Source organism: Thiomonas sp. FB-6 (assembly GCF_000377645.1).
Lineage (GTDB): Bacteria > Pseudomonadota > Gammaproteobacteria > Burkholderiales > Burkholderiaceae_C > Thiomonas_A.
Genome location: NZ_KB898486.1, coordinates 1 through 55,404, shown reverse-complemented (window position 1 = coordinate 55,404; position 55,404 = coordinate 1). Strand labels below are relative to the sequence as shown.

The window sequence follows — 55,404 nt, the reverse complement described above, 5'->3', positions numbered from 1 at the left end:
TCGACGCCCTGGTGGCGGCGCTGCCCGCGGGCGTGCACGGGCTGGCGAACATCGCCGGACTGCCGCCGACCCGCCCCGCGGCGCAGGTGCTCACGGTCAACCTGGTCGGCCTGAAATACCTCACGCAGCGCCTGGTGCCCAAGCTGGCCGACGGCGCATCCATCGTCAACCTGGCCTCGCTGGCCGGACTGGGCTGGTCCCAGCCCGAGGCGAAGCCGGCCATCGATGCCAGCGAGCAGCTCGATTTCGCCGGCGTCGGCGCCTTCTGCGAAGACCACGGCATCGAGGGCGCGCGCAGCTACTTCTTCTCCAAGGAGGCGCTGATCGTGTGGACCCTGCGCAACCGCTGGACCTGGCGCGAGCGCGGCATCCGCATGAACGCGGTCAGCCCGGGGCCGGTGGACACCCCCATCCTGAAGGATTTCATCGAGACCCTCGGCGCCCGTGCCGAGGAGGACATGCGCACCATGGACCGCCCCGGGCGCCCCGGCGACATCGCGCCGGTGGTCGCCTTCCTGCTGTCCGACGACTCGGCCTGGATCCGCGGCACCAACGTACCGGTGGACGGCGGCATGTATTCGAACGTGCTGTGCCAGATGCACGGCTTCTGAACCTGGAGACTCCCATGACCACGATTTCCCTGTTGATCGGCGGCGAGCGCCGCGCGGCCGCCGGTGGCGCCACCTTCGTGCGCCGCAATCCCCTGGACGGCAGCGTGGCCACGACCGCGCCGGCCGCCACCCCCGAGGACGCGCGTGCCGCGGTCGACGCCGCCGCGGCGGCCTTTCCCGCCTGGTCCGCGCTGGGACCGAACGCACGCCGCGCGCTGCTGATCAAGGCCGCGCACGCGCTGGAGGCCAAGGGAGAAGCCTTCGCGGCCGCCGTGGCCTCGGAGACGGGCGGATCCGGGCTGTGGGCCGGCTTCAACGTGCACCTGGCCGCCGGCATGCTGCTGGAGGCCGCCGCGCTGACCACCCAGATCTCCGGCGAAGTGATCCCCTCCGACGTGCCCGGCAGCGTGGCCATGGCCATGCGCCAGCCCGCCGGCGTGGTGCTGGGCATGGCGCCGTGGAACGCTCCGATCATCCTGGGCGTGCGCGCGCTGGCCGTGCCGCTGGCCTGCGGCAACACCGTGGTGCTCAAGGGCTCCGAACTGTGCCCGGCCACGCACGGCCTGATCGTGGAGGCGCTGGTCGACGCCGGGCTGCCCGCCGGCGTGGTCAACTTCGTCACCAACGCCCCGGCCGACGCGGCCGCGGTGGTGGAGGCCATGATCGCCCACCCTGCCGTGCGCCGCGTGAACTTCACCGGCTCCACGCGCGTCGGGCGCATCATCGCCGAGATGTGCGCGCGCCATCTCAAGCCCTCGGTGCTGGAGCTCGGCGGCAAGGCGCCGCTGGTGGTGCTGGACGACGCCGACCTGGACGCCGCCGTCAACGGCGCCGCCTTCGGCGCCTTCGCCAACTCCGGGCAGATCTGCATGTCCACCGAGCGCATCATCGTCGACGCCTCGGTGGCCGACGAGTTCGCGGCGCGCCTGGCGGCCAAGGCCTCGGCGCTGCCGCTGGGCGATCCGCGCAAGGGCCCGGTGGTGCTGGGCTCGGTGGTGGACATGAGCACCGTGCAGCGTTGCAACGCGCTGATCGACGACGCACTGGCCAAGGGCGCCAGGCTGCTGTGCGGCGGCAAGGCCGACTCCACGCTGATGCCGGCCACGCTGCTGGACCACGTCACCCCCGACATGGCCATCTACCGCGAGGAATCCTTCGGCCCGGTCAAGCCCATCGTGCGCGTGCAGGGCGTGGAGGCCGCCGTGGCCTGCGCCAACGACAACGCCTACGGCCTGTCGGCGGCGGTGTTCGGGCGCGACGCCGCGCGCGCGCTGGCCGTGGCCCAACGCATCCAGTCGGGCATCTGCCACGTCAACGGGCCCACCGTGCACGACGAGGCGCAGATGCCCTTCGGCGGGGTCAAGGACAGCGGCTGGGGCCGTTTCGGCGGCAAGGCCGGCATCGACGCCTTCACCGAGCTGCGCTGGGTCACGCTGCAGACCGGCACCCGCCACTATCCATTCTGATCGCCCCCGGGCGCGGGCGCGGGCCCGCCATCGTGCGCTTGCATGCAGGGGTTTCGCGGAGAATGCTCCCATCACCCGCTCAGGAACCACCTGCATGACACGAAGCAAGCAGCCCGTTTGCATGATCACGGGCGCGGCCACCGGCATCGGCGCGGCCACTGCCCTGCGCTTCGCGCAGGGCGGCTGGTCGGTGGCCATCGGCCATTTCGGCGCCGACACCCGCGAAGCCGCGCTGGGGGTCGAGGCGCGTTGCCGTGAGGCCGGCGCCGGCACGCTGGTCTTCGAGGCCGACGTGCGCGACGACGCAGCCTGCCGTGCCGCCGTGGCGACGGCCGAAGCGCGCTGGGGCCGGCTGGACAGCCTGGTCAATTGCGCGGGCACCACGCGGGTGATTCCCCACCGCGCGCTGGAGTCGATCGACGCCGCCGAGTTCGAGCGCGTGTACGGCGTCAACGCCATCGGCCTGTTCCAGATGACCCGCGCCGCCGCCCCCCTGCTGGAGCGCAGCGCCTCGCCCGAGGCCAGCAGCAGCGTGGTCAACGTGTCCTCGCTGGCGGGGCTCAACGGCACCGGATCGTCGCTGGCCTACGCCGCCTCCAAGGGCGCGGTCAACACCATGACCCTGTCGCTGGCGCGTTCGCTGGCGCCGCGCGTGCGGGTGAACGCGGTCGCCCCCGGCATGGTGGACGACGGCCTGTTGCAGCGCTGCCTGGACCCGCGCAGCTACGCCGGGGTGCTCGAGCGCATGACCCGCCAGGCCGCGCTGCGGCGCGTTTCCCGCCCGGCCGAGGTGGCCGAGATCGCATGGTTCCTGGCGACCCAGGCGCCGGCCCTCACCGGCCAGGTGCTGTGCGCCGAGAACGGTTTGCTGCTGGCCGAACCCAGCCCAGGAGATTCCTCGACATGAGCAGGCTCCACAAGCATCGCTCGCGCGCCGTCACCGACGGGCTCACCCGCACCCCGCACCGCGCCTTCCTGCGCGCCACCGGCCTGGACGACGAGGCCATGCGCAAGCCCTTCGTGGCCATCGTCGACACCCACGGCGAGAACACCCCGTGCTCGATGTCCCTGAACCAGGTTTCGGACAACGTGCGCCTGGGCGTGGCCGCCGGCGGCGGCGTGCCCATCCGGGGATCGGCGGTCTCGGTATCGGACGGCACCTCGATGAACCACGCCGGCATGCGCATGAGCCTGGTGTCGCGCGAGGTCGTGGCCGACAGCGTGGAATTGTTCGTGCGCGCCCACGGCTATGACGCGCTGGTGGGCATCGCCGGCTGCGACAAGACCCTGCCGGGCATTCTCATGGGCATGGTGCGGGTCGACGTGCCCGGCGTGTTCCTGTTCGGCGGCGCCATGCTGCCGGGCACCGCGCCGGGCGCACTGCCCGGCGGCGATGCGCCGGGCCCGCGGCGCCAGGCCACGATCCTCAGCGCCATCGAGGCCGTCGGCACCACGCAGCGCGGCGACATGACACGCGCGCAGCTCGACGCGCTGGAGCGCAACTGCACGCCCACCGCCGGCTCCTGTCCGGGGCAGTTCACCGCCAACACCATGGCCATGGTGGCCGAGGCCCTCGGGCTCGCACCGCTGGGTTCGGCCATGGTGCCGGCGGTGTACAGCGAGCGCATCGCCATTGCGCGCCGCGCCGGCGAGACCGTCATGCGCATGCTCGAGGCCGGCGGGCCGCTGCCGCGCCAGCTGGTCAGCGTCAAGAGCCTGGAGAACGCCTGCGCCGCGGTGGCCGCCACCGGCGGCTCCACGAATGCCGCGCTGCACATCCCGGCCATCGCGCACGAGGCGGGCATCGAGTTCACGCTGGATCACGTGCAGCGCGTGTTCGCGCGCACCCCGCTGATCGGCGACCTGCAACCCGGCGGACGCTATCTGGCACAGGACCTGCACCACGCGGGAGGGGTACCGGCGGTGCTCAACGCGCTGCTGGCCGGCGGCCACCTGCACGGTGACGTGCCCACGCTCGGGGGCGAGCCCCTGGAGCAGGCGCTGCGGCGCTTCGCCGGCCCCGACGGCCGGGTGGTGCGCGCCTGCGACGCCCCGCTGTCGCCGGACGCCGGCCTGGTGGTGTTGCGCGGCAACCTGGCTCCCGACGGCGCCTGCCTCAAGACCGCCGGCCTGCGCTCGCTGAGCTTCCGCGGCGTCGCGCGGATTTTCGAGTGCGAGGAGGACTGCATGGCGGTGGTCGCCGCGCGCGACTATCGCGAGGGCGAGGTGCTGGTGATCCGCAACGAGGGCCCCAAGGGCGGCCCGGGCATGCGCGAGATGCTCAGCGTCACCGCGGCCATCTACGGCCAGGGCATGGGCGAGAAGGTCGCGCTGCTCACCGACGGCCGCTTCTCCGGCGCCACCCGCGGCATGTGCATCGGCTACGTCGGCCCCGAGGCGGCCGACGCCGGGCCCATCGCCCTGCTGCGCGACGGCGACCGCATCCACATCGACGCGCGTGCCGGACTGCTGCAGGTGGAACTGGCGGAGCAGGAACTCGCGCGGCGCCGCGCCGAGGCTCCGGCACCGCGCCCCAGGCGGCTTGCGGGCGTGCTGGAGAAGTACGCCGCGCTGGTGCGCCCGGCGCGCCTGGGCGCCGTCACCCATTCGGGCGCCGTCGCCTGGCCCTACGAGCAGGCCTTGCCGGCAGACGAGGCATGAGTGCCGCGGCGCCGCGGGGCGTGGGCTTTTGCGGCCTGGGCAGGATGGGCCGCCCGATGGCGCGGCGCCTGCTCGACGCAGGCGTCGAACTGCGTGTGTGGAATCGCTCCGGCGTGGCGCCCGAACTGCTGTCGGGCCTGCCCGTGGGACGCGCGACGGCCTGCGCCCACCCCGCGGAGCTGGCGCGCGCCTGCGACGTGGTGCTGCTGTGCCTGGCCGACGCGCAGGCCGTGGAGGCCGTGGCCTTCGGCGCGCAGGGCCTGGCGCTGGGTGCCGGGCACGCACCGGTGGTGGTGGACCACTCCACGCTGGAGCCGCGCACGGCGCGGGCCCTGGCCGCGCGGTGGCACGAACGCACCGGCGGCCACTGGATCGACGCGCCGGTGTCGGGCGGCACCGGCGGCGCGAGTGCCGGCACGCTGGCGGTGATGGCCGGCGGCGACGCACGGACCATCGAATCCCTGCGCGTTCTCCTGGGCGCCTACGCGGCCCGGGTCACGCGCATGGGCGACAGCGGAGCCGGGCAGACCGCCAAGCTGGTGAACCAGACCATCGTGATGAGCACCATCGCCGGCCTGGCCGAGGCCGTGCGCCTGGCGCGCGGCGGCGGCGTCGACGCCGCGCGCGTTCCATCGGCCCTGCAGGGCGGCTGGGCCGACTCGGTGCTGTTGCAGACCCTGATGCCCCGCATGCTCGAGGCTCCGGCCGAAGCCGGGGGCACCATCCGCATCATGCTCAAGGACCTCGGCGCCGTGGAGTCCTTCGCCGCCGAGCACGCGCTGCATCTTCCTCTGGCCTCGCTGCTGCGCCGCTGGTTGAGCCGTGCCGTCGAGCAGGGCCTGGGCGACAGCGACATCTCGCAGATCGTCCGGGTACCCCTCGACGAGGCCGTCAGGCCTTGATGCCGCGCAGGCTGCGCGCCGCCGCGACCATGTTGGACAGCGCCGGCAGCACCTCCGACCACTGACGGGTCTTGAGCCCGCAGTCCGGGTTCACCCACAGGCGCTCGGCCGGGATGCGCTGCGCGGCCTTGCGCATGAGCTGCACGATCTGCTCGGGGGTCGGGATGTTCGGCGAGTGGATGTCGTACACCCCGGGGCCGATCTGGTTCGGGTAGTCGAAGCGATCGAAGGCGTCGAGCAGCTCCATGTCCGAGCGCGAGGTCTCGATGGTGATGACGTCGGCGTCCATGTCGGCGATGGCGCCGAGGATGTCGTGGAACTCCGAATAGCACATGTGGGTGTGGATCTGCGTATCGTCGGCCACGCCGTTGGCGGCGATGCGAAAGCTCTCCACCGCCCAGGCCAGGTACGGCTCCCACTGCGAGCGGCGCAGCGGCAAGCCTTCGCGCAACGCGGCCTCGTCGATCTGGATCACCCGCACGCCGGCGTCCTGCAGATCCAGCACCTCGTCGCGAATGGCCAGCGCCAGTTGCATGCAAGTGCGCGCGCGCGGCTGGTCGTCGCGCACGAAGGACCAGTTCAGCATGGTCACCGGGCCGGTGAGCATGCCCTTCATGGGCCTGGCGGTCAGCGAGGCGGCGAAGCGGGTCCATTCCACGGTCATCGGCCGCGTGCGCCGGATGTCCCCGAACAGGATCGGGGGTTTCACGCAGCGCGAGCCGTAGGACTGCACCCAGCCGTTGCGGCTGAAGGCGTAGCCCTCCAGCTGTTCCCCGAAGTACTCCACCATGTCGTTGCGCTCGGCCTCGCCGTGCACCAGCACGTCCAGCCCCAGCGCCTCCTGCTCGCGCACGCAGCGCTCGATCTCCGCCCGCATGGCCGCACGGTAGGCCTCGGCATCCAGGCGCCCCGCCTTGTACTCGGCGCGTGCGTGCCGGATCTGCGCGGTCTGGGGGAAGGAGCCGATGGTGGTGGTGGGGAAAGCCGGCAAGCGCAGCAGTTCCGCCTGGCGTGCGGCGCGCAGCGCGTGCACGCTGCGCCTGCGCCCCATCTGCGGCGTCACCGCGTCGAGCGCCGCGCGCACCTCGGGCCGGTGCACGCGGGCCGACGCGCGGCGGCAGGCCAGGGCCTCGCGGTTGGCCAGCAGCGCATCGCGCACGGCCTCGCGCCCCTGGTTCAGCGCCCGCGCCAGCAGTTGCAACTCGTCCAGCTTCTGGCGCGCGAAGGCCAGCCACGAGCGGATCTCGGGGTCGAGGGCGGTCTCGCTCTCCAGGTCCATGGGCACGTGCAGCAGCGAGCATGACGGGGCCAGCCACAGGCGATCGCCGAGGCGCGCGGCCAGCGGCTCCAGCCAATCCAGCAAGGCGCCCAGGTCGCTTTTCCAGACGTTGCGGCCGCTGATCACCCCCAGCGAAAGCACCTTGTGCGCGGGCAGCAGGTTGAGCAGCGGCGCGAGGTCGTCCAGCCCGCGGGTGGTGTCGACGTGCAGCCCGTCCACGGGCAGGTTCGCCGCCAGGTAGCGGTTGTCCAGCAGGGGCCCGAAATAGCTCGCCAGCAGGATGCGGATCCCCGGCACGCGCAACTGGCGGTAGGCCACGTTGAAGGCCTGTTGCCAGTCCATGTCGAGCTCGGTGGCCAGGATGGGCTCGTCGATCTGCACCCACGACACGCCTTGCCCGGCCAGGGCCTGCAGCAGCCGCGCGTACACCGGAAGCAGGCGCGGCAGCAGGCCCAGTCGGTCCGAGCCGTCCTTGGACTTGCCCAGCGCCAGGTAGCTCACCGGGCCGAGCAGCACCGGCTTGGCGCGCACGCCCGCCTGGCGCGCCTCCTCCAGCTGCGCGAGAAGCCGCGAGGCATCGAGTTCGAAGCAGGTGCCCGCGTGGAACTCCGGCACCATGTAGTGGTAGTTGGTGTCGAACCACTTGGTCATCTCCGCCGCGGCCACGCCGGCGCAGCAGGCGGCGGGACCGTCGCGGTCCTGGGCGGGGCGCCCACGCGCGACCCGGAAGTAGGCGTCCAGCGCATCGCCGCCCGGGCCGCGCGCGCGTTCGGGAACGTGGCCCAGCATGAAACTCGTGTCCAGCACGTGGTCGTAGAGCGAGAAATCCCCCACCGGCACCAGGTCCAGCCCGCCCTGCTCGTCCCAGTGCTGCCGGCGCAGCGCGGCTGCCTGCGCCTCGAGTTCGTCGGCGCCAAGCTGTCCCTTCCAATAGGACTCGAGCGCGAATTTGAGTTCCCGGCGCTTGCCGATGCGCGGGTAGCCGAGGTTGTGCGTGGTGACCATCGCCCAAGGTCTCCTGGATGTCGAAACGGCCATCTTAGGAAGGGAAATTCATGACGTAAAATGGTCATTTCTCACAGTTTGTTGAATTTTGGTCAACTGAGGCCGGCACCATGATCGAGCGCATCCATCTGGCCATCGTGCAGGAAGTGGCCCGCCTGGGTTCCCTGACCGCCGCCGCCGAGGCCTTGTGCCTGACGCCCTCGGCGCTGAGCCATTCGGTGGCGCGCCTGGAAGCCCAGGCCGGCACCGACATCTGGATCCGCGAGGGCCGCAGCCTTCGCTTCACGCAGGCGGGAGACCATCTGCTGGCGCTGGCCGGGCGCGTGCTGCCCCAACTGCAACTGGCCGAGCAGCGCCTGGAACAGTTCGCGCAGGGCGAGCGCGGCAGCCTGCGCGTCGGCATGGAATGCCATCCCTGCTACCAGTGGCTGCTCAAGGTGGTGTCGCCCTATCTGGCGCAATGGCCCGACGTCGACGTCGACGTGAAGCAGAAATTCCAGTTCGGCGGCATCGGAGCGCTGTTCGACCACGAGATCGACCTGCTGGTCACCCCGGACCCGCTGCGCAAGGCCGGGTTGCGCTTCGAGCCGGTGTTCGACTACGAGCAGGTGCTGGTGGTCGCTGCGGGCCACCCTTTCGCGGGGCAGGCCTGGGTGCGCCCCGAGCAGCTCGGCGACGAGGTACTGCTCAGCTACCCCGTGGGCATCGAGCGCCTGGACGTGTACAGCCTGTTCCTGAGCCCCGCGGGCATTGCGCCGCGGCGCCACAAGACCCTCGAGACCACCGACATCATGCTGCAGATGGTCGCCAGCGGGCGCGGCGTGGCCTCGCTGCCGCGCTGGCTGGTGCAGGAGTATGCAAGCCGCTTCGACGTGGTGCCCGTGCGCATGGGTCCCCGCGGAGTGGCCAAGCAGATCTTCCTGGGCTATCGCAAGGCCGACGAGGCCACCGCCTACCTGCGCGCCTTCGTCGATATGGCGCGCGGCGCCGGCACGCAGGCCTGAGCTTTCAGCGCGCCGGCCGCGCGCGCAGCGCGCCATCGGCCGCGTCCAGGCCGGCCAGCAGCCACTGCGCGTAGCCCACGCCGGGCCGCACGAACTCGTCGACTCCCACGACGGGGATCCCCGCCGATGCGGCCACCTGCTGCATGCGCAGCGCCAGCGGGCTGCTGACCTGGCGGTTGTAGAACAGCAGCGCCACGCGGCCTCGGCGCAGGTCGTCCTCGTAGCGCGCGACCACCGCCGGAGCCGGCTCGGTGCCGTTCATCACGTTGAACTGGAAGGTGTTGCCCAGGCTGGTCCAGCCCAGCGCGCGCAGCATGTAACCGTACACCGGCTCGGTGGCCGTGACCCGCAGCCCCGCATGGCGCAGGCGCAGCTGCGCCACCCGCGCGTCGACCTGCGCCAGGCTCGCGCGAAAGGCGCGCAGCCGGGCGGCGTAGTCGGCGGCATGCGCCGGGTCGCGCTGCGCCAGCAGGGTCTCGAGGCGCGCGGCCACGGCCTCGGCCACGCGGGTGTCGTAGAACAGATGCGGGTTGCCGTCCGGCATCACGCGCGCAGGCTGCAGGTCCGCGGCCACGATCACCTGGCGCGCGCCGGAGGGATTGGCCGCCAGCATGCGGCTCATCCACGCGTCGTAGCCCAGCCCGTTCATCACCACGATCGATGCGGCCGCGACTTCGCGCGCCGTGCGCGGCGAGGCCTCGAACTCGTGCGGGTCGACGTCGGGGTTGCGGATGATGCTGCGCACCTGCACCTGCGGTCCGCCGACGGCCTGCGCGATCACGCCGTAGGTGCTCTCGGCGGCAACGATGGAAACCGGCGAAGCCGCGGCGGCGGCGGGCGCCAGCGCCCACGAAACGACGGCTGCGGCGATGGCAAGGAACGGGAGACGCATGGACGGGAGCAGCCGGGCGGCGCGAAGGACACGAAGCCGCAGCGTAGGCGAGTCGGGGCCATTCTGCAAATGATTTGCGTAATCCGCGCGAGCGGCCTCGGCCATGACTGACCACGGCTGCCTCCTATTCGAAGCCGACATGCAGGCGCAGGCTGGCGACCAGCGCCGACGGCAGGATGCCGCCCGGGTGCACCACGTACTGCAGGTCGGGCTGCAGCGCCAGGTGCGGCGCCAGCGCGATCTGGTAGGTCGCTTCGTAGGTGGTCTCTGTTCCCAGGCCGCGGAAACGCGCGCGCGCCAGGCCCAGGCTGAACTGGTCCTGCGCGCGCCCGGGCAGCGGCCCCGGCACCAGGAACCCGGCCTCCAGGTCGTAGTCCACGGCGCCCACCCCCCGGGGGCTCCAGCCCGCGCGCAGGAAGGCGCTGGGCGGGTTGTCGCCGCCCTTGAGCGGCTGATCCGCGCTGAAATAGGTGCCCCAGTTCGCCCGCGGCAGCTGCGCATCGGCGCTCCCGTCGGGGCGGTAGCTCCAGGCACCGAGCTTGTAGGTTCCGCTGCCGTGGTAGCTGCCCTCCTCCATCCAGGCCTGCCCGCGGCGAAACGCGCTCGAGCGATCCTGCGGATCGGCCTGGAACACCCCGCTGCGGCTGGTCCAGGCGCCGGAGTGCCAGGTGGCCATGGCCCCGATGCCCGAGACGGGAAAGATCGGCGCCACCGTGTTGCCGGACCAGATCGGCTCGGCGCCGAAGCTGCCGTTGAGCAGCAGGCCGGCGCTGTCGAGCACGTCGAAATGCGCGTCGGCGGCGATCAGGCCCGCGCGCAGCTCCCAGTTCCGGCCGGCGGGCTGCCCGTACCACAGTTCGTACACGCGGCTGCGCGAAGGCGCCTCGATGTTGGTCACGCTTTGCGCATCGCCGATGCGCGTGGCCGAGGGCTGGCCGCTTTGCGTGCGTTGCAGCGTGGCCTTGATGCGCGAGCCCTGCGCCAGGCCCACCGCGCCGCCGTCGAGCACGAAGCCCAGCCGCGCGAGCGTGTCGCCCACGCTGCCCGGCGCGATGCCCCCGCCGAGGTTGTCGACGATTTCCGAATCCAGCGAAAAGGTCCAGTTGACCGGCGAAGCCGGCGGAGCATCGGCCATCGCGGCGGCCGATGCCGGCGCGGCGGCCGCGGCGGCTGCCCCCACCGCGAGGGCCAGGGACCATGCGGCCATGGCGCGGGCCCGGTGCCGGTGCACGTGGTGTTTCGAGCCTGCTGTTCGATCCATGCGTTCTCCCCTATCCATTGTCGGCAAAAGTGCTCCGCCCCGCCGCGGCTGGGCCCGGACTCCCGGCGTGGGGCCGGGTTCGCGACAAATCGTACTGGGAATGGTTCGTATTCGTAAAGCCATTTCGCCGTGGCCGTCGCGGGGCCTGCACGGTGCGCGGCGCCTCGCTATGCTCCCCTGCTCCCCACGAAGCCCCGAAAGGACATTGCGATGCGAGCCATTGCCTACCGCCAGCCCGGCCCCCTGGATGCCGCCGATTCCCTCAGCGACGTCACGCTGGACGACCCGCGCCCCGGGCCGCGCGACCTGCTGGTGCGCGTGCGGGCCGTGTCGGTCAACCCGGTCGACACCAAGGTGCGCAGGAACACCGCGCCGCCCGCGGGCGAGTGGAAGGTGCTGGGCTGGGATGCCGCCGGCACCGTGGAGGCGGTTGGCGAGGCGGTGCGCAACTTCCGCGTCGGCGACAAGGTGTTCTACGCGGGAGACCTCACACGCCAGGGCAGCAACGCCGAGCTCCAGGCCGTCGACGAGCGCATCGTGGGACACATGCCCGGCTCGCTGGATTTCGCACAGGCGGCCGCACTCCCGCTGACGGCCATCACCGCGTGGGAGGCGCTGTTCGACCGCCTGGACGTGCGCCGCGCGGTACCCGGCGGCGCCAGGGCGCTGCTGGTCATCGGCGGCGCGGGCGGCGTGGGCTCCATCGCCATCCAGCTGGCGCGCCAGCTCACCGATCTCACGGTCATCGCCACGGCCTCGCGCCCGCAGACCCGCGACTGGGTGCGGCGCATGGGCGCGCACCACGTGGTCGACCACGGCGAGGCGCTGGCGCCGCAGCTGCAGGCCCTGCAACTCGGCCAGCCCTCCTTCGTGTTCTCGACCACGCAGACCCACCGACATCTGGCCGACGTGGCCGCGCTGATCGCGCCGCAGGGGCGCTTCGCGCTGATCGACGACCCCCAGCAACTCGACATCTCGCCTTTCAAGCGCAAGAGCGTGTCGACCCACTGGGAGTTCATGTACACCCGCAGCATGTTCGCCACGCCCGACATCGACGAACAGGGCCGGCTGCTCGACGAGGTCAGCCGCCTGGTGGATGCGGGCAAGTTGCTGAGCACGCTGCACACGCGCCTGTCGCCCATCGACGCCGCCACGCTGCGCCAGGCCCACGCCATGACCGAGTCGGGCAGCAACATCGGGAAAATCGCCATCGAGGGCTTCTGAACCCTCGCCGACGCGCCGGCGCCGGGCAGGGATTCAGGCCGGCGCCATCTCCAGCCGGTCCTTGCCGGCGGCCTTCGCCGCGTACAGCGCCTGGTCGGCCAGGCGCAAGGCCTGGGCCAGCTCGGCCTCGGCGCCCTGCATGAGCGCGAGGCCCACGCTGACCGAAAGCCGCTGGCGCACGCCTTGCGGGCGCAGGTCCAGCGCGCGCACGCCGGCCAGCAGGCGCGCGCCGAGCTCGCGCGCCTGCTCCGGCGAGCCATCGGGAAAGAGGAAAGCGAATTCCTCGCCGCCGATGCGCGCGGCCACGTCGGTCTCGCGCACGGCCTGGCGGCAGGCATCGGCAATGTGCCGCAGCACCATGTCGCCGGCGGGATGGCCGTAGCCGTCGTTGATGTCCTTGAAATTGTCGACGTCGACCAGGGCCAATGCGAAGCGGCTGCCGTCGCGCCGCGCGCGCTCGACCTCGCGCTGCAAGGCCTGCATGAAATAACGCCGGTTGCGCAGCGCGGTCAGCTCGTCGACGTGGATCACCTCGCTGAGCATTTCCTGCAGGCGATCCAGGCGCTGCACCAGATGCAGGGTGAGCGCGCTCGGCGGCGGCGCGATCAGCGCCGGCGCCAGCAGCGTGACGGCCCACGCATGCGGCGTCATGCCGCTGCCGAAGCCCCAGCAGGTCACCACGGCGACGATGGCGGCCGAGGCCCCCACCGACAAGGCGGTCAGTGCCAGCACCATCGGCCACAGGCCGAAACGCCGCAGCGCCGCGTGCAGGCCGAAGCGGTCGACCGGGGACGAACGGGACGGGGCGGCCATGCGGGGATCATACGTTCCCGCTCCATGCGCCCGCCCGCCCCCCCCCGCGGCCGCCGCGGCGGCTACTGCACCTTGACCTCGAGCACCTTCGGCCTGGCCTCGGCGGCCTTGGGAATGCTCAGGCTGAGCACGCCTTCCTTGAACTCGGCCTTGGCGGCCTGTTCGTCCACGTTGCCAGGCAGGGAGAAGCTGCGGCTGAAACTGCCGTAGTAGCGCTCCACGCGGTGGTACTTCGTGTCCTTCTGCTCGGTCTCCTGGCGCCGCTCGCCGGAGATCGTCACCATGCCGGCGTCGATGGTGATCTTCACGTCATCCTTCTTCACCTCGGGAATCTCGGCCTTGATCACGAAGGCGGCGGGAGTCTCCGAGATGTCCACGCGCGGGGCCCAGTCAGCCGCCGCGGCCGGCTCCGTGCCCAGCGCGCGGCGCCCCCAATTGCCCACGCGCGACAACCCGACTGCGCGTGTGTAGCGATCGAACATGTCCTCGATTTCGTGCCAGGGATCCCATGGAACCATCGCCATGATGTGTTCTCCTTCGCGGGGGGAGTACAAGCGCTTCTCGCCGGCCACCCCGTGCACGGCCGCGAGGGGCCGACGCGGTGCGCGCCTGCTTCGAGCGCCGCCCCATGCGGGGCGCGTCGAGGGCGGCACGTCCTGTCGGCCAGACCACGGCCAGTATGGAGAGATGCGGCGGCAGCGTCCCTGATGTGCGTCAAGCAGGCCGCGCGGCGCCGCTCAGGGCGCCGCCGGCGCCTCGCGCAGGCGCGTCGCGGCGTCGCGCGCCGCACGCGCCATGGCCAGGGACATCTCGCGGCTGCGCCCCGTGTAGGAGGCAGGATCCAGCGCATGGCGCAGCGCCGTCTCGTCGATGGCCTCGCGCACCTCGTTGTCGCGCAGCAAGGCCTCGGCAAGGCCCCCGGGGCCTTCTCCGGCCTCGTGGATCGCATGTTTCACGCGGGCATAGGCGCGTGTGCGCCCGAGCACGGGCGCCAGCGCCATCATCGCGTTCTCCGCGGCCATCGCCTGGCCGGAGATGTCCACGTTCCTGCGCATGGCCTCTGGCACCAGGCGCAGGCACTCGAGCAGTTCGTCGAAGGCACAGATCATCTGGTAGGCCAGCGGGCAGGTCTGGTCGATCAGGGCGTGCAGCATCTGGTTGTTGGCCCCGTCGCCTTCATGCGTGGGCTGCATCGCCTCCAGCGCCAGCGGCACGCAGGAGCGCACGCGCGCGGCGAGCGAAAGGGCCAGCGCGGCGGACTTCGGATTGATCTTGTTGGGCATGGTGCTCGAACCCACCACCTCCTCGCCCTGCTGCTCGTAGACCTCGCCGATCTCGTCGGCCATCAGGGTGTAGAGCTCGCGCGCGATCTTCGAGCAGCTGGCGCTGAACAGGCCCAGCAGCAGGAAGTACTCGGCCAGGTAGTCCAGCCCTGCGCGCGACGGAACCTCCATGCAGCCCAGCCCCAGGCGCGCCGCCAGGCGCCGGTTGAGTTCGGGCCCCAGTTCGCCGCTGGCGTGCATCGCCCCCAGCGCGCCGCCCCACTGGGCGGCGAACACGCGCTCGCGCGCCCCCTCGAAGCGGCTGCGGTGGCGCAGCATCTCCTCGATCCACGCCGCCGCCTTCCAGCCGAAGGTGATCGGCAGGCCCTGGCGGAAATTGGTGCGCCCCACGGCCAGCATGTCCGCACCGACCTCGGCCATGGCGGCGAGGCGCTCCAGCACGTCGGCGAACACGCCCATGAAGGCCTCGTGCGAGCGCCGCATCAACACCGCGCGCGCGGTCTGCATGACATTCTGCGTGGTGGCGCCCCAATGCACGAAGCCGCCCGCCTCGCCCTCGCAGGCCTGGGCCAGCGCGCGTACCAGCGAAACCACCGGGGCACGGGTGCGCGCGATGTCCTGCGCCAGCTCCGCTTCATCCACGTGCCCGAAGCTGGCCTTGCGCGCGATCTCCTCGGCGGCCGCGGCCGGGATCATGCCGAGCTCGGCCTGGGTGCGCGCAAGCGCGGCCTCGACGTCCAGCCAGGCCTGCCACTGGCTGCGCTGGGCGAACAGTTCCGAGATCTCGGACGGGGACGGACGGACGCGGCTCGCGTGGCTCATGGTCGGGACGGGCTCAGAGGATCTGGTCGAGGAATTCGCGCAGCCGGGGATGGCTCGGCGCATCGAAAAAGGCGTCGGCGGGGGCGTTCTCCAGCACCTGTCCGCGGTCGACGAACACCACCTGGTTGGCCACCTCGCGCGCGAAGCGCATCTCGTGCGTGACCACCAGCATGGTCATGCCGCCGTGCGCGAATTCGCGCATCAGCGCCAGCACGCCCTTGACGAGTTCGGGGTCGAGGGCCGAGGTGGCCTCGTCGAACAGCATCACCTGGGGTTGCATGGCCAGGGAACGCGCGATGGCCACGCGTTGCTGCTGCCCGCCGGACAGGTCCGCCGGCCGGCGCCGCTCCAGGCCCTGCAGGCCGACCGCGCGCAACTGCTCCAGCGCCCGCGCCTCGGCCTGCTCGCGCGGCAGCGCGAGCACCTTGCGCAGCGCCAGGCTGACGTTGCCCAGCACGTCCAGGTGGGAGAACAGGTGGAAATGCTGGAACACCATGCCCACGCGCGCGCGCACCGCGTCGATGTCCACGCCGGGCGCGGTGATCTCGAGGTCGCCGATGTGCACGCTGCCGCCGTCGGGACGCTCCATCAGGTTGGCGCAACGCAGCAGCGTGGACTTGCCGGAGCCCGAAGGGCCCACGATGCAGGTGGTGGTGCCGGGCGCCACGTCGAGCTCGACGCCACGCAGCACCTCGACCGCGCCATAGGACTTGCGCAGGCCCGCGTAGCGCACGCGTACGGCCTGCCGGGAGGGATTCAGGAGCATGGCGGCCGGCTCATTCGACGTCGGCCCGCCCGCCACGCGCGCCGCGCAGGCGGCGGTCCCAGGCGTTGACGGCATAGCTGGTGGGGATGGTGAGCGCGAGATAGACCAGGCCTGCCGCGGTGAGCGGCGACAGGTTGGCGTTGTTGGTGGCGCTGTCCTGGGCAATGGCGAACATTTCACGTTGGGAGGCTGTCAGCCCCAGCAGATAGACCAGGGACGTGGCCTTGACCACGAGGATGAACTGGCCCGTCAGCGGCGGCAGCACACGCCGCGCACCCTGCGGGATCACGATGTGCAGCATGGTCTGCAGCCGGCTCATGCCGGTGGCCCGCGCCGCCTCGATCTGCCCGCGCTCGACACTCTGGAAACCGGCGCGGAAGATCTCGGCGAAATAGGCGCTCTCGATCAGGCCGATGGCCAGCGCCGCGTAGCCGTAGGTGTCGTTGCCGAAGACGCTCAGCCCGGCCAGCGGCAGGCCCTGCCCGATCAGGTACACGGTGAGGATGTGCGGCAGGCCGCGCAGCACGTCGACGTAGACGCGGCAGGGCGCTCGCACCGGGCGGCGCCCCGACAGCAGGCCCGCGGCCACCAGCAGGCCCAGCAGGATGCCGATGGCGCTGGCGAACACCGACAGCTCGAGCGTGTTGGGCAGGCCCACCCGCAACAGCGTGGGCAGGACCCGCAGAATCAGGGTCGGATCGAAGAAGGTGTCCGCGATCCGGTGCAGTCCGGCGAGCATTCCGGTCCCCGGCTCAATGGGCCGCCGGGTGGGGCATGCCGGGGTAGTCGGCGTACAGGCGGGCAGGAATCGTCACCGAAGGCGGGTTCCAGCGCAGGAACAGGCGCGTGAAGGTCCCGTCGCGCATGCTCCCGGCCAGCGCCTGGTTCATCGCCGCCAGCAGGGCCGGACGATCCTTGGCCACCGGGAAGGCGTTCATGCCGCTCTCCACGGTCTGCGAGGCGACCAGGCCGTGGTGTTGCGCGATCACGTGGGCGGCGGCCGCCTCGCCGGTGAACAGGCCGTCGACCTGGCCGGCCAGCAACGCATCGACGCTGGCCGCGATGTTGGGGAACTGCCGGATCACCACGTGCGGGGCGATGCGCGCGAGCTGCGGGATCAGTGCGCTGCCGATGGTCACGGCGATGGTCTTGCCCGAGGCGCTCTGCACCGTGGCCAGGGCTTCGCTCGCGCGGCTGACCAGGCGCGCCTGGCCGTAGCCGATGGCCGTGGTGAAGTCCACCACCTTGCGGCGGGCCGGTGTCACCAGCACGCCGAAGGCCGCCGTGTCGTACTGGTGATTGCGCACCGAGGGCAGCATGGCCGCGAAACTGGTGGAGACATACTCGACCCGCAGGCCCATGCGCCGCCCGATGTCGTTCATCAGGTCCACGAGCAGGCCGGCGGGCTTGCCGTCGCGCAGGAAGGACACCGGCTTGTCGTCGGCACGGTAGGCCACGCGCAGCACCCCGGGCGACAGGGTGTCGGGCGAAGGCGTTTCGGGAGAGGCGGCGCACGCGCCGGCGGCGCCGAGGACTGCGGCGCCGGCCAGGCAGGCCGCCGCGAGGGCTTTCCAGAACTTCATGCCGGAGTCTCCTGATATCGGTCTTGTCGGAGCGGCAAAGGTACGTTCCCGCTCGACCTGAAGTCAAATATCTGGAGCTCGGCTTCTCCATATGCGACGCATATGGAGACTCCCGGCGGCGCAGGCCGCCGGGCCGGCGCTCAATCCAGGAAGTCGCCGTGCGCCTCGACGTACCTGGCCAGGCCCAGCGAGTGCTCGCGCACCAGGCGTTCGGCCGATTCGGTGTCGCGGCGTTCCAGCGCCTCGATGATGCGCAGGTGGTCCTCGATGGAGCGCTCGGCGCGGTCGTCCTGGGAAATGGTCATGCGGCGGATCGCCCGCACGTGGATGAAGATGTTCTTGATGGTGTCGCCGATGATCCGCGACTTGGACAGGTCGACGATGCCCTGGTGGAAGGCGATGTTCGCGTCCGAGTATTCGTCGATGTGCTCCGCGGGCGTGGCGTCGCGGAAGTTGTCGAACATGTGACGCAGCGCGGCGATGTCCTCGTCGCTGGCCACCTGGGTGGCCAGGCGCGCGGCCATGCTTTCCAGCGCGGCCCACATCTGGATCATCTCCACGATCTCGCGCTTGGTCTTGCGCACGATGTAGATGCCGCGGCGCGGCACCATGCGCAGGAAGCCCTCCTGCTCCAGCAGGGTCATGGCCTCGCGGATGGGCGTGCGGCTGACGCCCAGCGCCTCGCTGAGCACGCGCTCGTCCAGGCGGATCTCCTCGCGGCTCTGGTAGATGTCCGCGTTGGCGATGGCCTGGCGCAGCGTGGCGTAGGCCTGGTCGCGCAGGCTCACCCCCGCGTTGATCGGCTGCAGTACCGGAGCCCAGGCGCCGGCCCTGGCCTCGGCTGTCGTGGTCGCTGACATCGGTCTCCCGGCCTGTAGGCCTCAGGTGCTGAGGTGCGTGGAGCCGCCGAGCTGGCGGCTGTCGGGCCCGTGCTCCTGCGTCGGGCTGGACGCGGCGTCATCGGCGATCACGGGAAGGCTGTCCGCGATCAGGAAGGTGGCGACCGAACCGGCAGCGATCAGCTCGAGAGCCCATCCGAGCAGGGTGCTTGCACTCATGTGTACTCCTGAAGACACGGCCGGAGCGGATCCCCCGACCGAGGCCCTCAGTGTACGCTGCACCGCAGCATTGTTCAACGTATGTGTTGTTCAAAATACAAAAAACATTGATCGATGTCGAATTCCGCGGCCGGGCACCGTGCCCGGCCGCGAAACGCAGCGTCGGCCGTCTACTTGCCGGAGGCCTGCACCTGCAGGTCCTCGAAACCGGCCGACTTGGCGCTGATCGCCGCCTGCTCCAACACCCACTGACGCCGCATCGGCGCCAGCACGAAGCGGGCCAGCAGCCCGGCGGCGATGGAGGCCACGGCAGCCACGCCGAACACCGAGCCCCATCCCGCGGTGGCGGCCAGCACGCTGGCCAGCGGCACCAGCAGGGAACCCGTGCCCTTCGCGGTGTAGAGCACACCGGCATTGGTGGTGGCGTACTTCGAACCAAAGGTGTCCCCGCACAGCGCCGGGAAGATCGAGAAGATCTCGCCCCAGCACAGGAAGATCAGCGGCGCGAAGATCATGAAGGCCACCGGGTTGTGCCCGAAGGCGCGCAGCCCGAGCATGGCCACGCCTTCCCCGCAGAAGATCACCAGCATGGTGTTCTCGCGCCCGAGCCTGTCGGAGATGAAGCCGGTGAGCGGACGCGTGAAGCCGTTGGCCAGGTTGTCGATGGTCAGGGTCATGGTCAGCAGCGGCAGCGTCAGCCCGAACAGGGTCATGGGCATCTTGGCCAGGTTGAACTGATGCGCGATGGGCCCGATCTGGGCGGTCGTGATCAGCCCGCCGGCGGCCACCGCGACGAAGCACAGGTACATGAGCCAGAACACGGGGGTGCGCACCATCTGGCCCGGCGTGGAATCGCGCTTGGCGGCCACCGCGGCCTTCGGCAGCGCGAAGCCCACGGGCGGACGGGGGCGCAGCATCATCAGCGACAGCACGAGGATGGCCGCGCCCTGCAGGATGCCGAAGAAGAAGAAGGCATGCTCGTAGCCGTTGGCGTGGATCATGTGGGCGATGGGCACCACGGTCACCGCGGCACCGGCACCGAAGCCCGCGGCCGCCAGGCCCGCGGCCAGGCCGCGGCGATCCGGAAACCACTTCAGGGCCATGCCGACACTGGTGCCGTACACGCAGCCCACGCCCAGGCCGGCGACCACCGCGGCGAAGTACAGGGTCGACAGGGAATTGGCGTAGGAGTCCAGCACCCAGGCCAGGCCCACGCACACGGCGCCGAAGGACACCACCGGCTGCGGGCCGAAGCGGTCGACGAGCCAGCCTTCCAGCGGAACCAGCCAGGTCTCGGTCAGCACGAAGATGGAGAAGGCCACCTGGATGTCGGCCACGCTCCACTGGTGCTTCAGATGCATCGGCGTGACGAACAGAGTCCACGCGTACTGCAGGTTGGCCACGAGGCCCATGCAAAGAATCGCCAATACCAACTGGGTCCATCGGTTGCCGAAGAACCCAGGTTCCCGCTGGGCTTGCAGCCCGTCCGAACCTGATTGAGCCATGACCTTGTCTCCTGGTTTCATGCGCCGCGAATTGCGGCCTTCTTCAGACCGCCTGCGCTGCCCGCAGGCAGGCGATTTCCTCGGGTGCGAAGCCGAACTCGGCCAGCACCTGTTCCGTGTGCTCGCCCAGCAGCGGCGAGCGGCGGACCTCGGTCGGGCTGTCCGAAAGCTTGATCGGATTGCCCACGGTGAGATAGCTGCCCCGCACCGGATGCTCCACTTCCACCACGGTGCCACTGGCGCGCAGCGCCGGATCCTCCGCGAGTTCCTTCATCGACAGCACCGGGCCGCAGGGAATGTCGTACTGGTTGAGGATTTCCATGGCCTCGAACTTGGTCTTGGTCATGGTCCAGCGCTCGATGCGTTCGAAAATCGGCTTCAGGTGCAGCAGGCGCGCGGCGGGGGTGGCATAGGCCTCGTCCTCGATCCAGCCCGCCTCGCCGATCACCCGGCAGATGGCCGGCCACGCGGCCGCCTGGGTGATGAAATAGATGTAGGCATTCGGGTCGCGCTCCCAGCCCTTGCACTTGAGGATCGAGCCCGGCTGCCCGCCGCCGCTGGCGTTGCCGGCGCGCGGAACCGCGTCGCCGAAGTTTCCGTCGGGGTACTGCGGGTACTCGTGCATGGTGCCGGTGCGCTGCAGGCGCTGCTGGTCGCGCAGCTTGACGCGGCACAGGTTGAGCACCGCATCCTGCATCGGCGCCAGCACCTTCTGGCCCCGCCCGGAATGCGTGCGCTGGTACAGCGCCGCCACGATGCCCAGCGCCAGGTGCAGCCCCGTGCCGCTGTCACCGATCTGCGCGCCGCTGATCATCGGGGGCCCGTCGTCGAAGCCCGTGGTCGAGGCGCTGCCGCCGGCGCATTGGGCGACGTTCTCGTAGACCTTGCATTGCTCGTAGCGTCCGGGGCCGAAACCCTTGACCGAGGCCAGGATCATGCGCGGATTGAGCTCGTGCACCCGCTCCCAGCTCAGGCCCATGCGGTCGAGCACCCCCGGGGCGAAGTTCTCCACCAGCACGTCGCAACCCCGGATCAGGCGCTCCAGCGCCGCCTTGCCCTCGGGCTTCTTGGCGTCCAGGGTGAGGGAGCGCTTGTTGTGGTTGAGCATCGTGAAGTACAGGCTGTCCGCGCCGGGCAGGTCGCGCAACTGGCCGCGCGTGGCGTCGCCGGCGCCGGGCCGCTCCACCTTGATCACGTCCGCGCCGAACCAGGCCAGCAGCTGCGTGCAGGTGGGGCCCGACTGCACGTGCGTGAAGTCCAGCACGCGCACCCCGGCGAGCGCCTGGGCGTTCATGATTGCGAGGCTCCGGCCAGGCGCTGCTCGAGCTCCACCAGGCGGGCGCGCAGCTTGCGGTCCTCGGCGAAGCGCGCGGTCTCGTCGCGCACGATGGCCGCGATGCCCTGCACGCCGCCGTCCGGCCCCTTGAGCAGGGACACGGTGAAGGCGATGGACAGGGTGCGGCCATCCTTGTGCAGCGCCGGCACGCGCAGCAGGTCGGCTCCGTACTTGGTGATGCCGGTGGCCATGGTCTGGTGGTAGCCCTGCCAATGGCGCCCGCGCTGGCGCTCGGGGATGATCATGTCCAGCGAGCGCCCCATCGTGTCGGCCGCATTGAAACCGAAGATGCGTTCGGCCGCCGCGTTCCAGTACTGGATCGCCCCCTGCGCGTCGCAGATCATGATGGCGTCGGCCGCGTCGGCGACCAGCCTGCTGAAATCGATGTCCGGATTCATCGTGCCACCCGTGTTTGTCGCGGCCCCGTCCTCGGCGGACGGGGCCTTGGCCGTTCAGACTACCCCGCCCTTGTGCAGCTCGGCAATCTGGTCCTGCGAGTAGCCCATCTCGCCCAGGATCTCGTCCGTGTGCTCGCCCAGCAACGGCGAGGCCGTGACCTCGGGCTTGAGCTCGGAGAACTTGATCGGGCTGCCGATGGTCCAGTAGCTGCCACGCACCTTGTGCGGCACCTCGACGATGGAGCCGCTCTTGCGCAGGGATTCATCGCGCAGCAATTCATACATCGACAGCACCGGCGAGCAGGGGATGTCGTGCTTGCGGAACATGTCCACCGCCTCGAACTTGGTCTTGTCCTTGATGAAGTCCTCGATGGTGGCGAAGATCTCCTCGATGTGCGGCTGGCGCGCCTTGGGCGTGGTGTAGGCCGGATCGGTCTTCCACTCCGGCTTGCCGATGGCGTCGCAGATCGGCTCCCAGGCGTGGCCCTGCACGGTGAAGTAGATGTAGGCGTTGGGGTCGGTCTCCCAGCCCTTGCACTTGAGGATCCAGCCCGGCTGGCCGCCGCCGCCGGCGTTGCCGCCGCGCGGGGTGACGCGGCTCTTGAAGGCGTCCATCTCGTGCGGGTACTGGGGGTACTCCTCCAGATAGCCCACGCGCTCCAGGCGCTGCTGGTCGCGCATCTTCACGCGGCACAGGTTGAGCACGGCGTCCTGCATCGACACCGCCACCTTCTGGCCCTTGCCGGTCTGCTGGCGACCGATGATCGCGGTGAGGATGCCGATGGCCAGGTGCATGCCGGTGTTCGAGTCGCCCAGCGCCGCGGCCGAGATCGTGGGTGCGGAGTTCTCCCCCTTCCACCAGCCGGTGGTGGAGGCCGCGCCGCCCGCGCATTGCGCCACGTTCTCGTAGACCTTCAGGTCCTCGTAGTGGTGGCCTTCGCTGAAGCCCTTGACGGAGGCCAGGATCATCCTCGGGTTGAGTTCCTGGATGCGCTCCCAGCTGAAGCCCATGCGGTCGAGCGCGCCGGGCCCGAAGTTCTCCACCATCACGTCGGAGTCACGAATCATCTCCTCCAGGATCTTCTTCCCCTCGGGCGCCTTGGTGTTGAGGGTCAGCGATCGCTTGTTGCTGTTGAGCATGGTGAAGTACAAGGCATCCGCGTCGGGCATGTCGCGCAACTGGCTGCGCGTGACGTCGCCCGCGCCGGGGCGCTCCACCTTGGTGACGCTGGCCCCGAACCACGCCAGCATCTGGGTGCAGGCCGGCCCCGCCTGCACGTGGGTGAAGTCGATGATCTTGATTCCCTGGAGAGGAAGGTTCCCGGACATGGCTCTGCTCCTGAAGAGGTCTTTTTGGAAGGAAGGGACTCGTGCCGGCGCCAGGGCGGCCGGCCCGGTCGGTCTGCTCGGTCGCGCTATTTCTTCGCCGCGGCGGGGTTCAGGCTGGTGATGCGCCCGCTCTCGGTGCCCGCGTTCTCGTCGATCACCGCGTTGATCAGCGTGGGCCGTCCCGAGGCCAGCGCCTGGCGGATGCCCTGCTCGAGCTCGGCCGGAGTGGTCGCGTGCACCCCGACGCCGCCGAAGGCCTCGATCATCTTGTCGTAGCGCGCGCCCTTGACGAACACGGTGGGCGCCACGTCCTTGCCCCCGCCCAGGTTCTTGTCGGTGCCCCGGTACACGCCGTTGTTGTTGAACACCACCACGCATACGGGCAGCTCGTAGCGGCAGATGGTCTCGATCTCCATGCCGCTGAAGCCGAAGGCGCTGTCGCCCTCGACGGCGATCACCGGCTTGCCCGTGGTCACGGCGGCGGCGACCGCGAAGCCCATGCCGATGCCCATGATCCCCCAGGTGCCCACGTCCAGGCGCTTGCGCGGCTGGTACATGTCGACGATGCTGCGCGCGAAGTCCAGCGTGTTGGCGCCCTCGTTGACCAGGTAGATGTCCGGGCGCTCGCGCACGATGTTGCGCACCACGCCCAGCGCGCTGTGGAAGTTCATCGGCACCGGGTTGGCGGCCAGCGTGGCGGCCATCTTCGCCAGGTTCTTGTCCCGCCGCTCGGCGATCGCGCGCAGCCATTCGGCCGGCGGCGGCGCCCATTTCGCGTCCACGCCCTCGAGCAGGGCCTGCACGCAGGAGGCGACGTCGCCCACCAGCGGCGCGCCGATGGCCACGTTGCTGTCCATCTCCGTGGGAGAGATGTCGATCTGCACGAACTGCTTGGGCGTGCCGCCCCAGGTCTTGCCCTTGCCGTGGGACAGCAGCCAGTTCAGGCGCGCGCCCACCAGCAGCACCACGTCGGCCTCCTGCAGCACGTAGGAGCGAGCCGCCGCGGCCGACTGCGCATGGTTGTCCGGCAGCAGCCCCTTGGCCATGGACATCGGCAGGTAGGGCATGCCGGTCTTCTCGATCAGCGCGCGGATGTCCGCGTCGGCCTGCGCGTAGGCGGCCCCCTTGCCCAGGATCACCAGCGGGCGCTTGGCCGAACGCAGCACGTCCAGCGCGCGCTGCACGGCCTCGAGCGCCGGACGCTGGGCCGGCGCTGGATCCACCACCTTGACCAGCGAGCGGCGCCCCGCCTCGGCATCCATGGTCTGCGCAAACAGCTTGGCCGGCAGATCCAGGTACACGCCGCCGGGCCGCCCCGACAGCGCCGAGCGCACCGCGCGCGCCACGCCGATGCCGATGTCCTGCGCGTGCAGCACACGGTAGGCCGCCTTGCACAGAGGCTTGGCGATGGCCAGCTGGTCCATCTCCTCGTAGTCGCCCTGCTGCAGGTCCACGACCTCGCGTTCCGAGGAGCCGCTGATCAGGATCATCGGGAAACAGTTGGTGGTGGCGTTGGCCAGCGCGGTCAGGCCGTTCAGGAAGCCCGGGGCCGACACCGTCAGGCAGATCCCGGGCTTCCTGGTCAGGAAGCCCGCTGCCGCCGCCGCGTTGCCGGCATGCTGCTCGTGCCGGAAGGAAATGACCCGCAGGCCCTCGCCCTGGGCCATGCGCGTGAGGTCGGTGATGGGAATGCCCGGCAAGGCATAGATGGTGTCGATGCCGTTGAGCTTCAGCGCCTCGAGCACCAGGTGGAAACCGTCGATCACTGCCTCCGGGGCCTGCGCCCCCGCCTGTTCCGCGGGCTCCTGGGCCCGCTGCGCCACCACTGCAGATGCCATGAACGTCTCCTGAACGTGAAGGATCGAATCTCGTGTTTGTGTCGCGGCGCATGCGAACGCCAACTCAATACGACACACCATATGTGATATATCAGAGTACATCAAGGGCTTTGACCCTCGAATGGCGTAGGTGCTTTCCCGGATCCGCCCGCCGAAGGGATTAGGGGTTTGCCCGCAATGCGCCCGAAGTCACGCCGCGCCCACGGCGGGGCCTACCGATTGTGTGCGGCGCGGAGCTTGCCTATCCTGGGGCGACAACATCCCGACACACGGAGACCCCCATGTCGCGCCCACAGCGCTTTTCCCTGGACCTGCGCGGCAGCCTCGTCGCGCTGATCGTCGTGACCGTCGTGGGCATGGTCACGATGGCCTGGCAGAGCGTCAGCGCGGTGCACCAGTCGATCCTGACCGAACGCCAGGCCATGCTGCGCGACGCCACCGAGACGGCGCTGGGCACGCTGCGCTACTTCCAGGCGCAGGCGACCGCCGGCAAGATGAACGAAGCGGCGGCCCAGGCCCAGGCCATGGCCGCGCTGCGCGAGATGCGCTACGGCAAGAGCGGCTACTTCATCGTCACCACCGACGCCTATCCGGTGCCGACCATGGTCATGCACGCGACCGTGCCGAAAATGGACGGCAAGCCGCTCGACTCGCCGAAGAACGACGACGCCACCTCCTACCAGCAGATCGGCGGCGCGCTGCACGAAACCGGCGGCAAGTTCAACCACTACACGGCCTTCGTGCTGGCCGCCCGCGGAGCCGACGGCGGCTTCGTGCAATACGCCTTCCCCAAGCCCAGGCCCGGCGGAGGCGTGACCACGCGCAAATTCCCCAAGCTCACCTACGTGCGCGCCTTCGCGCCCTGGCACCTGCTGGTGTCGACCGGCGCGTACATCGACGACATCGATGCCGCCTCCTGGTCGCGCAGCCTGCGAGGGCTGGTGGTCTCGGGCATCGCCGTGTTCATCCTGCTGGTGTCGGCCACGCTGGTGGTGCGGCGCGCCAACCGCGGACTGTCGACGGCCCTGGCGACCTTCTCGCGCCTGGAGGGCGGCGACCTGACGGTGCGCTTCGGGCAATCGTCGGGGGACGAGATCGGACGCATCATGCGTTCGGCGCAGGCCATGGTGGGGCGCTTCGGCGAAGCCATCGCGCAGATCCGCGACGCCGCCGCCGAGATCGGCTCGTCCTCGCAACAGGTGTCCTCCACGTCGCAGAGCCTGTCGCAGGCCACCTCCGAGCAGGCGGCCTCGGTGGAACAGACCTCGGCCACGCTGGAGCAGGCCAGCGCCTCCATCCGCCGGAATTCCGACAACGCGAGCCTGACCGACACCATGGCACGCCAGGCCGCCGATCAGGCCGGCCAGGGCGGCAGCGCCGTGCGCGCCACGGTCTCGGCCATGCAGCGCATCGCCGAACGCGTATCGGTGATCGACGACATCGCCTACCAGACCAACATGCTGGCGCTGAACGCCGCCATCGAGGCCGCCCGCGCCGGCGACCACGGCAAGGGCTTCGCGGTGGTGGCCGCCGAGGTGCGCAAGCTGGCGGAGAAGAGCCAGGCAGCGGCCAAGGAGATCGGCGAACTCGCCAGCTCCTCGGTGGGCCAGGCCGAATCCGCCGGCGACCTGCTCGAGCAGGTCGTGCCGGCGATCACCCGTACCTCCGAGCTGGTGCGGGAGATCCACGCCGCCAGCGAGGAGCAATCCACCGGCATCCAGCAGATCAACCAGGCGGTGGCGCAGCTTTCCTCGGTCACCCAGCAGAACGCCTCGGCCTCCGAACAGCTCGCGGCCACCGCCGAGCAGATGAGCGCACAGGCCAGCGCGCTGCAGCTCACGGTAGCGCGGTTCCGCACCTGAGCAAGGAACGCGCGCCCGCGGCCTTCGCTACGATGAGGCTCCGGACGGTGCAGGCCGCGCCGTCCGGCCGCGCAGTCCCCGCCCGGCCGCCCGCGCCGCGCGGCCGCCCTTTCGCCGCCACCCCGTTGCGCAGCCCCTCATGGCCCGTCCCGCCCGCGTTCCCGACCAGGTGCTCGAACTCCTGCGCCAGGGCAGCCGTCATGCCTGGACCATGGAACAGATCGCCAGCGGCCTGCAGGAGGCCGGGCAACAGGCCGACTTCTCCACCGTTTATCGCGCGGTCGAGCGCCTGCTGGGCGAGCACAGCCTGGAGCGGGTGCCCCTGGGCGACGGCGCCACGCAATACGAACTCGCCGGCAAGCACCACGACCATGTGCGCTGCGTGCGCTGCCACGCGCTGGCCGCGCTGGACTGCGTGCTGCACGACGACGAACTGCGCGCCGCCGAACGCGCCAGCGGCTGGACCATCCTGGAGCATCGCGTCGTGCTCGACGGCCTGTGCCCCGCGTGCCGCGAGCAGGCGGGCGCGGCACGCGGCCGCGCCGGGCCGCGGCGCCCGGCACCCTGAAGCCGGCTGCAATCAGGCCGTTTCCCCGGGGGAACACAAGCGCTGTTCAGCGCCTGGCGTACTCCACCATCGCGCCGGGGATCTCGGTCAGCCCCAGCACCCGCTCGGCCCCGCCCATGCGGATGGCCTCGCGCGGCATGCCGAACACCACGCTGCTGGCTTCGTCCTGGGCGATGGTGCGGGCTCCAGCCTCGCGCATCTGCACCAGCCCGCGCGCCCCGTCGTCGCCCATGCCGGTCATCAGGATGCCCAGCGCGTTGCGCCCGGCGCACTGCGCGACCGAACGGAACAGCACGTCCACCGAGGGTCGGTGACGGTTGACCGGCGGGCCGTCGCGCACCTCTGCGTGGTACTGGGCGCCGCTGCGCCGCACCTGCAGGTGGCGCCCGCCCGGGGCGATGAGTACGGTGCCGGGTAGCAGCCGCTCGCCGTCGCGGGCCTCGCGCACCTGCAGCGCGCACAGCCGGTCCAGGCGCTCGGCGAAGGCCGCCGTGAACTTCTCCGGCATGTGCTGCACCACCGCGATGGCCGGCAGCGTGGCCGGCAGCTCCACCAGCACCCGCTCCAGCGCCGTGGTGCCGCCGGTGGACATGCCCATGGCGATGATCTTTTCCGTGCTTTCGTGCAGCGCCAGCAGGGAAGCGCCCGGCGCCGCCTGCGCGGTCGCGGAGGGCGCCGGCGCGCTCGGCGCGGCCGGCCGCGCCGAGCGCGCCGAATGCGCCAGATGGGAGGTGTTGGCGCGCGCCGCGGCGCGGATGGTCTGCCCGAACTCGGCCGTGCTCTCCACCAGGAAATCCTTCAGCCCGACCCGGGGCTTGGTGAGCACGCTGAAGGCGCCGGCCGCCAGCGCGTCCAGCGTGAGCTGCGCGCCCTTCTCGGTCAGCGTGGAGCAGATGATCACCGGCAGCGGGTGTTCCTGCATGATCTTGCGCAGGAAGGTGATGCCGTCCATGCGGGGCATCTCCACGTCCAGGATCAGCACGTCGGGCCAGCCCTCGCGCTGCATGCGCTGCAGCGCGAACAGCGGGTCGGGCGCCACGCCCACGACCTGGATGCCGGGGTCGCGCGCCAGCACGGCCTGCAGCACCTGACGCACGACGGCCGAGTCGTCGACGATGAACACGCGCACGGCCGCGCCGGCTCCACCAGGGGCAGGACTCATCCTCGGATCTCCATCGGGTTCTGCTCGGCACCCTGCCCCCAGAAACGCAGGTAGGCGTCGCCGTTCCACAATTCGAACACCAGGTTGCGGTGTCCCTGTCCGCCCAGGTGCTCGGCACGCAGGCGCATGCCGTGCTGCTGCACCAGCGAGCGCGCGGCGACGACGTTGCGATAGGGCACGTCACCCGCAGCGCCCTCGCCGCCGAACATGCGACCGCCGCCGAACAGCTTGGCGTCGAACTCCTGCGGCTTCGCGCCGGCGGCGTGCATGCTGCGCAGGAACAGATACATGGCCTCGTCGGCGTAGCGCCCGTCGAGGTGCGCGCCGTGGCCGCCGTGGCCGTGGGGCGGATGTCCGTGGCGGGCGTAGGCGTTGCGGGTCGGCAGCATGAAATGGCACAGGCCGCCCACGCGCAGCCCCGGATGCCACACGGCAATGGCCACGCAGGACCCCAGCAGAGTGCGCACGCGCGTGTGCCCGGAGCCGAAATGCCAGTCTCCCGGCTGCAGATAGACCTCGCCGGGCGCGTCCGCCGCGGCGGCGCCCGGCGCGCCGGCGACGCCGAGGGCGGGCGAGGCAGCGCCCGGAGTCGTGCGTGGCGGGTTCATCGCGAGGCGCGTCGGTAGATCGCCGGCTGCACCGGCTGCAGGTCGCTGTCCAGCCCGCTGAGGCTTTCGGAATGGCCGACGAACAGATAGCCGCCGGGGCGCAGCGCCTGCGCCAGGCGCGCCACCAGCGAGCGCTTGGTCGGCGCATCGAAATAGATCATGACGTTGCGCAGCCAGATCAGGTCGAAGGCCCCCATGTCCGGCCAGCTGCCGTTGAGGTTGATGCACTCGAAACGCACGCGCTCGCGCAGCGGGGCCTGCACCGCGAGCTTGCCCTCCTGCGCCCCGACCCCGCGCAGGCAGTAGGCCTTCAGGTAGGCCTGGGGAATGCGCTGCGCGCGCTCCATCGGGTACACGCCGGCGCGCGCCTGCTGCAGCACCCGCGTGCTGATATCGGAGGCGACGATGTCCCAGGGCCGCGAGGCCATGCGCTCGGCCAGCACCATCGCGACGCTGTAGGGCTCCTCGCCGCTGGAGCAGGCCGCGCTCCACACACGGAACGGGCGTGAGGGATCGGCCGCCGGCAGGATGCGGTCGGACAGGAAGCTGAAATGCTGGGGCTCGCGGAAGAAATAGGTTTCGTTGGTGGTCAGCAGGTCCACCGCGCGCTGGCGCTCCTCGGCGTCGCGCCGCAGATGGTCCAGGTATTGCGCGAAGCTGTCGTGACCCAGGATCTGCAGGCGCCGGCCCAGCCGGCTGCTCACCAGCGCCTTCTTGGACATGGGCAGCGAGATGCCCGCGGCCTCGAACATGAGCTTGCTGAATCCCTGCAATTCCTGGTCGGTGAGCGCTTGCATGCTGGAGCAAATGAGGTTGGCGCGGGCGAAATGCCGCCGCGTCCTGAGCGAGAGACTAGCATCCGGCGCTATGCCTGTGAGCTCTCGCCGCCTTCGCCGATGAACCCTTCCCTCGCCCCTGGCGCCGCGCAGGCCGGCGCCGCCAGCTTCGCCGAACTGGCGCGGCGCATCGCCGAGCGCGACCTGCCCTCCTTCGGGCTCACCTTGCGCGAACTGTTCCAGGCGACCGAGGACGCCAGCGCCTCCGGGCAGCGCATCGCCGGCATCGTGCTGCGCGACCCCGCGCTGACCTCGCGCGTGCTGCGCGCCGCCAATGCGGCCCACCTGGGCCTGGGCGGGCATGCCCGCGTGGTCACCATCAGCCGTGCCGTGGTGGTACTGGGGCTCAACCCGATCCGCTCGCTGTGCGTGTCCGCCCTGACGGTGGAAGCCATGGCCGGCGGCGCGCGCCAGACCCAGCGCGTGCAGCATGCGCTGGGCCGCGCGCTGCACGCGGCCGTGCAGGCGCGCGACATCGGACTGCGCCTGCGCGCCTCGCGCGAGTCCGCCGAGCAGTTGTTCGTCGAGGCCCTGCTGGGCAGCATCGGCGAGCTGGCCTTCTGGTGCTTCGGTGGCGCCCATGCGCAAAACCTGGACGCGGCGCTGCGCGAGGGCCAGCCCGCCGAGCAGGCCGAGGCCGCCGTGCTGGGCACCACGCTGCGCGCCTTCGGCCGCGAGCTGATGCGCGCCTGGAACCTGGAAGCGCTGCTGCGCGACAGCCGCGAGGTGGCGCTGGCGCGGCGCCTGGGCCAGGCCGCCGGCGGCGGCGCCGCGCCGGGCGGAGGATGGGCGGGGCCCGCGGTACGCGAGGCCGTGCACGCCATCGGCCAGCTGCTCGGCCAGAGCGAGGCCGACACCCTGTCGCGCCTGCGGGACAACGCCCGCGAGGCCCTGGATCTGGCCCGCGCGCTGGGCGCGCACGACGCCGCGGCCAGCATTCCCGCCAGCGCCGCCGCGGCCGAGGCGCCGCCCGAGCCGGCACCCGAGCCCTTCCCCGAGGCGGACCCGCAGGCGCAGTTGCGCGTGCTCACCGAGATGAGCCAGGCCGCTCGCTCGCGCAAGGAATTGCCGCTGCTGCTGGAGACCTGCGTCGAAGGTCTGCACCGCGCCGTCGGGCTGGACCGCGCCGCGCTGTGCCTGCTCAACCCCTCGCGCAACCGCCTGACGGCGCGCATCGCCATCGGCGTGGACGCCGCCGCGCTGCGGGAGACGCTGCACTGGGACTGGAGCCCCGAGGTCGAATCCCGCTGGAACCTGAGTGCACCGATCTGGTGCAGGGGCGAAGCCGGGGAGCCTCCCGGCCTGCTGCGCGCCGCCGGCACCGCGCAGGCCTTCGTCGCCCCTTTCGTGGTCGACGGACAATTGCTCGGGCTGTTCTACGCCGACCGGCAGGCCTCGGGCCGGCCGCTGGGAAACGAGCAGTTCGAGAGCTTCCAGAGCTTCGTCGCGCTGGCCCAGGTGATCGTGCGCTCCCTGCCCCGCGCCTAGACGCAAGGCCCGCCGGGGGCCTCCCGACGCTGTTGTCCATGCACAACAGTTGGGGCGCCGCGCCCGGGTTCTGGAAGGGTTTGCCGCGACTCTGCGCTTAGGATTGTCCCTGTCTGGCATTGATCGTCCCCGCTTTCCTGAGGGCCGGACAAAGCAGCGGTCCGACCCTCGCGGGATCGGGCCCAGCACCAAAACGATCCGCGAGGATCACAACTCTGGAGATTTTCACGATGAAAAAATCCCTGATCGCGCTGGCTGTGTTCGGCGCTTTCTCCGGTGCCGCTCTGGCTGACGGCAGCAACGTGCAGCTGTACGGCCTGATCGACCTGGGCGTGACCCACTTCACCGGCGGCGCCGACGGCAACGTCACGCAGCTGAGCTCCGGCGTTCAGTCCGGCTCGCGCATCGGCGTGAAGGGCACCGAAGACCTGGGCGGCGGCCTGTCGACCATTTTCGACGTCGAAACCGGCTTCTGCGCCAACGGCAACACCGGCGCCGCTGGTTCGTCGGCCTACTGCACCGGCGGCCCCGGCGGCCCCGGCTTCATGGGCCGTCAGGCGTGGGTCGGGCTGAAGGGTGACTTCGGTACCGTCCAGGCCGGCCGTCAGTACACCCTGAGCTTCGGTGACCAAGCCAACATCGATCCGTTCGGCTACGGCCTGACCGGTTCGATCTCGAACATGGGTACCGTGGGCGTTCCGGCACGTGCCAGCCAGGTCATCGGCTACACGTCGCCCAACCTGAGCGGCTTCACCATCGCCGGCCAGTACATGTTCGGCGCCGGCATGCAGTACCTGAGCACCGCCGAGCAGTACAAGACCACCGGCGGGTACAACCTGCAAGCTGGCTACGCCAACGGCCCGATCGGCGTGACCCTGAGCTTCCTCCGTGTCAACGACGCGAGCGGCAACGCCTACGTCAAGGACACCGAGCTGAGCGGCAGCTACAACTTCGGCGTGGCCAAGGTCGTGGGTTACTACTCCGACAACAAGCCTGACACCGCCGCGACCGGCAAGGACAACCTGAAGGCCTACATGCTGGGTGTGACCGTGCCGGTTGGCCCGGGCAGCATCCTGGCGTCGTACACCCACCTGAAGAACGACAGCGTCAACAACGCTGGCGCCAAGCAGTACGCCGTGGGTTACACCTACTCGCTGTCCAAGCAGACCAACCTGTACGCGTCCTACGCGCACATCAGCAACGACTCCGTCGCGACCTACGCGGTGGGCGACTCGACCGACGGCGGCTTCGCGCCGACCGCCGGCGGCTCGTCGTCGGGCCTGGGCTTCGGCATCCGCCACCAGTTCTGATCGACGCAAGTCGAACGAGTTGGAATCGCGCCGCCTTCGGGCGGCCGGTTCCGGAAAACCGCCTTCGGGCGGTTTTTTTTCGCCTGCCGCGCGTAGCGGCCTGACCGGGGCACGAGCCCGCACGGCAGGGATGCGCGACAATGAAGTCGTCCGATTCCCAGGTTTCCACGCACGCCATGACCACCCGTTTTCCGCGCCCGGGCTCCGACACCCGCGCCCGCGCTTCGCTGCAGGACCGCCTGCTGGCTCTGGCCGACAACGCCCTGAAGACCCTGGCCGGAGGCCTGCATGCATCGCGGCCGACGCCCGAGGCTCCGCGGGGCGCCGGCCCCCGCGCGCTGGAAGACGCGGAGCGCGAACTCTCCGGGCGCCTGATGCGGGTCAATCACGTGGGCGAGATCTGCGCGCAGGCGCTATACCAGGGCCAGGCCCTGGTGGCGCGCGACCCCGCGCTGCACGCGCATTTCACGCAGGCCGCGCGCGACGAATGCGACCACCTGGCCTGGTGCCGCGAACGCCTGCGCGAACTCGATTCCCGGCCCAGCCTGCTGGACCCGCTGTGGTACGCCGGAGCCCTGGGCCTGGGCATGGTGGCCGGCACGTTCGGAGAGAAGCTCAGCCTGGGTTTCGTGGTCGAGACCGAGAACCAGGTCGAGCAGCACCTGGCCTCGCACCTGCAACTCCTGCCGCAGGCGGACCTGGCCTCGCGCGCCGTGGTCGAGCAGATGCGCGGCGACGAGGTGGCCCATGCGACGGCCGCGGAAAAACTCGGCGGCGTGCCGCTGCCCGCTCCGGTGCGCTGGGGCATGCGCGCGGCGGCGCGGGTCATGACCGGCACCGCGCACTGGATCTGAGCGGCCCGCGCGCGGGCCGCTCCCCCGCCCCAGCGGGGCTCAGCCCTCGACGATCTCGAAACTGGTGGTGATGGCCGCGGTCCTCGCCAGCATGGCGCTGGCCGAACAGTACTTCTCGTGGGACAGCACGATGGCGCGCTCCACCTTGGCCGGGTCCAGCCCGCGCCCGCTGACCACGAAGTGCATGTGGATCGCGGTGAACACCTTCGGGTCGCTGTCCGCGCGCTCCGCGCGCAGCTGGACGCTGCAGTCCCGCACGTCCTGACGGCCCTTGCGCAGGATGTAGACCACGTCGTAGGCCGTGCATCCGCCGGTTCCGGCCAGCACCGTTTCCATCGGGCGCGGCGCCAGGTCATGCCCGCCCGGCTCGCCCTCGCGCGAAGCCGGGGCCCCGTCCATGGTGATCATGTGCCCGCTGCCGGTGGTGGCGACGAAGGCCATGCCCTCACCATCCAGCGGCTTGGTCCAGCGCACCGTGCATTCCATTCCTTGGCTCTCCCATGCCGCGCGGTCGCGGCCTCCAGGCCCTATTGTGCGTCAGGCGCCCGCGTGCAGTTGCGTACCCGCAACAGCGCCGCGCCGCCTTTGCAGCCCCCACCCGGGAGAGCGCGCAACCCAGGCCGTACATCAGCGCATTCGAATGCACGGAATTTAACCTCAGAGCCCGAGGGGTTTTGCCAAAACCTCGGGTTTGTCCTAAGATGAATGCATGTCGACGATGTCTGGTCGACGCCTCTTGTCTCCTCCACCCTCCTCCATAGGTGGATTCAAACCCAGGCCCCAAGCCTGGGTTTTTTTTGTCCCGCGCGCGCGGGGACCGGCGTGCGGCCTTGGATAAACTGGGGTCTTTGCCCGCCCAGGCCCCCCACGTGACCCGCAAGCCCATCGACTACCTCCAGCGCATCCTGACCGCGAACGTCTACGACGTCGCGCACGAGACGCCGCTGGACCCGGCCCACAACCTCAGCCGGCGCCTGCACAACACCGTGCTGCTCAAGCGCGAGGACCAGCAACCGGTGTTCAGCTTCAAGCTGCGCGGCGCCTACAACAAGATGTCGCGCCTGAGCGAGGACGAGCGCAAGCGCGGCGTGATCTGCGCCTCCGCCGGCAACCACGCGCAGGGCGTCGCGCTGGCCGCGCGCAAGCTGGGCTGCCGCGCCGTGATCGTGATGCCCTCGACCACCCCGAAGGTGAAGATCGACGCGGTGCGTTCCTTCGGCGCCGGCTCGGTGGAGATCGTGCTGGAGGGCGAGAGCTACAGCGACGCAGCCGCGCACGCCGCCCAACTGCAGACCGAGCGCGGACTGAGTTTCGTGCACCCGTTCGACGACCCCGACGTGATCGCCGGCCAGGGCACCATCGGCATGGAAGTGCTGCGCCAGCATCCGGGCCCCATCCACGCCGTGTTCTGCGCCGTCGGCGGCGGCGGACTCATCTCCGGCGTGGCCTCCTACGTCAAGGCGGTGCGCCCCGAAGTGCGGGTGATCGGGGTGCAGACCCCCGACTCCGACGCCATGCTGCGCAGCGTGCGCGCCGGGCGCCGCATCGAACTGGCCGAGGTGGGCCTGTTCGCCGACGGCACCGCGGTCAAGCGTGTGGGCGAGGAGACCTTCCGCATCGCCCGCGAACTGGTCGACGACTACGTGGTGGTCGACACCGACGCCGTATGCGCGGCCATCAAGGACGTGTTCGAGGACACCCGCAGCGTGCTCGAACCCTCGGGGGCGATGGCGGTGGCCGCGCTCAAGGCCTACGCCGCCGAGCACAAGCTCAAGGCGCAGACCCTGGTGGCCATCACCTGCGGCGCCAACATGAACTTCGACCGCCTGCGCTTCGTCGCCGAGCGGGCCGAGGTCGGCGAGGCCCGCGAGGCCCTGTTCGCGGTGAGCATTCCCGAGCAGCCGGGGAGTTTCCGCAAGTTGTGCGAGCTCATCGGCCAGCGCGCGGTCACCGAGTTCAACTACCGCCTCGGCGACGCCGAACGCGCGCAGGTGTTCGTGGGCATCGCCATCAGCAGTCGCGACGACGCGCGGCGCATCGCCAGCCACCTGGAACGCGCCGGCTTCTCCACGCTGGACCTCAGCGACGACGAACTCGCCAAGCAGCACGTACGCCACCTGGCCGGCGGGCGCGCGCCGCACGCCGACGAATCGGTGCCGCTGCACGAACGCATCCTGCGCTTCGAGTTCCCCGAACGCCCCGGCGCCCTGATGCGCTTTCTGGACCGGCTCAAGCCCGACTGGAACATCAGCCTGTTCCACTACCGCAACCAGGGCGGCGACAGCGGCCGCGTGCTGGTGGGCATCCAGGTTCCGCCTTCCGACCGCAAGCGCTTCGCGGAATTCCTCGACGCACTGGGCTACTCGCACGTCGAGGAAACCGCCAACCCCGCGGTGCGCCTGTTCCTCTGAACGCCCCCAGGGCCGGGCCGCGCGGGCGCGCCGCCTTCAAGGCCGGGGGGTCTGCTGCGCCGGCTCGCCCTCAGGCGATGGCTGTGCCTCGAACAAGGGGCGCTGCGGCATGCCGGGCGCCAGGATCGCGGCGCCCGGGCCCGGCGGCGCGAAAGTGGGCGCCACGTCGCGCGGCGGCTCGCTCTCGAGTTCGCTGCGCCGCCCCTGGCGCTCGATCTGCACGCGCCCGAAGGCGGTCGACACCAGGCGCACGCCCGGCTCGATCTCCGAGCCCACCGGGTAGACGGCCGCGGGCCGGCCGTCCACGCCGATCAGGGCCGCGCCGGCGTGCTCGCCTCCGCCGATCACTCCGAACAGGCGAAAACGCCGGGGCGCCGGCGCCTGCTGCGGCGCCGCACCGTAGAGCCGGGGAGCCTGCTCGGCCAGCGCCCCCACGCGACCCGCGCCACCCGCCAGCGCATGCGCGGGCAGTTCCAGCGGCCGGGCCAGCAGGCGCAGCAGGTACTGCGTTCCCAGCTCCGCGCAGGCGAAGGCCAGCAGCAGCGACAACAGCCCGGCCAGCCGGCTGGAGCGGCGGCCGAAAGCGCCGCCGTCGGGGCGGGTACGCGCCAGGTCAATGACCCGCCTGGGGTGATGGGAGAAGAGTCGCATGGGCCTCGTATTATGGGCTCGACCATGTGCTGCACCGGTTTCCGGCGCGCCTGGCACGAAGTTCCCTTCTCCATGAGCCAGAGCATGCAAGCCGCGCCCTTTCCCTCGAACAAGCCCTGCCGCGCACGCGGTTTCACGCTCATCGAATTGATGGTCGTGCTGGTCATCATGGGCGTGCTGGCCGCCCTGATCGTGCCCAACATCATCGGTCGGACCGACGAAGCCCGGGTCACCGCGGCAAAAACCGATATCGGCACCATCATGCAGGCGTTAAAGCTCTATAAGCTGGACAACGGCTTCTACCCCTCGCAGGAACAGGGCCTGCCGGCGCTGGTGGCCAAGCCCTCGACGCCCCCCATCCCGGGCAACTGGAAGCCCTACCTGGAAAAACTCCCGAACGACCCCTGGGGACGGCCCTACGAATACCTGAACCCCGGCGTGAAGGGTCCGGTCGACGTCTTCAGCTACGGGGCCGACGGCAAACCGGGCGGCGATGGCTCGAATGCCGACATCGGCAGCTGGCAGTAGCCCGCGCCGCCGCGCCGCGCGCGCCTGCGGGGGCTTCACGCTGCTGGAAATCCTGGCGGCGGTGTTCATCATGGCCCTGCTGACGTCCCTGGCCGTGCTGGCGCTGCCCGGGGGCAACGACGAACTGGCGCGCACCGAGGCGCAGCGCCTGGCCGCGCTGTTCGACACCGCACGGGAGCAGGCCGCGGCGCTGTCCATGCCGGTGGCCTGGGCAGCGGGCCCCAAGGGCTACGAATTCCTGCGGCCGTCGGCCCGCGGCTGGGTGCCGCTGGGCCAGGCCCCGCTGGGTCCGCGCGCCTGGGGCTGGCTGGATGCGGCGCCCCCGGCAGGCGCCATCCCGCGCATGCCCGGCTCCATCTGGTACGCGGGTCACGTGCGCGTGCGCGTGCTGGGCGGCGGGGGCGCGCTGGGCGCGGCGCCGGGCTGGCTGGTGTTCGGGGCCGAGCCGGTGTCGCAGCCCATGCGCGTGGAGCTGGATACCGGCAGCCTGCGCCTGAGCGTGAGCAGCGACGGCGCGCAGGCCTTCGAGGTCCGCGAACAGCGCTGAGCACCGCCACCGTGACCGCCCCCCCGCCGTCCCCTCCCCCCACCCCGCCCGCAGGCCCGCCGCTGCGCGCAGGCGCGGGTTTCACGCTGCTGGAAGTACTGGTGGCCCTGGTGGTGGTTTCGCTGGCACTGCTGGCCGCGCTGCGCGCCGGCGGCGGGTTGCAGGACGATGCCGAACGCTACCGGGAGTCGGTGCTGGCCCAGCAGTGCGCCCAGAACTACCTGGTGGAGCAGCGCCTGCGCCAGAGTTTCGTGGGCACCGGCGTGCACGTGCAGGCCTGCACCCAGGCGGACCGTTCCTTCACCGTGCGCGCCGACGTGCGGCCCACGCCCAACCCGAATTTCCGGCGCGTCGACCTCAGCGTGATCGACGCCTCGGGCTGGGCCGCGTGGAAGCTGGTGGCCATCCTGTGGAATCCCTGATGCGAGCCCCCACGAGCCCGCGGCGCGCGCGCGCCGGACGCCAACGCGGCTTCACGCTGCTGGAAATGCTGGTGGCCGCCTTCATCATGGCCATCGTCGCCGGACTGGGCTGGCGCGGGCTCGACAGCGTCGCGCGCTCCCGCGACGACGCCGACCAGCGCATGCGCGCCGGCACCCAGCTGCAGCTGAGCCTGCAGCAGATGAACGACGACCTGGCACAGGCCAGCGACGGCGGCCCGTCGCTGCCCGCGGTCAGCCTGGCCGGCAACGGCGACCTGTTGATCGTGCGCCGCGTGGGCGTGGCGCTGGGATCGGACCTGCGCGCATCGCCGCAGGCGCCGTCGCCGCTGTCGGCCGCGCTGATGGTCGTGCGCTGGGGCCTGCGCGACGGGCGCCTGCTGCGCTGGGCGAGCCCGCCGCAGCTGGCGCGCGCCGGACTGGTGCAGGCCATGCGCGAGCCCAGCGGCGGCGCCGTCACGCTGCTCGACGACGTGCGGGCGATGCACGTGCTGGTGTACCGCTACGCCGGCAACGGCTTGCAGGGCCAGTCGGGGGCCTGGGTCAATCCCTACACCGCGGCCGACGGCGACAGCGGCGCCAGCAATCCGCTGCAGGCGCTACTGCGCACCCCCGGCGGGCTGCGCCTGGGCCTGGACCTGGCGGCGCCGCAGCTGCGGGGCGTGATCGAACGTGAATTCCTGCTGGAGAACCGGGGATGAACCGGCCCCGCCGACCGGCCCGCCAGCGCGGCGCCGCGCTGATCACCGCGCTGCTGCTGGCCGCGCTCAGCGCCGTGATGGTCTCGGGCATGCTGTGGCGCGAATGGGGCGCGATCCAGCGCGAGCAGGCCGCGCGCGAAAGCGAGCAGGCGCGCTGGCTGCTGCGCGGCGCGGTGGACTGGGCGCGCCTGATTCTCAACGAAGCGGCGCGCAACTCGCCGGTGGTGGCGTTGGACCAGCCCTGGGCCGTGCCGCTGGCGGAGGCCGATCTGGGCAGCTTCCTGGCCGCCGGCCAAGGCAGCTCGCTGGGGCGCGTATGGCTGGAGGGCCGCATCGAGGACGCGCAAAGCCGCTTCAACCTGAACGACCTGGTGCAGTTCGGCAAACCCTGGCCCAGCGCGGTCGAGACCCTGCAGCGTCTGTGCTCCGGACTCGGGCTGTCGCCGGCGCTGGCCCTGCAGATCGCGCAGGCGATGGCCCAGTCCCAGATTCCGAGCTCGGGCGCACTGCCCATCCGCGAACTGCAGGACCTGGCCCGGGTGTCGCCGGGCGTCGCCGCCGCGCTGCCGCGCCTGGCTCCCTACGTGACGGTGCTGCCCACCACCACGCCGGTCAACGCCAATACCGCCAGCGCCCCGCTGCTCGCGGCGGTGCTCGACATCGGCAACGAGCAGGCCGCCCGCCTGGTCGAGGCGCGCAGCCACGGCCATTTCGCCGACTACAACGCGATGAAGGCCGCGCTGGGCCCGGACGCGCTGCCCGGCGGGGTCAACTACGCGCTGGTGGCGATGACCAGCAGCTATTTCGACGCCATCGCCCGCGTGCGCATCGGGGACTTTGAATATGCCGAACGCGCGCTGATCCAGCGCGTGGGCACACTGAGCATGGTGCTGCGCATGCAGCGGGTCGCGCCGTGGCTGGCCGATCCGCGCTCCTGAACGGCCCTTGAACCCCCCATCATGCTCCGGAACCCTGCTCGCCCAGACGAATTTCATGAAGATTTCATGAAGGCTCAGCTTTTGTTGCGTCAATCCCCTGCCCGCGCTTGGGAAAGCTGCGGATACCCCTGGGGCGCTCCTTACAATCCTCGCGCATGATCCGCCTCGTGCTCCGCCTTCCCGTCGGCAACCGTGCCGGCGCCGTGCCCTACGTGCGCGTCGACGCCTCCGGGTCCGCGGGCGAACATGGCGAGGCGCAGCCGGCTCTGTTGCCCAAGGCCGGCCTCGCGGTCGGCGTGTGGCCGGCCGAACAGCTCACGTTGCTGGGCCTGCAGTTGCCGGCGATGCCGGCGGCGCGCCTGCAGGCGGCGCTGGCCGGCGCGCTCGAGGACCGCCTGCTCGGCGACGTCACGCTGCAGCACCTGGCGGCCGCGCCGCGCGAGCCGGACGGCAGCCTGCGCTGGGCCGCCTGCTGCGAACGTGAAGCCCTGCGCCAATCCCTGCAACGCCTGGAACAGGCCGGCTGCGAGGTCGGCCGGGTCGTGCCCGAGCCCGCGCTGCTGGATCCGGGCTGGGCCTGCCTGCAGCAGCTGGACGAATCCCGCGTGCGCCTGTTGTGGCGCGATGCCGCCGGCGAGGCAGGCTGGCTGCACCTCGCGCGCGAGGAGGCCGCCGCGGCCTGCCCCCAGCTTCCGCTGGGCATCCTGGTGGAGCCGGGCCTGGAAGGCCTGGCCACGCGCTGGTTCGGCGAGGCCGTCGCCCAGCAGCCCTGCGACCACGCGCGCTGGCTGGCGCGGGCGGCCGACTCGGCATGGGATCTGCGCCAGTTCGACCTCGCACCGCGCGCCGCCGCGCAGCGCCTGTGGAACCTGCTGCGCGAGCAGGCGGCCACGCCGGCGTGGCGCCGCGTGGCCTGGCTCGCCGGCACGCTGGCGGCACTCGAACTCATCGGGCTGAACCTGCACGCCGCGCAGCTTCGCCGGCAGCAGACGACCTTGGAGTCGCGCCTGCAGACCACCGTGGCACAGGCGCTGCCGGGAGCGCCTGCCGTGCTCGACCCGGGGGTGCAGATGCGCCGCGCCCTGGACCAGGCGCGCCTGCGCAGCGGCGCGGCGACCAGCGACGGCCTGGAGGTGCTGATGGGCCGCGCCGCGCAGTTGCTCGCGGGCACGCGTCCGCTGGCGCTGGACTTCAGCCCCGGCAGCCTGAGCCTGCGCCTGCCCTCCGGGCAGGCCGCCGCCGCGTCGCGGCGCTGCCAGGAGCAGGGCCTCGATTGCAAGGTCGACGGCGCTTCGCTGGTCGTCACCGCATCCGACTGACTCCCAGGCGACCCCGGCCATGGCCCTGTCCCCCCGTCGCGGCGCGCCCGCACCGCTTGCCACGCTGAACGCCAGCCTGCTGCTGCGCTGGCGCACGATGTCCCTGCGCGAGCGCCGCCTCGTGCTGGCCGCCGCCGGCCTCGTGGCGCTGGCGCTGGCCTGGCTGGTGCTGCTGCGCCCGGCGCTGCGCACCGAGGCCCAGGCGCCGCAACGCATCGCCCACTTGCAGGCGCAGCTCGCGCTGGCGCGCAGCCAGGCCGAGGAACTCTCGCGCCTGGCCGCGCAGCCAGCGGTTCGCGCGCAGGAGGGCGATCTCGGCGCCGCAGCCACGCGCTGGCTGCGCGCGCACGGAGCGCAGGCCCAGGCCGCGTCCTTGCCGGGCAGCGTGAGCCTGCAGCTGCAGCACCTTCCGGCCAGCGAACTGGCCGAGTTCGCGCGCACCGCCCGCCAGCAATGGGCCGCCCGGGTCGCATCGGCCCGGCTCAAGCTCGATGCCGGCGGCAGCAGCCTGTCGGGCAGCCTCGAACTGCTCGCGCAACAGGTGCAGTCCGGCGATGCGGCGCAGGATGCTCCCGAACAGGCGCCGGCCGGCGCCCAGGGAGGCTAGAGCCATGACATCCCGGCGCTGGCCCTATGCCGCGGCAGTGCTGCTGGGCTGCGTCTGGGCGCTGCTCGCCCACGCCCCGGCGAGCTGGGTGGCCTCCGCCGTGGCGCGCGCCTCGGGGCGCCACGTGCTGCTCAGCAATGCCCAGGGCTCCTGGCACGACGGCCGGGCACTGGTGGTGCTGAGCGCCGGGCCACAGGGGCGCGATGCCAGCACCCTGCCCGGCCTGCTGTCCTGGAAGCTCGGCTTCGGCCGGCTGTGGGCGGGAGCGGTCGACCTGCGCCTGAGCTGGCCGCCGCTGGCCGCGGATGCCTTGCGCGCGCGGCTGGAGCCGGGCTTCGGCGGCTGGAGCCTGGAGCAGCAGGGCGGCCCGTGGCTGGCCGCCTTCCCCGCCTCCTTGCTGGAGGGCCTGGGAACTCCGTGGAACACGCTCGCCCCGCAAGGCCTCGTGCACCTGCGCCTGCAGCAGCTGCGCCTGCGCTCGGCGGCCGGGCGCCTGGATCTGCAGGGCCGGCTGCGCGCGGATGCGATGGACATGAGCTCGCGCCTGAGCACGCTGTCGCCGCTGGGCAGCTACCGCGTCGAGGTCGACGGCCGCGGCGGCACCGCCGGCGTGGCCTTGAGCACGCTGTCAGGCTCGCTGATCCTCGCCGGCGACGGTGTCTGGAACGGCCAGCGCATGCAGTTTTCGGGAACCGCGCGCGCGGCGCCGGGCCGGGAGCAGGCGCTGGCCACGCTGCTCGGCCTGCTGGGCCGGCGCGAGGGCGACCATGTACGCATCGGATTGTGAACGCATTGAGCGGTGAACCAGGGGGACCCATTTCCATGAGCGCAAACTTCATTCCCAGGATGATTCGTCCGGCGCTCCTCCGCGGCCGCGATGCCACGGCATGGCTGCTTTGCACGGCCCTGGGCCTGGCCCCGCTGGCCCCCGCCGGCGCTGCGCCGCGCACGGTCGAGCGCCACGCGCAGCAGGCCGACGCCCGGCCGCCCATGACCATCGACCTGGTCAACGCCGAGATCTCCAGCGCGGTGCAGGCCGTGGCCGCCGCCACCGGGCGCAACTTCATCGTGGATCCGCGCGTGAAGGGCCGCATCTCGCTGCAATTCAAGACCCCCGTGCCGCCCCAGCAGGTCTACCTGGCCCTGCTCACCCAGCTGCGCCTGGCCGGCTACGCGGTGGTCGAGCACGAGGGCGTGTTCAAGGTGGTGCCCGAGGCCGATGCGCGCCTGCAGACCACGCCGGTGGGCGTGGGCAACACGTCCGCGCACATTCCCGGACGCGGCGACCAGGTGGTCACGCAGGTCTTCGAGCTGCGCAACCAGGCCGCCAGCAACCTGCTGCCGGTGCTGCGCCCGCTGATCTCGCCGAACAACACCATCAACGTGGACCCGGGCAGCAACGCGCTGGTGATCACCGACTACGCGGACAACCTGCGGCGCCTGGCGCGCATCATCGCCGGCCTCGACATCCCCACCGGCAGCGAGGTGGACGTGGTGCCGCTGCGCTACGCGGTGGCCTCCGAACTCGCCTCCACGCTGGACAAGCTGATCTCGCTGCAAGGCGCCTCGGACAACTCGCGCGGCGCGGCGGTGCGCGCGCCGGTGCAGAACGTCGGCGCCATCGCGAGTTCCACGGGCATGCGTGCCGTGGTGCTGCCCGACACCAGCAGCAATTCGCTGATCGTGCGCGCCAGCAACGGCGTGCAGCTGATGCAGATCGAGCAGATGATCCACAAGCTCGACCGCCCCGCCGACGACGACGGCGACGACATCCACGTGGTCTACCTGCACAACGCTTCGGCTGCCTCGCTGGCCAAGGTGCTGCAAGGCGCGCTGTCGAACTACAACGCGGACGGGTCCACGGGAGCCGGCTCCCTGCAGCAGGCGGCGAACCGCAGCCTGACCGGCGCGGCCGGGGGCGCATCCTCCGGAACCACCAGTTCCTCCTACGGCGGCTCCATGTCGGGCGGCCTGGGCCAGGGCAGCAGCGGCGGCAGCGGCTCGGGGATCGGCTCGGGCAACGAGCCGCAGTTCACGCCGACCCCCGACGACCAGACCGTCGCGCTACCCCAGGGCGGCTCGGTCTACGCCGACGTGTCGATGAACGCGCTGATCATCAACGCGCCCCCGCCGGTGTACCGCCAGCTCAAGTCCGTGATCGCCAAGCTCGACGTCGCGCGCGCGGAGGTTTACGTGCAGGCCCTGATCGTCGAGGTCAGCGCCAACAAGCTCGCGCAACTGGGCGTGCAGTGGCAAAGCGCCGCCGGCAGCGGCAGCGGCAACAACGCGGTGTTCGGCGGCACCAACTACAGCAACGCAGCCAACGCCTCCCGAAGCAACATCATCGCGCTGCAGACGGCGATCGCCAGCGGCAACGGCGGAACCGCGCTGAGCTCGGGCGCGGTCGCTCCGGAGCAGGGGCTGAACATCGGCATCCTGCACTCCATCGCCGGGATCACGACCCTGGGCCTGCTGGCCAATTTCCTGCAGTCCAACGTCGACGCCAACATCCTGTCCCAGCCCAACCTGATGACCCTGGACAACGAGACGGCACGCATCGTGGTGGGCCAGAACCTGCCCTTCGCCACTGGCTCGTACACGAGCACCGGCAACACCAGCGCGGTCAGCAATCCCTTCACCACCTACAGCCGGCAGGACGTCGGCCTGATCCTGAAGATCCGGCCCCAGATCACCGCGGGCAACGTGCTCAAGCTCGACGTGTACACCGAGAACTCGACCGTCGTGGCGCCCACCGCCCAGCAGGCGCAGGCGGGCACCTTCATCACCAACACCCGCTCGCTGCAGACCACGGTGCTGGTCAACAACGGCCAGACCATCGTGCTGGGCGGCCTGATGCAGAACCAGGTCAGCGCCAACGACAGCAAGGTGCCGGGCCTCGGCGACATCCCGGTGCTGGGCCTGCTGTTCGGCGGCAAGTCGCACCAGGCCGTGAAAACCGACCTGATGGTGTTCCTGCGCCCGGTGATCGTGCGCAAGCCGGACCAGGCCGAAGGCCTGTCGCGAGGCGACTACACCAGCATGCAGTCCGTCGAACGCGGCGCGCAGTTGCCCCCCTCCTTCGCGCTGCCGTTGATGCCCGGCCCGATCCTGCCCGACCTCGGCCCGGCGCAGCCGCCAGCCCCGGCGCCCGCCCCCGCCCCCGTGCCGGCGCCGGCGGCGGCACCCGCGGCCAGGCCCTGAGCCCCGGAGCCGGCGATGTCCGCACGCTACCCGCTGCCCTACGCCTTCTGCCGCGACCAGGCGCTGCTGGCCGAGCGCGAGGGCGACGATCTGATGCTGTGGATCAGCGAGTCCACGCGCGCCGCCGGCATGGCCGAGGTACAGCGCCAGCACCGCGTGCGCGAGGTCCAGCGCATCGCGCAGGATGAACTGCTCGAGCGCATCGGCGCCGCCTACGCGCAGCGCGACGGCAGCGCCGCCGAGGTGGTCAGCGAGGTCGAGGGCGACGTCGACCTTTCGCGCCTGCTGCAGGACTTGCCGGCGGTGGAGGACCTGCTGGAGACGGCCGACGACGCGCCGATCATCCGCATGCTCAACGCCCTGTTCACGCAGGCCGCGCGCGACGGCGCCAGCGACATCCACGTCGAGCCCTTCGAGACCTTCTCGGTGGTGCGCTTCCGGGTCGACGGCACGCTGCACGACGTGGTGCGGCCGAACAAGGCGCTGCACGCGGCGATGATCTCCCGCGTGAAGATCCTCGCCCAGCTCGACATCGCCGAGAAGCGCCTGCCGCAGGACGGGCGCATTTCCCTGCGCATCGGCGGGCGCGCGCTGGACGTGCGCGTGTCCACGCTGCCCTGCGCCCACGGCGAGCGCGCGGTACTGCGCCTGCTGGACAAGTCGGCGGCGCGCCTGGACCTGCGCGTGGTGGGCATGTCGGCCCCCATGCTCGAGCGTTTCGACGCGCTGGTGCGCCACCCGCACGGCCTGCTGCTGGTCACCGGGCCGACCGGCAGCGGCAAGACCACCACGCTGTACTCCGCCCTGTCGCGCCTGGAGTCGGCCGAACTCAACATCATGACCGTGGAGGACCCGGTCGAGTACGACCTGCCGGGCATCGGGCAGACCCAGGTGAATCCGCGCATCGAGCTGAGTTTCGCCCGCGCGCTGCGCGCCATCCTGCGCCAGGACCCGGACATCGTGATGATCGGCGAGATCCGCGACTTCGAGACGGCGCAGATCGCCATCCAGGCCTCGCTGACCGGCCACCTGGTGCTGGCCACGCTGCACACCAACGACTCCCCGTCGGCCGTCACGCGCCTGATCGACATGGGGGTCGAGCCCTTCCTGCTCGCCTCCTCGCTGCTGGGGGTGCTGGCGCAACGCCTGGTACGCGTGCTGTGCCCGCAATGCCGCAAGCCCTCGCCCGACGGCACGGGGTTCATCGCCGACGGCTGCCCGGCCTGCAACCACACCGGCTACCGCGGCCGCACCGGGGTGTTCGAGCTGCTGGAAGCCGACGACCCGCTGCGCGCGGCCGTGCACGAGGGCGCGTCCGAAGCCGAGTTGCGCCGGCTGGCCACCGCCGCCGGCATGCGCAACATGCGCGAGGACGGCATGCGCTGGGTGCAGTCGGGCCAGACCTCGCTGGCCGAGCTGATGCGCGTGACCCGCGAGTAGCCCGGAGCACGCTGCCATGCCCGCCTACCGTTTCATCGCGCTGGACGCGGCCGCCGCCGAACATCGCGGGGTGCTGGAAGCCGACAGCGCGCGCGGCGCCCGCTCGCTGCTGCGTTCGCGCGGCCTGATCCCGCTGCAGGTCGACGCCATCGCCGCCGAGGGCGCGCCGGAGGGCACGCGGCGCTTCGCGCGCCGGCGCATGAACGCGCAGGAACTGGCGCTGCTGACCCGCCAGATCTCCGGGCTGCTGGTCTCGGGCCTGCCGCTCGAGCGCGCGCTGGGCGCGCTGGCCGAGGACGCCGACCGCGCCGAGGTGGCCGACCTGCTGCAGGCAGTGAAGAGCGAGGTGGGCGGCGGCCACAGCCTGAGCGCGGCGCTGTCGCGCCACCCGCGCGAGTTCTCCGAGGTGTACCGCGCGCTGGTCTCTGCCGGCGAGGATAGCGGCGACCTGGGCGCGGTGCTGGGCAGCCTGGCCGACTACCTGGAGAGCAGCCAGCAGCTGCGCTCCAAGCTGCTGCAGGCGGTGGCCTACCCGGTGATCGTCGTGCTGGTGGCCATCGCCGTGGTCACGCTGCTGCTGACCTACGTGGTGCCGCAGGTGGTCGGGGTGTTCCAGGGCGCGCACCAGAAGCTGCCGCTGCTGACCGTCATGCTGATCGCGCTCAGCGGCTTCATCCGCCACTGGGGCTGGCTGATCGCGCTGATGCTGGCCGCCGGCGCGCTGCTGTTGCGCCAGGTGCTGCGCGTGCCGGGGCCGCGCGCGGCGGTGCACGCCGCGCTGCTGCGCGTGCCCCAGCTCGGACGCCTGATCCGAGGGCTCAACACCGCGCGCTTCGCCTCCACGCTGGCGATTCTCAGCGGCGCCGGCGTGCCCATCCTTCGCGCGCTGCAGGCGGCCATCGACACCGTGTCCAACACCGTGCTCAAGGCCGATGCGCAGGAGGCCCTCGCGCTGGTGCGCGAAGGCTCGTCGCTGGCCTCGGCGCTGAGCCTGCACCGGCGCTATCCCCCGGTGCTCATCACCTTCATCCGCCTGGGAGAGCAGACGGGCACGCTGCCCGAGATGCTGCAGCGCGCGGCCGCGCAACACGCGCAGGAGGTGCAGCGCCGCGCCTTCACGCTGGTCACCATCCTCGAGCCGCTGCTGATCCTGGGCATGGGCCTGATGGTCATGACCATCGTGCTGGCGGTGATGCTGCCCATCATCCAGATGAACAACCTGGTGAAGTGAGCCCCATGGCCGAGACCTCCCTGTCCCCGCACACGCGCCCGAACGGCCCGCGCCTGGCCGCCGGCCTGGCCGCTTTGGTCCTGAGCGCGGCCTGCGCGGCCGCGGCCGTGCACTGGGGCCTGCGCATCTGGCGCGAGGTCCAGGTCGCGCCGCCCCCGCCGCGCGCGCTGACGGACTGGGACGCGCTGGCCTCGCAGGCCGCGCGCCTGTACCCGGCGCCCCATGTGGCCGCGGCCTCCACGCAGTTTCGCCTGTGGGGGGTGATCGGCGGCGGGGAGTACGCCGGCGCGGCCCTCATCGGCATCGACGGCGGGGCGCCCCAGGCCTACCCCGCCGGCGCGCTGGTGGCCCAGGGCGTGCGCCTGGTGGAGACCGGCTTCGGCCGGGCCGTCCTGCTGCGCAACGGCGCGCGCGAGGTGCTGCAGACCAGCCCCGGCGCCGAGCCCGCGGCAGCGCCGCCGGGCGCGCCGGCGGCCGAGGCCTGGCCGGCCGAAGGCCGCCCGGTGCTGTCCGGCGCGAACTCGGCGGCCGCCGAGGCCGCCGCGCTGCGCGCCGCGGCACGGCATCCCGGCTGAGTCCTCCCGGACCCCCGCGGACACGGGGGAGTGGCACGGGCCGTGCGCGCTGTCATCAAAGCGTCGCGCGCAAACCCTACAAATCGTGTCCGGCGCAACCCGATGCAACTTCGCGCCGCCGCTTGGCCACTTTTCCCGAGGACAACCATGAAACGCAAGATCCTTGCCGCGCTCGTCGGCGCCAGCCTCCTGTCCTGCGCAGCCGCGCGGGCCGACCAGGGCCCCGTGCCCGCCGGCGTCCCCCACCTGGACCACGTCTGGGTGATCATGATGGAAAACCAGCCCATGAGCGCCGAGGTGGGCAACCCCGACGTTCCGTACATCAACCAGCTCTACCGCAGCGCCAACGTCGCCACCAACTACTACGGCGTGGGCCACCCCAGCCTGACCAATTACCTGGAGGTGATCGGCGGCTCCAACTTCGGCGTGCGCAGCGACAACATGCCCGACTGGCACAGCGCCTCGTGCTCGCCCAACATCGTCACAGGCGTGCCCAACCTCGACGCCGCGGCGCCGCAGGGCCAGCCCACGGTGATCTGCCCCATCCAGGGCTCGGGCGTGGACGCCGAGACCCCGGCCATCGATTACGTGAACGAGGTGTACCCGGTAGGCTCGGGCGTGCCCGGCAACCCCGCCACCGGCTCCTGGGACCTGGACGGCAAGGTGGGCTTCGCCGCCGCCCCGACCGTGGGCAAGACCATCGCCGAACAGCTCATGCAGGCCGGCAAGTCCTGGAAGAGCTACCAGGAGGACCTGCCGCTGGCCGGCGCCGACAACGTCAACTACAGCGACGGCGTGTTCGTCAACGGCAACGACAGCGCTTCGCTGCTGAGCCAGCCCACTCCGGGCGGCTCGATGGTGCAGTTGTACGCGGCCAAGCACGACCCCTTCGCGTACTTCCGCGACATCCAGGAAAGCCCGGCCCTGCACGAGAACATCGTCGGCTTCGACGGACCGCGCGGCCTGTACGCCGACCTGCGCAGCGGCCAGGTGCCCAACTTCTCCTTCATCGCGCCCAACCAGTGCAACGACCAGCACGGCCGCGGCAATGCCGGCGCCGACTGCACCGGCGCGGCCCTGATGTACCGCGGCGACGCCATGCTCAGGAAGCTGGTGCAGGCCATCCAGGCCTCGCCGTCCTGGGGCCACGGGCACAACGCCATCGTCGTCACCTGGGACGAGAACGACTACGGCGTCAACGAGCCCAACAAGGTGCTGACCCTGGTGATCAACAACCACCGCGCGCCGCGCGTGGTGGATAACACCTTCTACAGCCACTTCTCGCTGCTGCGCACGCTGGAAGGCGGCATGGGCCTGCCCTGCCTGAACCATGCCTGCGATGCGGGCACGGCGGTGATGAGCCCGCTGTTCGCCGGCACGCGCGATCGCGATCAGGATCGCGACCACGATCGCCGCTGAGCAGGAGCCGCCCGCCGCGGGAGCTTGCGCCCCGCGGCGGCCCCCGGGGCGCCCGTGCCCGCATGGCGGGGCACGGGCGCCCGCTCAGGTAAGCTCGGCGCAGTGTCCGAACCTGCCGTGCCGCCATGAGCCAAGCCGAAGCTCCCGCCGCCGAAGTCCCCGTACCGCCGGAAAAACTGGTGGTGGCGATCTCCTCGCGCGCGCTGTTCGACTTCGAGGAGGAAAACCTCGTATTCGAGACGGCCGACGACAACGCCTACATGCAACTGCAGCTCGACCGACTGGACGTGCCGGCCTCGCCCGGGGTGGCGCTGCAACTGGTACGCAAGCTGCTGGCCTTCAACACCAGCGACACCGACCGCGACCGTGTCGAGGTGGTGCTGCTGTCGCGCAACGATCCGGTGTCGGGGCTGCGGGTGTTCCGCTCGGCCCGGCACCACGCCACGGCCATCGAACGCGGGGTGTTCACGCGCGGACGCCCGCCCTACCACTACCTGCACGCATTGGGCGCCAGGCTGTTCCTGTCGGCCAACACCGAGGACGTGCGCGCCGCGCTGGCTGCCGGCTTCCCCGCCGCCCAGGTGTATCCGCAGTCGGTGCGCGCCGGCGAGGCGTACCCGAACGAGGTGCGCATCGCCTTCGACGGCGACGCCGTGCTGTTCTCCGACGAGGCCGAGCGCGTGTACCAGCGCGAGGGCCTGCCCGGCTTCACCCGCCACGAGACCCGCAAGGCCGCGCTGCCGCTGCCTCCCGGCCCCTTCAAGCCGCTGCTGGAGGCGCTGCACCGGCTGCAGCACGCGGCCAGCAGCGGCGCCACCTCGATGCGCCTGCGCACCGCGTTGGTCACCGCGCGCAGCTCGCCGGCGCACGAACGCGCGGTGCGCACCCTGATGGCCTGGAACATCGCCATCGACGAAGCCATGTTCCTCGGCGGCCTGGACAAGGGCCCCTTCCTGCGCGAATTCCAGCCCGACTTCTTCTTCGACGACCAGACCGGCCACGTCGAGTCCGCGGCGCGCCACGTCCCTGCGGGCCGGGTGCACTCCGGGGTGCACGACCAGGGCGGCGACGGGAAGTTGCGATAATCCCCCCATGCAAGCTTGGCTCCCGCTCCCGCACGCTCCCGCGCAGCCCGCGTGGCGCAGCGCCGTGGGGGAGGCCTGGCCCTGGCGCAAGCCAGCCGCCTGAACGAATCCCCCTCCCCCGCCTTGCCGCCCGCACCGGGCGGCCCCCCGGCGCGTGCCGGCCGCGATCCCGCGGCCGGGCCCGCGCGGCGCAGACTCCGGAGTGTCACGCCATGCTGCTGATGATCGACAATTACGACAGCTTCACCTTCAACCTGGTGCAGTACCTGGGCGAACTCGGCCAGGACGTGCGCACCGTGCGCAACGACGAGCTCACGACGGCCGACATCGAGCGCCTGGCCCCCGAACGCATCGTCATCTCCCCCGGCCCCTGTTCGCCGGCCGAGGCCGGGATCAGCGTGGAGGTGTTGCGCTCGTTCGCCGGCCGCCTGCCCATCCTGGGCGTGTGCCTGGGCCACCAGGCGATCGCGGCCGCCTTCGGCGGGCGCGTGGTGCGCGCGCGCACCATCATGCACGGCAAGACCAGCCCCATCGAGCACGACGGGCGCGGCGTGTTCGCCGGCCTTCCCAGCCCCTACACCGTGGTGCGCTACCACTCGCTGGCCATCGAGGAGGCCAGCCTGCCCGGCTGCCTCGAGGTCTCGGCCCGCACGGCCGACGGCGAGATCATGGGCGTGCGCCACCGCGACCACGCGATCGAGGGCGTGCAATTCCACCCCGAGTCCATCGAGAGCGAGCACGGCCACCGCCTGCTGCGCAACTTCCTCGACATGCCCAATCGCTGAAAGAGGCGCCCGACCATGACCATCGCCAACCAGGACGCGCTGGTGCGCGTCATCGAGCACCGCGAGATCTTCCACGACGAGATGCTCGCGCTGATGCGCCGCATCATGACCGGCGAGATGTCCCCGGTCATGATCGCCGCGCTGATCACCGGGCTGCGCGTGAAAAAGGAGACCGTGGGCGAGATCACCGCGGCCGCCATGGTCATGCGCGAGTTCGCCACCAAGGTGCCGCTGCACGACACCGACCGCCTGGTCGACATCGTCGGCACCGGAGGCGACAGCGCGCATACCTTCAACATTTCCACCACCAGCATGTTCGTGGCGGCCGCCGCCGGGGCCCGGGTGGCCAAGCATGGCGGGCGCAGCGTGAGCTCCTCTTCGGGCTCGGCCGACGCCATCGAGGCGCTGGGCGGCGCGCTGGATCTGGGCCCCGAGCAGGTGGCGCAGTGCCTGCAGCGCACCGGCATCGGCTTCATGTTCGCCCCCAACCACCACAGCGCGATGAAGCATGCGGCGCCGGTGCGCAAGGAACTGGGGGTGCGCACGCTGTTCAACATCCTCGGACCGCTGACCAACCCGGCAGGCGCTCCCAACCAGCTGCTCGGGGTGTTCCACCCCGACCTGGTGGGCATCCTGGTGCGCGTGCTGCAGCGCCTGGGCAGCCGCCACGTGCTGGTGGTGCACGGCGCCGACGGGCTCGACGAGGTCTCGCTGTGCGCGCCCACGCAGGTGGGCGAGCTGCGCGACGGGCAGGTGCGCGAGTACTCGGTGCACCCCGCCGATTTCGGCATGCGGGTGTGCGATCTGCGCGAGCTGCAGGTGTCGTCGCCGGCCGAGTCGGTGCAGCGCATGCGCGAGGTGCTGGACGACCAGCCCGGTGCGGCGCGCGACGTGGTGCTGCTCAACGCCGGCTTCGCGCTGTACGCCGCCGACGTCGCGCCCAGCGTGGCCGAAGGCGTCGAGCTGGCGCGCAAGGCGCTGGCCACCGGCGCGGCGCGCACGAGCATGCAGACCTTCGTGGCCTGCACGCGTGAACTCGCCGGCCTGTCCTGAAACCCGCCGCGCCGCCGCGCCCCCTGCCGATGACCGACATCCTGCAACGCATCCTGGCCACCAAGGCCCGTGAAGTCGAGGCCGCGCGCAGCGCGCTGCCGCTGGCCGAACTGGAGGCCCGCGCACGCGCGCGCGGCGACGCTCCGCGCGGCTTCGCCGCCGCCCTGCGCGCGCGCGTGGACGCCGCGCGGCCCGCGGTGATCGCCGAGGTCAAGAAGGCCAGCCCCTCCAAGGGCCTGCTGCGCGCCGACTTCCGCCCGGCACAGATCGCCGCCAGCTACGCCGCGCACGGCGCGGCCTGCCTGTCGGTGCTCACCGACCGCGAGTACTTCCAGGGCTCGCCCGAGTACCTGCGCGCCGCCCGCGCCGCCTGCGCGCTGCCGGTGCTGCGCAAGGACTTCCTGGTCGACCCCTACCAGGTCTTCGAAGCCGCGGCGATGGGGGCCGATTGCGTGCTGCTGATCGTCGCCGCGCTGGACGATGCGCGCATGGTCGAACTCGAGGACTGCGCGCTGCGCCTCGGCCTGGACGTGCTGGTGGAGGTGCATGACGGCGCCGAACTGGAGCGCGCCCTGCGCCTGCGCACCCCCCTCGTGGGCATCAACAACCGGGACCTGCGCAGCTTCGAGACCCGGCTGGAGACCACGCTGGACCTGCTGCCTCGCATTCCCCCCGGGCGCGTGGTGGTGACCGAAAGCGGCATTTCCACCGCGGCGGACGTGGCCCGCATGCGCGGCCGCGGCGTGCACGCCTTCCTGGTGGGGGAGGCCTTCATGCGCCGCGAGGACCCCGGCGCCGCGCTGGAACAGCTGTTCGGCGCGCCTTTCCCTGATGCGCCGCAGCAGGGGAGTTGACAAATCGGCGAAACGCCTTGAGAATTTTAGGTTCGCCTCGGAGGGGTGCCCGAGTGGCTAAAGGGGGCAGACTGTAAATCTGTTGGCTTACGCCTACGTTGGTTCGAATCCAACCTCCTCCACCAGGATCGAGACTCGAGAAGCCGCGCCGCGGCGGCTCGGGGAGCAGCAAGGATTGAACGGTTTTCGCAGGATTTCGGGGGGTCGCCCGGCGCCGGGTCAACAGGCGCGGCAGGCGGCCCGCGGACGCAGCAGGGATCAGGCAGCAAGGAAGGGACAGCCAGGCAGCAGCGATACGACAAGGCCACGCCGGCAGGCGCGGTTCGCGCAAGCGGATTGCAGTCGCGGGAGTAGTTCAATGGTAGAACCTCAGCCTTCCAAGCTGATGGCGCGGGTTCGATTCCCGTCTCCCGCTCCATGCTCCCTCGCGCCACGCCCTGCCCGGTCTCGTCGATTCGCCCGCAGCTTGTCCGCCCGTCCAGGCCGCCGCGCCCGGCGCGTTCTCCCGAAGTTCTCGCAAACCGGCGGCAACATGCCCATGTGGCTCAGTGGTAGAGCACTCCCTTGGTAAGGGAGAGGTCGCGGGTCCGATTCCCGCCATGGGCACCATCTTCCTGGTTTGAATTCGCGGCATCCGTTTTCCAGGTCGCGCCGTTTTTCGAGTCGCAGGTTTCACCCCTCACGGTTTTCAGGAGCATTCATCATGGCGAAGAGCAAATTCGAGCGGACCAAGCCCCATGTGAACGTGGGGACGATCGGACACGTGGACCACGGCAAGACGACGCTGACGGCGGCGATCACGACGGTGCTGTCGAACAAGTTCGGCGGCGAGGCCAAGGCCTATGACCAGATCGACGCGGCGCCGGAAGAGAAGGCGCGCGGGATCACCATCAACACGGCGCACGTGGAGTACGAGACGGCCAACCGTCACTACGCGCACGTGGACTGCCCCGGGCACGCCGACTACGTGAAGAACATGATCACGGGAGCCGCGCAGATGGACGGCGCGATCCTGGTGGTGTCGGCCGCCGACGGCCCGATGCCGCAGACGCGCGAGCACATCCTGCTGGCGCGCCAGGTGGGCGTTCCCTACATCATCGTGTTCCTGAACAAGTGCGACATGGTGGACGACGCCGAGCTGCTCGAGCTGGTGGAGATGGAAGTTCGCGAGCTGCTGAGCAAGTACGACTTCCCCGGCGACGACACGCCGATCATCAAGGGCTCGGCCAAGCTGGCGCTCGAAGGCGACAAGGGCGAGCTGGGCGAGCAGGCCATCTTCAAGCTGGCCGAGGCGCTCGACAGCTACATCCCCACGCCCGAGCGCGCGGTGGACGGCGCCTTCCTGATGCCGGTGGAAGACGTGTTCTCGATCTCCGGGCGCGGCACGGTGGTGACCGGGCGCGTGGAGCGCGGGGTGGTCAAGGTGGGCGAGGAAATCGAGATCGTCGGCCTGCGCGACACCCAGAAGACCACCTGCACGGGCGTGGAGATGTTCCGCAAGCTGCTCGACCAGGGCCAGGCTGGGGACAACGTGGGCATCCTGCTGCGCGGCACCAAGCGCGAGGACGTCGAGCGCGGCCAGGTGCTGTGCAAGCCCGGCAGCATCAAGCCGCACACCCACTTCACCGCCGAGGTGTACGTGCTGAGCAAGGACGAGGGCGGCCGTCACACGCCGTTCTTCAACAACTACCGGCCGCAGTTCTACTTCCGCACCACCGACGTCACCGGCGCCATCGAGCTGCCCAAGGACAAGGAAATGGTCATGCCGGGCGATAATGTGAGCATCACCGTCAAGCTCATCGCCCCCATCGCCATGGAAGAAGGCCTGCGCTTCGCCATCCGCGAAGGCGGCCGCACCGTCGGCGCCGGCGTCGTGGCCAAGATCATCGAGTAAA

The 55,404-nt window shown here is 71.0% G+C and carries 52 protein-coding genes and 3 tRNA genes (1 of these 55 only partly in view); 34 read left to right on the top strand and 21 right to left on the bottom strand.

The features are described from left to right. The 5 genes from D466_RS0112865 to D466_RS0112845 form a co-directional block, all read left to right on the top strand. Positions 1–611, top strand: the 3' portion of a protein-coding gene (locus D466_RS0112865) for a coniferyl-alcohol dehydrogenase (protein WP_018914125.1). Its footprint begins 169 nt before the window's first position; only the last 611 of its 780 coding nucleotides appear in the window; the start codon falls outside the window, past its left edge; it ends in the stop codon at positions 609–611. Between the two features lie 14 nt (positions 612–625). Next, positions 626–2,077 carry an aldehyde dehydrogenase gene (locus D466_RS0112860; RefSeq protein WP_018914124.1) on the top strand — a complete coding sequence of 484 codons (1,452 nt, stop codon included), beginning with the start codon at positions 626–628 and terminating at the stop codon, positions 2,075–2,077. 94 nt (positions 2,078–2,171) lie between these two features. After that, positions 2,172–2,984 carry an SDR family NAD(P)-dependent oxidoreductase gene (locus tag D466_RS0112855; protein WP_026285225.1) on the top strand — a complete coding sequence of 271 codons (813 nt, stop codon included), beginning with the start codon at positions 2,172–2,174 and terminating at the stop codon, positions 2,982–2,984. Continuing rightward, positions 2,981–4,738, top strand: a complete 1,758-nt coding sequence (gene ilvD, locus D466_RS0112850; protein WP_018914122.1) for a dihydroxy-acid dehydratase — start codon at positions 2,981–2,983, stop codon at positions 4,736–4,738. Before D466_RS0112855 ends, ilvD begins: the two co-directional genes overlap by 4 nt. After that, the gene (locus D466_RS0112845; RefSeq protein WP_018914121.1) at positions 4,735–5,640 is read left to right on the top strand and encodes an NAD(P)-dependent oxidoreductase; all 906 of its coding nucleotides are present in this window, start codon (positions 4,735–4,737) and stop codon (positions 5,638–5,640) included. Before ilvD ends, D466_RS0112845 begins: the two co-directional genes overlap by 4 nt. On the opposite strand, the gene metE is transcribed toward D466_RS0112845, so the two are convergent. Further along, complete coding sequence (gene metE, locus D466_RS0112840) at positions 5,630–7,924, bottom strand: 5-methyltetrahydropteroyltriglutamate--homocysteine S-methyltransferase (RefSeq protein ID WP_018914120.1); 2,295 nt, start codon at positions 7,922–7,924, stop codon at positions 5,630–5,632. The two genes, D466_RS0112845 and metE, sit on opposite strands and share 11 nt — an antisense overlap. A gap of 110 nt (positions 7,925–8,034) precedes the next feature. Between metE and D466_RS0112835 the strand changes: the two genes are divergently transcribed. Continuing rightward, a complete protein-coding gene (locus D466_RS0112835) occupies positions 8,035–8,928 on the top strand; it encodes a LysR family transcriptional regulator (protein ID WP_018914119.1) in 894 nt (297 codons plus the stop codon). 4 nt (positions 8,929–8,932) lie between these two features. Here D466_RS0112835 and D466_RS0112830 read toward each other — a convergent pair whose 3' ends face one another. Next, the gene (locus D466_RS0112830) at positions 8,933–9,820 is read right to left on the bottom strand and encodes a metal ABC transporter solute-binding protein, Zn/Mn family (protein WP_018914118.1); all 888 of its coding nucleotides are present in this window, start codon (positions 9,818–9,820) and stop codon (positions 8,933–8,935) included. A gap of 124 nt (positions 9,821–9,944) precedes the next feature. Continuing rightward, complete coding sequence (locus D466_RS0112825; RefSeq protein WP_156004270.1) at positions 9,945–11,081, bottom strand: carbohydrate porin; 1,137 nt, start codon at positions 11,079–11,081, stop codon at positions 9,945–9,947. Positions 11,082–11,291: 210 nt separating this feature from the next. Here D466_RS0112825 and D466_RS0112820 point away from each other — a divergent pair, with 210 nt between their 5' ends. Next, a complete protein-coding gene (locus tag D466_RS0112820; RefSeq protein ID WP_018914116.1) occupies positions 11,292–12,305 on the top strand; it encodes a zinc-binding alcohol dehydrogenase family protein in 1,014 nt (337 codons plus the stop codon). A gap of 33 nt (positions 12,306–12,338) precedes the next feature. On the opposite strand, the gene D466_RS22895 is transcribed toward D466_RS0112820, so the two are convergent. From D466_RS22895 to oxc, 13 genes are all read right to left on the bottom strand, one after another. Further along, the gene (locus D466_RS22895) at positions 12,339–13,118 is read right to left on the bottom strand and encodes a GGDEF domain-containing protein (protein ID WP_018914115.1); all 780 of its coding nucleotides are present in this window, start codon (positions 13,116–13,118) and stop codon (positions 12,339–12,341) included. A 62-nt stretch (positions 13,119–13,180) separates the two neighbouring features. Then, complete coding sequence (locus D466_RS0112810; protein WP_018914114.1) at positions 13,181–13,642, bottom strand: Hsp20/alpha crystallin family protein; 462 nt, start codon at positions 13,640–13,642, stop codon at positions 13,181–13,183. A gap of 213 nt (positions 13,643–13,855) precedes the next feature. After that, a complete protein-coding gene (locus D466_RS0112805; RefSeq protein WP_018914113.1) occupies positions 13,856–15,223 on the bottom strand; it encodes a lyase family protein in 1,368 nt (455 codons plus the stop codon). Between the two features lie 13 nt (positions 15,224–15,236). Beyond that, a complete protein-coding gene (locus D466_RS0112800) occupies positions 15,237–15,989 on the bottom strand; it encodes an amino acid ABC transporter ATP-binding protein (RefSeq protein WP_018914112.1) in 753 nt (250 codons plus the stop codon). Between the two features lie 10 nt (positions 15,990–15,999). Next, positions 16,000–16,728, bottom strand: coding sequence for an amino acid ABC transporter permease (locus D466_RS0112795; RefSeq protein WP_018914111.1), 729 nt, complete (start codon positions 16,726–16,728; stop codon positions 16,000–16,002). A gap of 13 nt (positions 16,729–16,741) precedes the next feature. Beyond that, on the bottom strand, positions 16,742–17,572 hold the full coding sequence (locus D466_RS0112790; protein WP_018914110.1) for an ABC transporter substrate-binding protein: 831 nt from the start codon (positions 17,570–17,572) through the stop codon (positions 16,742–16,744). A gap of 140 nt (positions 17,573–17,712) precedes the next feature. Continuing rightward, positions 17,713–18,432: a GntR family transcriptional regulator gene (locus D466_RS0112785; RefSeq protein ID WP_018914109.1), complete on the bottom strand. Its 720-nt coding sequence runs from the start codon at positions 18,430–18,432 to the stop codon at positions 17,713–17,715. Positions 18,433–18,453: 21 nt separating this feature from the next. Beyond that, complete coding sequence (locus D466_RS23980; protein WP_018914108.1) at positions 18,454–18,630, bottom strand: hypothetical protein; 177 nt, start codon at positions 18,628–18,630, stop codon at positions 18,454–18,456. Between the two features lie 170 nt (positions 18,631–18,800). Then, on the bottom strand, positions 18,801–20,135 hold the full coding sequence (gene oxlT / locus D466_RS0112775; RefSeq protein WP_038166201.1) for an oxalate/formate MFS antiporter: 1,335 nt from the start codon (positions 20,133–20,135) through the stop codon (positions 18,801–18,803). A gap of 43 nt (positions 20,136–20,178) precedes the next feature. After that, positions 20,179–21,429 carry a formyl-CoA transferase gene (gene frc, locus D466_RS0112770; protein WP_018914106.1) on the bottom strand — a complete coding sequence of 417 codons (1,251 nt, stop codon included), beginning with the start codon at positions 21,427–21,429 and terminating at the stop codon, positions 20,179–20,181. Then, positions 21,426–21,869, bottom strand: a complete 444-nt coding sequence (locus D466_RS0112765) for a PAS domain-containing protein (protein WP_018914105.1) — start codon at positions 21,867–21,869, stop codon at positions 21,426–21,428. Before D466_RS0112765 ends, frc (D466_RS0112770) begins: the two co-directional genes overlap by 4 nt. Positions 21,870–21,923: 54 nt before the next feature. Next, a complete protein-coding gene (gene frc / locus D466_RS0112760) occupies positions 21,924–23,198 on the bottom strand; it encodes a formyl-CoA transferase (RefSeq protein WP_018914104.1) in 1,275 nt (424 codons plus the stop codon). 86 nt (positions 23,199–23,284) lie between these two features. Next, positions 23,285–25,036, bottom strand: a complete 1,752-nt coding sequence (gene oxc / locus D466_RS0112755; RefSeq protein WP_038166198.1) for an oxalyl-CoA decarboxylase — start codon at positions 25,034–25,036, stop codon at positions 23,285–23,287. Between the two features lie 281 nt (positions 25,037–25,317). Here oxc and D466_RS0112750 point away from each other — a divergent pair, with 281 nt between their 5' ends. Together D466_RS0112750 and D466_RS0112745 are read left to right on the top strand one after the other, a co-directional pair. Continuing rightward, entirely contained in the window at positions 25,318–26,898 is a 1,581-nt protein-coding gene (locus D466_RS0112750) for a methyl-accepting chemotaxis protein (protein WP_018914102.1), read from the top strand. Positions 26,899–27,037: 139 nt separating this feature from the next. Then, a complete protein-coding gene (locus D466_RS0112745) occupies positions 27,038–27,466 on the top strand; it encodes a Fur family transcriptional regulator (protein ID WP_018914101.1) in 429 nt (142 codons plus the stop codon). A 46-nt stretch (positions 27,467–27,512) separates the two neighbouring features. Here D466_RS0112745 and D466_RS0112740 read toward each other — a convergent pair whose 3' ends face one another. From D466_RS0112740 to D466_RS0112730, 3 genes are read right to left on the bottom strand one after another with little or no spacing between them, the layout of a single operon-like run. Beyond that, positions 27,513–28,628 (bottom strand): chemotaxis response regulator protein-glutamate methylesterase, encoded by a 1,116-nt coding sequence (locus D466_RS0112740; protein WP_038166196.1) that lies wholly within the window; start codon positions 28,626–28,628, stop codon positions 27,513–27,515. Then, positions 28,625–29,236 carry a chemotaxis protein CheD gene (locus D466_RS21700; protein WP_018914099.1) on the bottom strand — a complete coding sequence of 204 codons (612 nt, stop codon included), beginning with the start codon at positions 29,234–29,236 and terminating at the stop codon, positions 28,625–28,627. Before D466_RS21700 ends, D466_RS0112740 begins: the two co-directional genes overlap by 4 nt. Continuing rightward, positions 29,233–30,033 (bottom strand): protein-glutamate O-methyltransferase CheR, encoded by an 801-nt coding sequence (locus D466_RS0112730; protein WP_018914098.1) that lies wholly within the window; start codon positions 30,031–30,033, stop codon positions 29,233–29,235. The genes D466_RS21700 and D466_RS0112730 overlap by 4 nt, the downstream gene beginning before the upstream one ends. A 99-nt stretch (positions 30,034–30,132) precedes the next feature. Here D466_RS0112730 and D466_RS0112725 point away from each other — a divergent pair, with 99 nt between their 5' ends. The 3 genes from D466_RS0112725 (at position 30,133) to coq7 (ending at position 33,724) form a co-directional block, all read left to right on the top strand. Further along, a complete protein-coding gene (locus D466_RS0112725) occupies positions 30,133–31,560 on the top strand; it encodes an HDOD domain-containing protein (RefSeq protein WP_018914097.1) in 1,428 nt (475 codons plus the stop codon). A 230-nt stretch (positions 31,561–31,790) separates the two neighbouring features. Continuing rightward, on the top strand, positions 31,791–32,870 hold the full coding sequence (locus D466_RS0112720) for a porin (protein WP_018914096.1): 1,080 nt from the start codon (positions 31,791–31,793) through the stop codon (positions 32,868–32,870). 140 nt (positions 32,871–33,010) lie between these two features. Then, on the top strand, positions 33,011–33,724 hold the full coding sequence (coq7, locus tag D466_RS0112715) for a 2-polyprenyl-3-methyl-6-methoxy-1,4-benzoquinone monooxygenase (protein ID WP_018914095.1): 714 nt from the start codon (positions 33,011–33,013) through the stop codon (positions 33,722–33,724). Between the two features lie 39 nt (positions 33,725–33,763). Here coq7 and D466_RS0112710 read toward each other — a convergent pair whose 3' ends face one another. After that, the gene (locus tag D466_RS0112710) at positions 33,764–34,210 is read right to left on the bottom strand and encodes an OsmC family protein (protein ID WP_018914094.1); all 447 of its coding nucleotides are present in this window, start codon (positions 34,208–34,210) and stop codon (positions 33,764–33,766) included. Positions 34,211–34,593: 383 nt separating this feature from the next. Here D466_RS0112710 and ilvA point away from each other — a divergent pair, with 383 nt between their 5' ends. After that, entirely contained in the window at positions 34,594–36,135 is a 1,542-nt protein-coding gene (gene ilvA / locus D466_RS0112705; RefSeq protein WP_018914093.1) for a threonine ammonia-lyase, biosynthetic, read from the top strand. Positions 36,136–36,171: 36 nt separating this feature from the next. Here the strand turns inward: ilvA and D466_RS22890 are convergent, their stop codons facing one another. Next, positions 36,172–36,786 carry a type II secretion system protein N gene (locus D466_RS22890; protein ID WP_018914092.1) on the bottom strand — a complete coding sequence of 205 codons (615 nt, stop codon included), beginning with the start codon at positions 36,784–36,786 and terminating at the stop codon, positions 36,172–36,174. 72 nt (positions 36,787–36,858) lie between these two features. Here D466_RS22890 and gspG point away from each other — a divergent pair, with 72 nt between their 5' ends. The 21 genes from gspG (at position 36,859) to tuf (ending at position 55,403) form a co-directional block, all read left to right on the top strand. Further along, on the top strand, positions 36,859–37,314 hold the full coding sequence (gene gspG / locus D466_RS0112695) for a type II secretion system major pseudopilin GspG (protein ID WP_026285220.1): 456 nt from the start codon (positions 36,859–36,861) through the stop codon (positions 37,312–37,314). After that, positions 37,289–37,861, top strand: coding sequence for a GspH/FimT family pseudopilin (locus D466_RS0112690; protein ID WP_018914090.1), 573 nt, complete (start codon positions 37,289–37,291; stop codon positions 37,859–37,861). Before gspG ends, D466_RS0112690 begins: the two co-directional genes overlap by 26 nt. Positions 37,862–37,872: 11 nt before the next feature. Further along, the gene (gene gspI / locus D466_RS21690) at positions 37,873–38,283 is read left to right on the top strand and encodes a type II secretion system minor pseudopilin GspI (protein ID WP_196803474.1); all 411 of its coding nucleotides are present in this window, start codon (positions 37,873–37,875) and stop codon (positions 38,281–38,283) included. Further along, entirely contained in the window at positions 38,283–39,002 is a 720-nt protein-coding gene (locus D466_RS21685; protein WP_018914088.1) for a type II secretion system protein J, read from the top strand. Before gspI ends, D466_RS21685 begins: the two co-directional genes overlap by 1 nt. Continuing rightward, positions 38,999–39,940, top strand: coding sequence for a type II secretion system minor pseudopilin GspK (gene gspK / locus D466_RS0112675; RefSeq protein WP_018914087.1), 942 nt, complete (start codon positions 38,999–39,001; stop codon positions 39,938–39,940). Before D466_RS21685 ends, gspK begins: the two co-directional genes overlap by 4 nt. Positions 39,941–40,107: 167 nt before the next feature. Then, positions 40,108–41,259 carry a type II secretion system protein GspL gene (gene gspL, locus D466_RS0112670; protein ID WP_196803473.1) on the top strand — a complete coding sequence of 384 codons (1,152 nt, stop codon included), beginning with the start codon at positions 40,108–40,110 and terminating at the stop codon, positions 41,257–41,259. Between the two features lie 19 nt (positions 41,260–41,278). After that, complete coding sequence (gene gspM, locus D466_RS21680) at positions 41,279–41,866, top strand: type II secretion system protein GspM (protein ID WP_018914085.1); 588 nt, start codon at positions 41,279–41,281, stop codon at positions 41,864–41,866. 4 nt (positions 41,867–41,870) lie between these two features. Further along, positions 41,871–42,653, top strand: coding sequence for a type II secretion system protein N (gspN, locus tag D466_RS0112660; RefSeq protein ID WP_018914084.1), 783 nt, complete (start codon positions 41,871–41,873; stop codon positions 42,651–42,653). Positions 42,654–42,688: 35 nt separating this feature from the next. Further along, complete coding sequence (gene gspD, locus D466_RS23975) at positions 42,689–45,067, top strand: type II secretion system secretin GspD (RefSeq protein WP_156004266.1); 2,379 nt, start codon at positions 42,689–42,691, stop codon at positions 45,065–45,067. A 15-nt stretch (positions 45,068–45,082) separates the two neighbouring features. Beyond that, positions 45,083–46,507, top strand: a complete 1,425-nt coding sequence (gspE, locus tag D466_RS23970; protein WP_018914082.1) for a type II secretion system ATPase GspE — start codon at positions 45,083–45,085, stop codon at positions 46,505–46,507. A 16-nt stretch (positions 46,508–46,523) separates the two neighbouring features. Then, positions 46,524–47,738 (top strand): type II secretion system inner membrane protein GspF, encoded by a 1,215-nt coding sequence (gspF, locus tag D466_RS0112645; protein WP_018914081.1) that lies wholly within the window; start codon positions 46,524–46,526, stop codon positions 47,736–47,738. 5 nt (positions 47,739–47,743) lie between these two features. Then, positions 47,744–48,313, top strand: a complete 570-nt coding sequence (locus D466_RS21675) for a hypothetical protein (protein WP_018914080.1) — start codon at positions 47,744–47,746, stop codon at positions 48,311–48,313. 147 nt (positions 48,314–48,460) lie between these two features. After that, complete coding sequence (locus D466_RS21670) at positions 48,461–49,732, top strand: alkaline phosphatase family protein (protein WP_018914079.1); 1,272 nt, start codon at positions 48,461–48,463, stop codon at positions 49,730–49,732. A 125-nt stretch (positions 49,733–49,857) separates the two neighbouring features. Further along, complete coding sequence (locus tag D466_RS0112630; RefSeq protein WP_018914078.1) at positions 49,858–50,817, top strand: 5'-nucleotidase; 960 nt, start codon at positions 49,858–49,860, stop codon at positions 50,815–50,817. Positions 50,818–51,029: 212 nt separating this feature from the next. Continuing rightward, entirely contained in the window at positions 51,030–51,602 is a 573-nt protein-coding gene (locus D466_RS0112625) for an aminodeoxychorismate/anthranilate synthase component II (protein ID WP_018914077.1), read from the top strand. A 15-nt stretch (positions 51,603–51,617) separates the two neighbouring features. Further along, a complete protein-coding gene (gene trpD, locus D466_RS0112620; protein WP_018914076.1) occupies positions 51,618–52,655 on the top strand; it encodes an anthranilate phosphoribosyltransferase in 1,038 nt (345 codons plus the stop codon). Positions 52,656–52,684: 29 nt separating this feature from the next. Continuing rightward, positions 52,685–53,509: an indole-3-glycerol phosphate synthase TrpC gene (gene trpC, locus D466_RS0112615; RefSeq protein ID WP_018914075.1), complete on the top strand. Its 825-nt coding sequence runs from the start codon at positions 52,685–52,687 to the stop codon at positions 53,507–53,509. A gap of 39 nt (positions 53,510–53,548) precedes the next feature. Beyond that, positions 53,549–53,634 (top strand) — tRNA-Tyr (locus tag D466_RS0112610). A 219-nt stretch (positions 53,635–53,853) separates the two neighbouring features. Beyond that, positions 53,854–53,927, top strand: a tRNA-Gly gene (locus D466_RS0112605). A 116-nt stretch (positions 53,928–54,043) separates the two neighbouring features. Beyond that, a tRNA-Thr gene (locus D466_RS0112600) sits at positions 54,044–54,118 on the top strand. A 94-nt stretch (positions 54,119–54,212) separates the two neighbouring features. After that, complete coding sequence (tuf, locus tag D466_RS0112595; protein ID WP_018914074.1) at positions 54,213–55,403, top strand: elongation factor Tu; 1,191 nt, start codon at positions 54,213–54,215, stop codon at positions 55,401–55,403. Position 55,404: the final 1 nt, after the last annotated feature.

What these genes read in the sequence shown, in the direction of transcription:
- D466_RS0112720 (WP_018914096.1), top strand. Translation starts at nt 31,791, where the DNA reads ATGAAAAAATCCCTGATCGCGCTGGCTGTGTTCGGCGCTTTCTCCGGT.
- tuf (WP_018914074.1), top strand. Translation starts at nt 54,213, where the DNA reads ATGGCGAAGAGCAAATTCGAGCGGACCAAGCCCCATGTGAACGTGGGG.
- D466_RS0112845 (WP_018914121.1), top strand. Translation starts at nt 4,735, where the DNA reads ATGAGTGCCGCGGCGCCGCGGGGCGTGGGCTTTTGCGGCCTGGGCAGG.
- D466_RS22895 (WP_018914115.1), bottom strand. Translation starts at nt 13,118, where the DNA reads ATGGCCGCCCCGTCCCGTTCGTCCCCGGTCGACCGCTTCGGCCTGCAC.
- D466_RS0112745 (WP_018914101.1), top strand. Translation starts at nt 27,038, where the DNA reads ATGGCCCGTCCCGCCCGCGTTCCCGACCAGGTGCTCGAACTCCTGCGC.
- D466_RS23980 (WP_018914108.1), bottom strand. Translation starts at nt 18,630, where the DNA reads ATGAGTGCAAGCACCCTGCTCGGATGGGCTCTCGAGCTGATCGCTGCC.
- ilvD (WP_018914122.1), top strand. Translation starts at nt 2,981, where the DNA reads ATGAGCAGGCTCCACAAGCATCGCTCGCGCGCCGTCACCGACGGGCTC.
- coq7 (WP_018914095.1), top strand. Translation starts at nt 33,011, where the DNA reads ATGAAGTCGTCCGATTCCCAGGTTTCCACGCACGCCATGACCACCCGT.
- D466_RS0112825 (WP_156004270.1), bottom strand. Translation starts at nt 11,081, where the DNA reads ATGGATCGAACAGCAGGCTCGAAACACCACGTGCACCGGCACCGGGCC.
- oxc (WP_038166198.1), bottom strand. Translation starts at nt 25,036, where the DNA reads ATGGCATCTGCAGTGGTGGCGCAGCGGGCCCAGGAGCCCGCGGAACAG.
- D466_RS0112710 (WP_018914094.1), bottom strand. Translation starts at nt 34,210, where the DNA reads ATGGAATGCACGGTGCGCTGGACCAAGCCGCTGGATGGTGAGGGCATG.
- D466_RS21685 (WP_018914088.1), top strand. Translation starts at nt 38,283, where the DNA reads ATGCGAGCCCCCACGAGCCCGCGGCGCGCGCGCGCCGGACGCCAACGC.
- D466_RS21670 (WP_018914079.1), top strand. Translation starts at nt 48,461, where the DNA reads ATGAAACGCAAGATCCTTGCCGCGCTCGTCGGCGCCAGCCTCCTGTCC.
- gspM (WP_018914085.1), top strand. Translation starts at nt 41,279, where the DNA reads ATGGCCCTGTCCCCCCGTCGCGGCGCGCCCGCACCGCTTGCCACGCTG.
- D466_RS0112790 (WP_018914110.1), bottom strand. Translation starts at nt 17,572, where the DNA reads ATGAAGTTCTGGAAAGCCCTCGCGGCGGCCTGCCTGGCCGGCGCCGCA.
- frc (WP_018914104.1), bottom strand. Translation starts at nt 23,198, where the DNA reads ATGTCCGGGAACCTTCCTCTCCAGGGAATCAAGATCATCGACTTCACC.
- frc (WP_018914106.1), bottom strand. Translation starts at nt 21,429, where the DNA reads ATGAACGCCCAGGCGCTCGCCGGGGTGCGCGTGCTGGACTTCACGCAC.
- oxlT (WP_038166201.1), bottom strand. Translation starts at nt 20,135, where the DNA reads ATGGCTCAATCAGGTTCGGACGGGCTGCAAGCCCAGCGGGAACCTGGG.
- D466_RS21675 (WP_018914080.1), top strand. Translation starts at nt 47,744, where the DNA reads ATGGCCGAGACCTCCCTGTCCCCGCACACGCGCCCGAACGGCCCGCGC.
- gspE (WP_018914082.1), top strand. Translation starts at nt 45,083, where the DNA reads ATGTCCGCACGCTACCCGCTGCCCTACGCCTTCTGCCGCGACCAGGCG.
- D466_RS0112860 (WP_018914124.1), top strand. Translation starts at nt 626, where the DNA reads ATGACCACGATTTCCCTGTTGATCGGCGGCGAGCGCCGCGCGGCCGCC.
- D466_RS0112800 (WP_018914112.1), bottom strand. Translation starts at nt 15,989, where the DNA reads ATGCTCCTGAATCCCTCCCGGCAGGCCGTACGCGTGCGCTACGCGGGC.
- D466_RS0112765 (WP_018914105.1), bottom strand. Translation starts at nt 21,869, where the DNA reads ATGAATCCGGACATCGATTTCAGCAGGCTGGTCGCCGACGCGGCCGAC.
- gspK (WP_018914087.1), top strand. Translation starts at nt 38,999, where the DNA reads ATGAACCGGCCCCGCCGACCGGCCCGCCAGCGCGGCGCCGCGCTGATC.
- D466_RS0112795 (WP_018914111.1), bottom strand. Translation starts at nt 16,728, where the DNA reads ATGCTCGCCGGACTGCACCGGATCGCGGACACCTTCTTCGATCCGACC.
- D466_RS0112810 (WP_018914114.1), bottom strand. Translation starts at nt 13,642, where the DNA reads ATGGCGATGGTTCCATGGGATCCCTGGCACGAAATCGAGGACATGTTC.
- D466_RS21700 (WP_018914099.1), bottom strand. Translation starts at nt 29,236, where the DNA reads ATGAACCCGCCACGCACGACTCCGGGCGCTGCCTCGCCCGCCCTCGGC.
- D466_RS0112830 (WP_018914118.1), bottom strand. Translation starts at nt 9,820, where the DNA reads ATGCGTCTCCCGTTCCTTGCCATCGCCGCAGCCGTCGTTTCGTGGGCG.
- D466_RS0112730 (WP_018914098.1), bottom strand. Translation starts at nt 30,033, where the DNA reads ATGCAAGCGCTCACCGACCAGGAATTGCAGGGATTCAGCAAGCTCATG.
- D466_RS0112740 (WP_038166196.1), bottom strand. Translation starts at nt 28,628, where the DNA reads ATGAGTCCTGCCCCTGGTGGAGCCGGCGCGGCCGTGCGCGTGTTCATC.
- trpD (WP_018914076.1), top strand. Translation starts at nt 51,618, where the DNA reads ATGACCATCGCCAACCAGGACGCGCTGGTGCGCGTCATCGAGCACCGC.
- gspN (WP_018914084.1), top strand. Translation starts at nt 41,871, where the DNA reads ATGACATCCCGGCGCTGGCCCTATGCCGCGGCAGTGCTGCTGGGCTGC.
- gspG (WP_026285220.1), top strand. Translation starts at nt 36,859, where the DNA reads ATGAGCCAGAGCATGCAAGCCGCGCCCTTTCCCTCGAACAAGCCCTGC.
- gspF (WP_018914081.1), top strand. Translation starts at nt 46,524, where the DNA reads ATGCCCGCCTACCGTTTCATCGCGCTGGACGCGGCCGCCGCCGAACAT.
- D466_RS0112835 (WP_018914119.1), top strand. Translation starts at nt 8,035, where the DNA reads ATGATCGAGCGCATCCATCTGGCCATCGTGCAGGAAGTGGCCCGCCTG.
- D466_RS0112785 (WP_018914109.1), bottom strand. Translation starts at nt 18,432, where the DNA reads ATGTCAGCGACCACGACAGCCGAGGCCAGGGCCGGCGCCTGGGCTCCG.
- D466_RS0112725 (WP_018914097.1), top strand. Translation starts at nt 30,133, where the DNA reads ATGAACCCTTCCCTCGCCCCTGGCGCCGCGCAGGCCGGCGCCGCCAGC.
- D466_RS0112855 (WP_026285225.1), top strand. Translation starts at nt 2,172, where the DNA reads ATGACACGAAGCAAGCAGCCCGTTTGCATGATCACGGGCGCGGCCACC.
- metE (WP_018914120.1), bottom strand. Translation starts at nt 7,924, where the DNA reads ATGGTCACCACGCACAACCTCGGCTACCCGCGCATCGGCAAGCGCCGG.
- gspD (WP_156004266.1), top strand. Translation starts at nt 42,689, where the DNA reads ATGAGCGCAAACTTCATTCCCAGGATGATTCGTCCGGCGCTCCTCCGC.
- D466_RS0112805 (WP_018914113.1), bottom strand. Translation starts at nt 15,223, where the DNA reads ATGAGCCACGCGAGCCGCGTCCGTCCGTCCCCGTCCGAGATCTCGGAA.
- trpC (WP_018914075.1), top strand. Translation starts at nt 52,685, where the DNA reads ATGACCGACATCCTGCAACGCATCCTGGCCACCAAGGCCCGTGAAGTC.
- D466_RS0112690 (WP_018914090.1), top strand. Translation starts at nt 37,289, where the DNA reads ATGCCGACATCGGCAGCTGGCAGTAGCCCGCGCCGCCGCGCCGCGCGC.
- D466_RS0112750 (WP_018914102.1), top strand. Translation starts at nt 25,318, where the DNA reads ATGTCGCGCCCACAGCGCTTTTCCCTGGACCTGCGCGGCAGCCTCGTC.
- D466_RS0112625 (WP_018914077.1), top strand. Translation starts at nt 51,030, where the DNA reads ATGCTGCTGATGATCGACAATTACGACAGCTTCACCTTCAACCTGGTG.
- D466_RS0112630 (WP_018914078.1), top strand. Translation starts at nt 49,858, where the DNA reads ATGAGCCAAGCCGAAGCTCCCGCCGCCGAAGTCCCCGTACCGCCGGAA.
- D466_RS22890 (WP_018914092.1), bottom strand. Translation starts at nt 36,786, where the DNA reads ATGCGACTCTTCTCCCATCACCCCAGGCGGGTCATTGACCTGGCGCGT.
- D466_RS0112820 (WP_018914116.1), top strand. Translation starts at nt 11,292, where the DNA reads ATGCGAGCCATTGCCTACCGCCAGCCCGGCCCCCTGGATGCCGCCGAT.